Origin of the sequence: Lacibacter sp. H407 (assembly GCF_037892605.1) — a bacterium.
In the GTDB taxonomy this organism is placed as follows: domain Bacteria; phylum Bacteroidota; class Bacteroidia; order Chitinophagales; family Chitinophagaceae; genus Lacibacter.
Genome location: NZ_JBBKTU010000001.1, coordinates 1672477 through 1730147, shown reverse-complemented (window position 1 = coordinate 1730147; position 57671 = coordinate 1672477). Strand labels below are relative to the sequence as shown.

The following is a 57671-nucleotide window of genomic DNA, read 5'->3' as shown; positions in this document are numbered from 1 at the left end:
CTTTACACATGTTGGAAACAACCTGGGGGTGAGTTGGGGCGATGCCGGTAATAATGGATTAGTGTCCGTTGAATTTCAGTTTGAAGGAAGCTCTGCACATTCTGCGGGTGCACCATGGCGTGGTAAAAGTGCTTTGGATGCAGTTGAATTGATGAATATTGGATGGAACTACAAACGGGAGCATCTCAAACCAACACAACGTTCGCATTATGTAGTTACTGACGGTGGCGATCAGCCGAATGTTGTTCCGTCGAAAGCAGCTGTATGGTATTATTTCCGTGAACGTACATACGAAGATATCAAAGCAATGTATGATGATGGTATCCGCATTGCCAATGGTGCAGCCATGATGACGAATACAACTGTAAAACATCGTTTACTCGGAACCGCATGGCCCGGTCATTTCAACAAGTCCATTGCAGAAGCCATGTATAAAAATATTAAAACAGTTGGCTTGCCCACATGGAGCAACGATGATCAGGCATTGGCAAGAGCTGTGCAAAAATTAGTGAGTGCACCTAAGAAAGATCAACGTGGAAATGCAATTGATGGGTTGGCTTTAAAGCTTGATACATTAAACGGACCCGTGCAATTCTCTTGGGGCAGTGGTAGTGATGATATTGCTGATATTGCCTGGAATGTGCCAACGGTTGTGTTACGCTATCCTTCCAATATTCCTGGTACACCGGGTCATAACTGGGCCGATGGTATTGCCATGGCAACGCCTATTGCACACAAGGGTGTTGTAAACGGAAGTAAAGTGCTTGCATCAACGTTAATTGATATGCTCACCAATCCAAAGATCATTGCAGATGCATGGGACTATCACAACAATGTGCAAACAAAAGATGTGAAGTACATTCCATTTGTTGAGAAGAATACGCCTCCTGCAACTTTTCTCAATACAAAAATTATGGAACAGTTCAGGCCACAGCTGAAGAAGTATTATTATGATCCTTCTAAATACAATACATACTTAGAACAGTTGGGTATTACTTATCCAACATTGGAGAAGAAAGATTAAACGGAGTGTAGCTTTTAAACATATCAGTGAATAATTATTTCACTTCTTCAAACATGCCTGTTTGTTTGTTTTTGCGCACATTATCCCAATTGAAGTAACGTCCATTCATGGCCACATACACCCCATGCGGTAACGATTGTGCAAAGGCCAACGCACTGCCGAGGTTAAATAAACCATCGCTACTACCAAACTTAATGGGAATCATAGCACCTGTAAGCACCACAGTTTTACCAGTCACTTTTTGTGCAATTACTTTTGCAGTTTCACTCATTGTATCTGTACCATGTGTAATGATGATCTTGTCTTCATCGCACTGGATACATTGATGAACGATCAAGTCACGGTCCTCATTGGTCATTTCAAGACTGTCCACCATCATTAATGTACGTATTTCAACCGGCACATGGCAACGGCCCATTTCCAGCAGATCGTGCATGTGTGTGTCTTTAAAAAAAAGCTGACCGGTAATTTCGTTGTATTCTTTATCGAATGTGCCGCCGGTAATGAAGATGCGAACTGCCATGTGTTTTGATTTTCTTTGTGCTGAATTAGTACAAAGAAAAACAATCTGCCGGTTCTGGCTGCAATAAAAAAGGGCTGCCTTTGCAACCCCTTCTATATTGTAGATAAGTAAGCTTAGATCACTAACCCGGATGAATTAATATAATTCACCAATGCTGCACTGTTTTTCAGGTTCAGCTTCTTCAGAATATTGTGGCGATGTACTTCCACCGTTTTCAGGGAAATATTAAGCTGTGTTGAAATTTCTTTTGATGAAAGCCCTTCTTTAATGTGTTTGATCACATCCAGCTCACGGGACGAAAGTGTGTTGGCGCCTGTACTTTCTTCTTCAAAGATCTGTTCGCTCAAAATGGTTTTTACTTCTGCGCAGATATAACGTTTGCCTTCGTGCACTGCTGCAATAGCATCAAACATTTCCTGCTGCGGAGAATTTTTGGTTACATAACCCATAGCTCCCAGTTTCAACAGCTTCTTTACATAAGCTGGTTGCGAGTGCATGGATACACCAATAATTTTAGTTGAAGGTGAAAACTTACGGATCTGTTCCGTTGCTTCAATTCCATTCATGGGTGCCATATTGATATCCAGTAATGCAATTTTCGGACGAAGTTTTTGTGCCATCTCAATTGCCTCCTCACCATTGCTGCACTGTGCAACAACCGAAAATCGTGCATCGCTGTTTAAAATGAAACTCCAGGTTTCACGGATCAGTTTATGATCATCAGCAATTAGTACAGTAATTTTTTCCATCATCATGTAGTTTTTAAAATATTAATAGGAATTTGAATAACCAATTTGCAACCGTGGCCGGGAGTTGTCAATATTTCTAATGAACCCTCCTGTAACTCTGCACGGCTTTTTATATTAATAAGACCTTGCCCTTTTTTAACTGTTCTAAGATCGAACCCTTTTCCATTGTCGGCGATGAAAAGGTACACCTTGTTTTCTTCCTGGAACATTTCCACTGACACTTTCGTTGCTTCTGCGTGCCGAACAATATTATTCAGCTGTTCCTGTAAAATACGATAAATAGTGAGCTTTACATTCGCATCCATGCGATCTTCAATTGTATTGGTAGCGTAGAACTGTAACTCAAAACTTCCTAACGCCCTGATACTGCCCATCAGATCATTTAACGATTCAACCAAACCCAGATCGTTGATACTGGTAGGTACCAATGAGCGTGAAAGATTTCTTACTTCGGTAATAATTGTATTGATGTGCTTGGTACCACGGTCAATCAATTCATCCGAATCGGCCTGTTTATTCTTCAACATTTCGAGATAAAGTTTGGTAGTAGTTAACAACTGACCAATATTATCATGTAACTCTTTGCCTATCTCAGCCCGTTCTTTCTCCTGTGCAAATACAGCGGCCTGCGCTATCTGGAACTGACGGCTGCGTTCTTTCAGCATCAATTCTTTTTCCAGTTTTTTACGTTCTGTTATATCACGCATGGCACCTACTATACGTACCGGCTTTCCTTTGTTGTTAAAGATCATGTAGCCTTTGTCAAGTACATTGGCATACGATCCATCTTTTCTGCAAAAGCGATATTCACTTTCCCAATGCGGCGTTGTATGCTGTTGCAGGAATAAATTGAAGCTATCGATCACGGCTACTCTTTCATCGGGATGAATATTTGCTTCCCAAAAATCCAATCCCTGATCTGCATCTTCAAAGCCATGACCAAACAGTATGCGATAACCTTCGCTCCAGGTCATATTGTTTATTTCAAGATCAAGATCCCAGATAGCTTCATTGGTTGCCTTTGTTACCAACTCATACCGCTCGTTACTGATTTTCAGTTTCTCAGCAAATTCTTTTTGCTCTGTTATATCCTGCATCGATCCAACAAGGCGAATTGGTAACTGATCTTTATCAACAATAAGATACCCCTTGTCCATCACAAATGCATAGTTACCATCACTTTTCAAAAACCTGTATTCACATTGCCATTGGTTCGAAACGGATTGACTAAGGAACGCATGCAGTTCATGCATTACACGTTCACGATCCTGCGGATGAAGTTTTGATTCCCAGAAATTAAGATCAGAATGTTCCTGATCCGTATCATACCCAAACAATACCTTATAACCGTTACTGCGAACAATTGCTTTTCTTACAAGGTCGTAATCCCAAATAGCCTCATTGGCTGCTCTCTTTATAAATTCATAGCGTTCATTACTGATCTGCAACGCTTCGGCTGCTTCTTTTTGTGCTGTAATATCACGATGCGATGCGATCACAATGCCTTCGCTTAACAATGGTGTTGCAGTCCATGCGATCCATTTTGTTTCGCCTGATTTAGTTACAATTCTGTTTTCAAAATAAGGAACAGCTACACCTGTGCTTAACTCCGTTAATTTTTCTAATACAGCGGGCTTATCATAATCATGCACATAACTAAGTGGATGAATATCTTTTGCCTCTTGTGAAGAGTAGCCGCTAAATTCTATAAAAGCAGGATTTACACGTTTGTAGCGCCCATCAAGTCCGGCTATTGTAAGAATATCTTTGCTGATCAGAAAAAACTGATCGAGCATTAAACTGTTTCTTCGTTTATCGATCTCGGCACCAAACAATTTTCCAAGAATGCTGATGAGATTGCCTTCGTTGCGATTGTATTTTTTTGGCTGTATATTCAAAAAGAAAAAACAACAGATCATACGCTCATCACTCATTACCGGCACCGCTAATGCTGATTGAAAACCTGCTGACAAAGCAGCTTCTTTGCGTTTAAATTTAAATTCACTGCTCACAATATCTTCTATCCAATAAGGCTTATTCGAAATATGCTCTGCCTGATTTATATAAGTTGATATCGGATAATCCGTATCGTTTGTTTGGCTAATGAAATGTAAGATCAACTCATCTGCTTCATTACTTTCAACATCTGCTACCTGGCAGGTAAGATACATGCCGTCGTAACTTGGCATCCATAATTCTGCGAGCTTCCAACCTGCAAAGCTTCTGATTTTGCTTAATGCGTTTTTCAGGTTTACGTGTAACGGGTTGGGTTGAATAAGAATTTCCGACACCTCAAAACCCAATTCATCTTCCTGTTTGGTACGATGCGTTTCTGTTACGTCGGTAACCTGCATCAAATAAGCATTCAAATTAGAATATACGATCTCATGCCGGGCAATGGTAACCAATAATTTTTCGCCTTGCTTTGTTTTATGTCCGGTTACTTTCCCTTCAGCATAAATCGTATTAATTTCTTCGCATGTAAAAGAGCCTGTAAAGAGATCACAAAATGTCAGATTCAGAAACTCATCGAGTGTGTACCCGTAGCGCTGAACAGCATATTCATTTACATCAATAATTTTCTTATGATCGTTACTTATAATAAAGAGCGGAAGAGGCAGTTGATTAAAAAATGATTTATACCGCAATTCACTCTCCTTTAACGCATCCTCCGATTGCTTGCGCAAAGAAATCTCATTCAGATTGAGCAGCATGGACTGTATATGCGGATTGCCAAACAGATTTTTACCTTTTGCCTCTGTCCATAACCAACTTCCATCTTTTTTTCTGAAGCGTATATCAACCGATTGATTCTGATCGGGATTCTGCATTTCACTCTCGAACGCATTGATGGCTATCTGAAGATCATCGGGATGTACAAATTCAAATCCATTTTTGCCAATCAAATCTTCGGTTGAATACCCAAATACTTTTGTAATGTTCGAAGAGCAATAGCTGATCTCATTCTTTTTATTCGTAAGAAAAAACACATCTACTCCGTTTGACAGGAGCTCCTGATACATTTCTTCTTTCGTTGTCATCTGCGTTTTGAACGAAGCCAATTCTTCTTTTCCGGCAAATTCTTGCATGGTATCGTAACCCACACACTGTATGTAAAGCTCTTCGTCTTCGTCTCTTTCAATACCTGTAAACTCCCACTTTGTGGATATGTAATTACCTGATGAATCCGGTTTACGAAAATCAATTGAAATGCTTTTCCCGGGTTCGTTACTGCAAAATTCAAGTGCGTCTTTGCATTCCACCCTGTCGGCGGGATGTACCCTGCTGAATGCAGGTATCTTTTGCATTGCCTCTGTCTGTAAACCAAACCGATTCAAAAAATGAGGATTTGCCATTGCATAGAAGCCATCTGCCTTTACCAGTACATAGTACAGGTGTTGGCTCAATTCGAAGGTTTCGGGTATAAGGGCAATACTATTCATTAATATTGGATACAGTACAAAAGTAAAACAATACCCTTATCGCCTTTGTAGTACAAAATGTATTTAGAAAGCGGTAAACTTTACAGTTTTTGTAGACATATTACTGCAACAGGATAAGGAATCATATCAGACTTTAATTTAAAGTAAAAAGCTTAAACAGTAAAATAAAAAGAATTTTGAACTTCATCCGCTTACAATCTTACAATTAAAAACAAAATTCTCCCACTCATCCAATCTTCCTTTTCTGATTTGTATTTTCCCTTACCTTAAGCCCTTCATTTCAAAAAAAATCAACTACAGCATGAGAAGATTAGTCCTCTTTTCCTGGCTATTGCTGGTATCAGCATTATCCAGGGCACAGGAAACATTTCCTGTAAACGGCGTAGCCGACCCCCGCAGCGGCTCTTTCGCTTTTACCAACGCAACAATTGTAAAAGATGCGTCTACTACAATCAACAACGCTACACTTGTAATTAAAGACGGGAAAATTATTGCCGTTGGAACAAGTGTAAGTATCCCTGCCGATGCAGTGGTGATCGATTGTAAAGGCAAGTACATCTACCCATCGTTTGTGGATGCCTATGCCGATTACGGTATTGCTGCACCGCAACGTCAGCAAGGTGGCTTCAACTTTAACGCTCCTGCGCAAATTGCTTCGAATCAAAAAGGAGCCTATGGCTGGAACCAGGCCATTCGCACCGATGTGCAAGGCGTACGAATTTTTACAGCCGATAACACAAAAGGAAAAGCTTTGCGTGATAACGGATTCGGTGCGGTGCTCACACACCAGCGTGATGGTATTGCACGTGGTACCGGTGTATTTGTGTCGTTAGCTGATGGAAGTGACAACAAAGCGGTGCTGAAAGAAAAAGCATCGGCTCACTATTCATTCAACAAAGGAACGTCTACACAATCGTATCCCGGTTCCATTATGGGTTCTATTGCATTGCTCCGTCAATCGTTTATTGATGCGCAATGGTACAAGAACAATCCTCTTTCTGAAGGTGTAAATCTTTCGCTTCGTTTTTGGAACGAGCATCAAAATCTTCCGCAGATATTTGAAGCCAATGATAAATGGGCAGTTGTACGTGCCGATAAGATCGGAGATGAATTTGGCGTACAGTATATCATGAAAGCAGGTGGTAACGAATACCAACGCATCAATGAAATGGCCGGCACTAAAGCTACTTTCATTCTCCCATTGAATTATCCTGCCGCTATGGATATTGAAGATCCGCATGATGCACGTTTTGTGGCTTTGGGCGATATGAAACATTGGGAAATGGCACCAGCCAATGCGGCCATGTTTGAAAAAGCAGGTATCAACTTTTGCTTAACTACTTCCGATTTGCGTGATGCACGCCAGTTTATGGCCAATCTTCGCAAAGCGATCGAATATGGTTTAAGTGAAACAAAAGCGCTGGAAGCATTAACAAAAATTCCCGCTACCCTTTTAGGTGTGTATGATATGGTAGGAAGTATTGAAACAGGTAAAGTAGCCAACTTCCTCGTTACCTCTGGCCCCATCTTTTCTGAAAAAACTGTGATCCATCAGAACTGGGTACAGGGTGAAAAGTATACAGTGAAGGAAGAATTATGGAACGATGTAAAAGGTGTTTATACATTAACTGTAAATATGCCTGGTGCTGCAAAAACATATACACTAGATGTTGCCAGCAGCACAAGCGCCAATGTAATTGCAGGCGATACACTAACAGGTCGCTTTACGTTTGACGGCAAACAGGTGAAACTTAATTTCCCAGATGCAAAAGGCAGTCGTACAAATATCCGCTTGAGTGGTATTGCCAATGGCAATTTATGGAGTGGTGTAGGTGATGATGCAAAAGGCAATCGCTTTACATGGACCGCTGTTTACAATAAAGAAGCAGTAGCCAAACCTGACAATACCCGTCCGAAAGTAACACCTAAACTTGGTGATGTTCCTTATCCATTTAATGGTTATGGCTTTACAGAAATGCCAAAACAGGAAACCATTTTAATTAAGAATGCAACTGTATGGACCAATGAGAAAGAAGGCATTTTACAAAATACAGATGTGCTGATCAAAAACGGAAAGATCGCTGCTGTTGGAAAAAATCTGAGTGATGCAGGTGCAAAAGTAGTTGATGGTACAGGCAAACATGTTACTGCAGGTATTATCGATGAACATTCACATATTGCTGCGGGTTCAATCAACGAAGGCGGACAAAGTGTTACATCTGAAGTTCGTATTGCTGATAATCTCAATCCCGAAGACATCAATATTTATCGCCAGTTGAGCGGTGGTGTTACCTCTTCACATATTCTGCATGGTTCTGCCAATACGATTGGTGGACAAACGCAACTGATCAAACTACGTTGGGGTGCAAATGATGAAGGATTGAAGTTCCAAAACTGGACAGGCTTTATCAAATTTGCATTGGGTGAAAATGTAAAACGTTCCGGTTCTACTCAAAACAATCGTTTCCCTGATTCACGGATGGGTGTAAGCCAGGTGTTGACAGATGCGTTTACCCGTGCAAAAGATTATGAAGCTGCTTGGAAAAAGTATGATGACGAAAAGAAGAAAAACACAAAAGCAGTTGCTCCACGTCGTGATCTGGAATTGGATGCATTGGTTGAGATCATGAATAAAAAACGTTTCATTACCTGTCACTCCTATGTGCAGAGTGAGATCACCGACATGCTTCGTGTGGCTGATCGTTTTGGTTTTACATTAAATACATTCACACACATTCTGGAAGGTTATAAAGTAGCTGATAAAATGAAAGAACATGGTGCTGCCGCTTCAACCTTCAGCGATTGGTGGAATTATAAAATGGAAGTAGTTGATGCAATGGCGTACAACGCATCTATCATGCACAAAGTGGGTGTAAACGTTGCTATTAATTCTGATGATGCAGAAATGGCCCGTCACCTGAATCATGAAGCAGCGAAGAGTGTAAAGTATGGTGGTATGAGTGAAGAAGATGCCTTGAAAATGGTTACGTTGAATCCTGCAAAAATGCTGCATGTTGACGACAGAGTAGGAAGTATCAAAGTAGGAAAAGATGCAGATATTGTTTTATGGAGCGATCATCCGTTAAGCATTTATGCAAAAGCTGAAAAAACAATCGTAGATGGTATTGTGTACTACGATCGTGAAAAAGACAAACAGCTTCGTTTAGATATTGCCAAAGAGCGTGCACGATTGATGGCAAAAATGATCGGCGAAAAAAGAGCCGGTTCACCAACTGTTCCGTTTGCACCAAGTATGGAGATCATGCACACCTGCAGTGATCATAATCACAGCCATGGTTTGTTAGTGGTTGATGCAGATGAAGTGGATCAAAACGGTAACCAATAAAATTTACGACAATGAAGAAAATAATATTTAGTATACAACTTTTACTCGTGAGCATTCTTGCCGTTTCGCAGGAAACCGTTTACCCGGCAAAAGCACAAACAGAAACGATCACGATTACAAATGCTACCATACATGTAGGTAACGGAACGGTTATTACAAATGGCTTTGTAACATTTGAAAATGGAAAAATAAAAGCAGTTGGTCAAAGCAATCCGCCTGCCGGAGGCAAAGTGATCGATGCAAAAGGGAAACATGTTTATCCCGGTCTTATTTTATCTGTATCGCAACTCGGCTTAGTTGAGGTAAACAGCGTACGTGCAACCGTTGATCATACTGAGCTGGGCCTTTACAATCCAAACATCCGTTCAATTGTGGCGTACAACTCCGATTCAAAAGTAATTGGCACATTACGCAGCAACGGTGTATTGTTTGCAAATGTTGTTCCACAAGGAGCTACTATCAGCGGTTCATCTACCGTTGTGCAACTGGATGCATGGAACTGGGAAGATGCCACCTATAAAGCCGATGGACAAATACATATGAACATGCCCAGCTTGTTACCACGTCCCAGCCGCTTTGCTGCATTTCTTGGACAAGCTGAAAGCAGAAGCACTGCAGACCAGGTTAAAGAAGCCCTGAACCGTGTAGAAGAGATCAAACAGTTTTTTCAGCAGGCAAAAGCCTATCATAAAGAATCAACACATGCTAAAACCAATTTAAAGTTTGAGGCAACAAAAGGTTTGTTTGACAAAAAACAAAAACTGTTTGTGCATTGTGACATTGTAAAAGAAATGCTGGTTGCTATTGATTTTGCAAAAGAGTTTGGTTTTGATGTGGTGATCGTTGGTGGCAGTGAAAGCTGGCAAATAGCAGACTTGTTGAAACAAAACAATATCGCTGTGATTCTTGCTGAACGCCATGCGTTACCAACTATGACCGACGATGATGTGGACCTTCCTTACAAATCAGCTACTTATTTGCAGGATGCTGGTGTGCTGTACGCCATCAACGATGGAGATGGACAAACAAGAGGTCGTAATCTTCCATTTAATGCAGGTACGGCTGCCGGTTACGGCATCACAAAAGAACAGGCATTAAGTTCTATTACCCTCAATGCAGCCAAAATTCTGGGTATCGACAACATCACCGGTTCGATCGAAGTGGGAAAAGATGCCAACATTGTGATCAGTGAAGGCGATATTCTTGATATGAGATCAAGCATTGTTACGTATGCGTTTATCCAGGGCCGTCAGGTGAGCCTTGATGATAAACACAAACAGCTCAATGAACGTTACAAATACAAGTATGGGATAAAATAAGGAATCCCCTTATGCTTGAAAAGGTTGCCGTAAATCGGCAACCTTTTTTATTTCGTATATTATGAGCACTAAAAAATCGTTTATATCTTCACATCACCAAAATCTCTAACCTCACCATGAAGAAGCTTGTATTTTGCGTCATCCTCATTACGGTACTTATCGGTTGCCGTAAACCGCAGGATACGCCACCTCTCCAAAATATTCTTACAAACGGTACTTGGCGTGTTTCGCTTTTTAAGGACAATGGCAGTAACCTTACCTATTTGTTTTCCCCTTGGCGGTTTACATTCAGCAGCGATAAAACCCTGCAAGTAACAGATGGAACAGATACTTATACAGGTACGTGGGAGGAGAACCCGGCTGGCGATACATTTACTTTAACGATTAATACCCCTGAACTGGAATTGATTTACATCAGTCAGCTGTGGCACAATGAATTACTCAACCCCAAACAGGTATTATTTCACAACGACCGTGTGAATGTTACAAAAGAATTGCAGTTTACCAAGCTGTAGCGTTACACCAGTTTCGGATAATCAAAAAACCAGAATTCCTTTTTGGCCTTTGTAAAATCGCTCCAATTTTCAATAGGGATATGAACTGCAAATACTGAACAGGTAGGCATATTGTCAACCTGTGTGGCTGACAATGTATTCGCAAACTCAGTAATACCATTGTTGTGCGAAAAGATTGCGGCATGTGAAATGCCAGCCGGCAGTTGTTTGATGGTCTGCAAAAAAACTTCTGGCTGCGCAAGATATAATTGTGATTGGAGGATCATACTTCCTGCGTCTTTTTTAAACACTTGCATAAACAGTTCGCAGGTTTGTTTGGCCCGTTTTGCCGGGCTGCTGATAAAGGCATCAATCTTTATCTTCCGCTCTATCAACCGTTCCGCTATCATCGGTGCATCTTTTAATCCTCTTGCATTCAACGGCCTGTCAAAGTCGTTCTGCATCGGATTATCCCAACTGCTTTTAGCGTGGCGAATGAGAAGGAGCGATTTCATGTATTCATTAATATTTGATTTCAGCCACATAGTTTACCCACAAAAATTATCATCACTACTGGTCCAAGTTCGTTCCCCGCCTGAAAGACAAAGCCGGGCAGGGATAATTTTTATGGGTAATTCATTTCAATGAAAGTAAGAAATAGCAACAAAAAAACCACCTGAATATTCAGATGGCTCTCTTAAAGTATTTTCCCGGTTCGGTTTAAATAGAATTTTAAAGACGGGCACACACTACGCAGCAAAAATTCAGCCAAATCGTTGCCTGTAGTTTGTTATTTTAATAACCTCTCACATTTTTACCATCGAGGTAATTTAAAAGGGCTTTGTTACATACTCTGTTACCGCCGGGAGTTGGATAGTTGCCGGTAAAATACCAATCGCCTGTATTAGTGGGGCAACTGGCATGCAGATCTTCTATGTTTTGGTAGATGACCTGTACCGGAATGGTAAATCCTGCCGGTGTAATTAACTGTGCAATTTTATCACTGATCTCTTCTGTTGTAAATGGTTTGTACAAACGACGCACTACATTCTCCGTATGCAATTGATTGTTGCGTTGCATTTCTTTGATGGTGGTATGGGCTTCATCAATTACATCCGTCATTCCTCTTTCTTTCAACAATTCAATAGCTGCACGGAAGGCAACAAAATCGCCAAGCTTACTCATATCAATACCATAACAATCGGGATAACGTATCTGTGGCGCACTTGATACAACAATAATTTTCTTTGGACCAAGGCGACCCAACATCCGAACAATACTTTCTTTTAATGTAGTACCACGTACAATCGAATCATCGATCACTACCAATGTATCTACATCTTTCTTGACCGTGCCGTACGTAATATCATAGACGTGCTGCACCATTTCGTTCCGGCTGCTGTCTTCCGTAATGAACGTACGCAGCTTCACATCTTTGATCGCAATTTTTTCCTGCCTGATCTTACGTGTGATCATCTCGTTCAACTTCTCTTCATCAAAATCTTTCCCCCAGCTCATGATCCGTTGCACTTTGATCTGGTTGAGATATTCTTCCATCCCTTTTACCAAACCATAAAATGCCACTTCAGCTGTATTGGGAATATAGGAGAAGATGGTATTCTTCAAATCGTAATCAATATGCTCAAGTATACGTTTGCTTAATTTGTGACCAAGTGTAATGCGCTCACGATAAATTTTTTCATCGCTTCCTCTACTGAAATAAATACGTTCGAACGAACAGGCTCTGCGTTCTTTCGGTTCCAGTATCTGATCAATGTGATAGCTGCCATCTGCTTCTACGATCAATGCCTGTCCCGGCATCAATTCCAACACTTCATTTTCGCCAACGTTAAATGTTGTACGAATGGCTGCACGCTCACTTGCTGCAACGATCACTTCATTATCTACATAATAATAAGCCGGACGAATACCATGTGCATCACGCATTACAAAGCTGGCTCCGTTTCCCGTCATTCCACCAATAGTGTATCCGCCATCAAACAACGGTGTTGCTTTTCTCAACACATTTGTGATAGAAGGATTATTCGGATCACGCTCATCTTCCTTTACCAGAAAATGATGCACTACTTCCATCATTGCTGCCAGATCGCTTTGCTTTTGAAATTCACCCGGATCAATATTAATGAGATTAAACAGCTCATCGGTATTTACCAGATTGAAATTGCCTGCCAATGCCAGGTTGCGTGAAGAATGTGTATTGCGTTTGATAAAGGGATGACAGAATTCTACATTGTTTTTTCCCTGTGTGCCGTAGCGAAGATGCCCCAGCATCAACTCACCTAAAAAAGGCAAATGACCTTTCATTAAACCGGCGTGTTGCTTGATATCGGGCTGGTATTTTTCCAGCTCCTGCACTTCCTGCCCTACTTTAAAAAACAGATCGGCGATGGGTTGATTTGCACTGCTGCGTAACCGATGGAGAAAAGGATAACCTGGTTCTACATCCAGTTTAACGGCTGCAATACCTGCACCGTCTTGCCCACGGTTGTGTTGCTTTTCCATGAGCAGGTACAGCTTGTTAAGGCCATACAGCACCGAGCCATATTGTTTCTGGTAATGAGAGAAGGGTTTGCGTAAACGAATGAAGGCCAAGCCGCATTCGTGTTTTATTTCGTCGCTCATGATTGTTGTGAGAAGTCGACCTCGGTTTCCACTTTGGCCGATGAAGGCGCAAAGGTAAGAATCAATGCCAACATTACTGCATTAATTAAGGACCGTTTCGGGATGAAGACTCTCCGCCAGCCATAAAAATTCACGTATAAAAATGTCTACATTCTTTTGAAAAGCTTCATCGAGCAGGTTTCCGTCCGAATCAAATTTCTTATCAACACCGCCAATCACTAACATATGTGGACTGGCAATACCGAATAATGCATTGATCAACAGCTGCATTTGCTGTGTGGCCCTGATGCCGCCCATCATACCCGGGCTGGCTGTAACAATTCCAAACGCCTTGTGACTTTGCTTAGGATAATGATCCAGCAAATTTTTCATGGCCGATGTATACGTTCCATTGTACTCCGGAGTAGCCAGTATAAATGCATGTGCATTGAACATACGGGTGCTCAATGGCTTAAACTCTTCCGGTGTTGCATCAACTGATACAAACACATTTTGAAGCAAAGGAAGTTCCCACTCCCGAACGTCAATGATGTTGACCGTATGTGAAGTACGTTCCGTTAATATTTTTTTGAGGAACAATGCCACACGATGAGTTACACTATTCTCTCTGGGGCTGCCTGCTATTATTTCGATGTTCATTTTTTAATGATTGATTGGTGCTTCAATGATGATGAATTCTGTTTCTTTTACAAACCGGAGCTCCACTTGTTCAGTTTCCCACAAGCCCACTGCATCTCTTCTGCCAATTTTGATGCCGTTTACTTCGGCTTCGCCTTCCATCAGAAATACAAAAATACCTTTATTCACAGGATTGAATTGATAAGTAACCGACTTCTCTGCTTCAAACCAACCGAGACTGAGCTTTGCATTCTGATTGATCCAGCAATGTTGCTGCCCTTCTTCATTACTCACCACCGTTACCAATTGATTCTTCCGTTGATCTTTTGGAAAATTTCTTCTTTGATAACGTGGGTTGATATTTTGCAGCTTGGGTTCGATCCATATCTGCAGAAAATTCACTTCATCGGTTCCTACGTTGTATTCTTCATGTCGTAATCCGCTACCGGCGCTCATGATCTGCACCCAGTCTTTTTCCACTACATCCGCATAACCCAGACTGTCTTTGTGATTCATTTGTCCGTTCAGCATAATGCTGATAATCTCCATATTCTGATGTGGATGCAAGCCGAAGCCTTTGCCGGCTTCCACAAAATCATCGTTGAACACTTTCAATAAACCAAATCCATTCTTCGATGGATTATAATAAGATGAAAATGAAAACGTGAAATTGCTTTTCAACCAACCAATATCTTTCACTCCTCTTTCCGAACCGTTGAATAAAATATGTTGCATATATTTTAGTTGATCTGTACGTTTAATTCCGATGCCGCTCCCAATGTTTTTGATACCGGGCAATTTTTGGCAACCTGGATCAAACGCTGTTGTTGTTCATTAGTTAGTGGATGTTGAAATTTCAATTTCCTTGTGATGATGGTTTTGCCTTCTTCACGTTTCAATAAAACAGAAATATCAATTGCTCCTACATTCCATTGCTTATGATCGGTGTACATTCGTAAGGTAACTAAGGTGCAACTGGCCAATGCTGATTCTAACAACTCATCAGGTGTTGGCGCAGTATCCATTCCTCCTTTGTCAACCGGTTCATCAGCATAAAACTGGTGACGGCCATTGCTATGTGTTACTTTGTATTTTTCTACGCCAATGAATGAGTTGATCATTTGTATTAATTAAGATGCCCAAATTTACCGGCATTGTAATCATCGATCGCCTGCATAATTTCCTGCTGTGTATTCATTACAAACGGACCATAAGCTGCTACCGGTTCTGTGATCGGTTCGCCACTTAGTAATAACAAGTGTGTTTCATTGTTTGTTTGAATATGAATGTTCTCTCCGGTATTCTCAAATACCAGCATTTCACCTTCACGTGCTGTTTTGTCATCATTGATAAGAACAGTTCCTTTCAAAACAAGCAGTGTTGTATGATCGCCATCCACAACATTCAGATCAAATGATGCATCTGCTTTCGCATGTGCATCAAAAATGTTAATACGAGTGAATGTATTCGCAGGACCCTTTATCCCATTCATTTCTCCGGCAATGATGCGGATCTTTCCTTTGTCTTCTCCGATTTGTATCTCGGGAATATTGTTCGAACGGATGTCCTGGTAAGCAGGTGCTGTTGATTTATTTTTTGAAGGAAGATTTACCCAAAGCTGGGCACCATGCAATACCCCACCTTTCTTACTAAACTCTTCTTCATGAAATTCTTTGTGAAGAATACCAGCACCGGCTGTCATCCATTGTACATCTCCTGCAAAAATTTTGCCTTTACCACCGCTGCTGTCTTCATGTGCCAATGCACCTTCCCATAAAATACTCACTGTTTCAAATCCTTTATGCGGATGCACATCCACGCCACGGGGATGATCGGTAGGTAAATATTCTGTAGGTTCAATGTAATCAAGCATCAGGAAAGGGCTCATGTCCTTCCACATCGCCGAAGAAATAAATGTTCTTACTTTAAACCCGTCGCCTACCATATGAGCAGGAGCCGCTTTCCTTGTATACCTGATCTGTTTCATGTTTTACGATTGCTTTTTAAAACGGGCGTTGCCCGTTTTCATTATTGCTTTACAAACTGAACGTGGAACTGGAGTTTCACATCATCACTTACTACCACACCACCAGCTTCAGTTACAGCATCCCAGCCTAAACCAAATTCTTTACGCTTGATTTTTCCTTCTGCTTCAAAACCTACTTTTGTTTGTCCCCAAGGATCAACTACTACACCATTGAAATCTGCTTTCAATTCAACTGGTTTTGTTACATCACGGATCGTAAGATCACCTTTCAAAACCAACCCGTCATCTTTCTTACTAACTGATGTAGAAACAAACTTTAATTCAGGATATTTTTCTGCAGCAAAAAAGTCGTCACTTTTCAGATGTGTATCTCTTTGTTCGCTGCGTGTATCTACACTATTGATATCTGCAGTAAAGGTTACTACTGCATCACTGAAATCTTCTGCATCAGCAGATAATGTAGCATCAAAGCTTTTGAATTGTCCTGTTACGGTCGTGATCATCAGGTGTTTTACCTTGAAGATAATGTCACTGTGCGATGCGTCAATTTTGTACGTTGCCATTTTGTTTGTGTTTAGATTTTTGTTTTTATGAATTGTTGATTTAAACGTTTAGTTGAGCATGGGTACTTCCATCAGTAGTAATCTTGCATCAGAATCTGCTGTAATGTTGAGTGTATCTGTTTCGCTGATACCGAGACCATCTCTTTTGTTAAGCGCTTCACCATTGATGGTTACATCGCCTTCCAGTACAAAAGCATATACCCCGGTATTTGTTCCTTTCAGTTTATAATCGGTTGCAAAGCCTTTATCCAGATTTCCTAAACTGAACCATGCATCCTGGTGGATCCATACGCCTTCATCATCTGCGTTTGGACTAAGCACCTGCAGTAGATTGTTCTTCATTTTGTTTTCATCCAACGTAATTTGTCCGTAACGTGGCTGCACATTTTTCCTGTTTGGGAAAACCCATATCTGTAAAAATTTTACCTCTTTGTCTTTGTTAGCATTCATTTCACTGTGTGAAATACCTGTGCCTGCACTCATCACCTGTATATCGCCTTGCTTGATGGTTGCTTCTGTACCCATGCTGTCTTTGTGTTTCAAATCTCCACTTAACGGAATGGAAATAATTTCCATGTTATCGTGTGGATGTGTACCAAAGCCCATACCTGCTGCTACCGAATCATCATTCAATACACGGAGTGCACCAAAATGGATCCGCTCAGGGTTGTAATAACCGGCAAAGCTGAAACTATGGTAGCTGTTGAGCCAGCCGTGATTGGCGTGGCCCCTTGTTGCTGCTTTATGAATTACTGCTTTCATGACTTCTTATTTATTACATGTACATACATGTATTTGTTTAAAAAAATATCAACTTTCTTTTGCCCTGATCTGCTCCAGTAACTGATTGAGCAAACCCGCATCGGCTTCCGTAATTTGAAGGGTTGCATCAAACACATTGTTGATCCGCTGTGTACTCAGTTCCAGGATATTTAACCCGGCTCCTGTTAACGCCATTACCGTGTGCCTTTTGTCGTTTGCATCAGTGGTTCTCTTCACCAGCTTTTTCAGCACCAAACGATCAATGATCCTTGGTACATTCGAGCTTTTTTCGATCATTCGACCTGCAATATCCTTCACACACATTTCATCGGGTGACTTACCTTTAAGGATACGCAGTACATTGTATTGCTCATGCGTTAAGCCAAAGTCTTTCAACTCCCGGCTCATCAGGGTCTTTAACCACCAGGCTGTATATAATATATTCAGCCCCGCTTTATGGGTTTCGTTTTTAAAATTCACACTTTGTATTGCTTGTTCCAGTTTCACTATGCAAATGTATGTACATACATGCAATTTTCCAAACAAAAAACCGCCGGTTTGAACCGACGGCTTTTTTTCACAATTTCTTAGTTTTTTACAAGCTCTGGCAGAATGGCTTTCATGGGTGCACAACCTTTGTATTCATCTTCGATCTGCACATAAAAGGTTTTGGAGTTTTTAATGAACCACTTCTCCAGCTCTTTTTCTTTTTTCTCTTCCAATGCTCTTGCTGAAAGTTTGCTGTAATCATCTTCCATATTCTCACGGTGCGGAGCCGTACGGGCAATCAGGTAAATTAAACGAACACCTTTTTTACCACGCAGATCAGTAAATGCAAATGGCTGTGAGAATTCACCCGGCTTTAATTTTTCAAGTAATGGAATCATATCCTTATCCAATTCGTCGATAGTTACAATGGATGTACCATCTTGTCCACGCATAATTCCTGCTGTAAACTTTGAATTTTCTTCATCGGAATATTTACTTACGGCCTCACCAAACTTTACAGCACCGGTAATGAGTTTGGAACGAACTGTATCGAGTTTGTTGATGGCATCATTGATATCCGATTCATTGATACGAGGGATCTTCAAGATGTGGCGTACGGTTACCTCATCTCCATTACGTGATAAGCATTGAATGATATGATATCCGAATTTCGATTTGATAACACGTGAAATCTGACCCTCCTTCAAAGCCATTGCTGTATTAAAAAAAGTTGGATCCCATTGGTTATCACCCCTGTTCAACACATACAATCCGGCATTTTCTTTTGCAGCAGGATCATCACTGTACTGCGATGCAAGGAAATCCATTTTCTTGGTACCTGCTTCCACCTGGCGTTTAAATTCTTTCAATTCGTCCTGTGCGTATTCTTCCATTTCACGACCGGCTTTGGGATACACCACAATTTCACCGATCTCCAATTCTGTTTCGTAAAAAGCCAAACTATCTTTTGGTATCCGGTTGAAATAAGCTCTTACTTCAGTTGGTGTGATCTTTACATTCTCCACGATCTTATTCCGCATTGCCGATGCAAGTTTGCTTTCTTTGATCGGCTCCCGCATTTCTTCACGAAACTGAAAAATGGTTTTACCGGTAATTTGCTCAATTACTTCTTTGGAACCATACTGCTGGATAAAGTAACGGAGACGATTGTCTACATCTGCTTCCACCTCTTCTTCGCTGATCGGTAAGGAATCTTTTTCAGCCTGAATCGCCAGCATTTTATTGATGATCAGTTGCTGCATGAGATAGCAGGATGCATCGGGCGGCAATTCATAATCTTTGCTCCGTGCATCATTGATCTGGTTGTCAATATCCGATTTCAACACGATCCTGTCGCCAACAACACCAATGATCTTATCAGCAACGACCTTCTTTGTTTGCGCCTGCACTGCCATAACGGCCAACACTGCAACAATGGTAAATAACTTATTCATTTGTAAGAGATGAGTATCAAAAGTAATAGAGATGGCCGTCTTATGAGCACGGCCATCGTTGTTTTAACAATCTGTTTCTATGTAAGCACAAAGCTTAGAGTGTACGTTTCACTTCTTCTTCTTCAAACGCAACAATGGTATCGCCTACGTTGAGATCGCTGAAGTTTTTGATGGTTAAACCACACTCCATGTTGGAAGAAACTTCTTTTGCATCGTCTTTGAAGCGTTTCAAACTTCCCAACTCTGCAAAACCACCTTCTGTTCGTGGATATACCAATACGCCATCACGGAAGAGGCGGATTTTCGCATCACGCTTCATCTTTCCATCCAACACATAACAACCGGCAACGGTTGCTTTATCAAACTTGTACACTTCACGAATTTCAACAGTAGCAACTTCTTTCTCCGTGATCTTCGGTTCCAATAAACCTTCCATCGCACTCTTCACTTCTTCGATCGCATTGTAGATGATGGAATAGTTCTTGATCTCCACGCCTTCCTGTTCTGCAAGTTTTGATGCCTGCAACGATGGACGAACGTTGAAACCAATCAGGATCGCATCTGATGCACTTGCCAATGTTACATCCGCTTCAGAGATCTGACCAACTGCTTTATGAACTACGTTCACTGCAATTTCTTCCGTTGATAACTTCTGTAATGAATCGGTCAAGGCTTCTACCGAACCATCCACGTCACCTTTGATGATGAGGTTGAGTTCTTTAAAGTTACCCAGTGCCAAACGACGACCAATTTCATCGAGTGTAATATGTTTCTTGGTTCTGATACCTTGCTCACGGAGGATCTGTGCACGACGACCGGCAATTTCTTTTGCTTCGGCTTCATCTTCATACACTTTAAACTTCTCACCCGCCTGCGGTGCACCATTCAAACCGAGGATTTGTACAGCCGTTGAAGGACCTGCTTTTTCAACCCGTTGGTTACGTTCGTTAAACATGGCTTTGATACGACCGTAGTACTGACCCGATACAATCAGATCACCTTGTTTAAGTGTTCCGTTTTGTACCAGAATCGTTGCCACGTATCCACGTCCCTTGTCCAACGATGCTTCAATGATTGAACCGGTACCTTCCCGATCGGGATTTGCTTTCAGGTCAAGCAATTCAGCTTCAAATGATATTTTTTCCAACAGTTTATCAATGTTCAATCCTTTTTTAGCTGAGAGTTCCTGGCTTTGGAATTTACCGCCCCACTCTTCCACCAAAATATTCATTTGTGATAACTGCTCGTATATTTTTTGCGGATTAGCTCCGTCTTTATCGATCTTATTCACCGCAAAGATCATAGGCACACCTGCTGCCTGTGCGTGACTGATGGCCTCTTTTGTTTGTGGCATCACCGCATCATCGGCCGCTACTACGATCACTGCAATATCCGTCACTTTCGCACCACGTGCACGCATCGCTGTAAAGGCTTCGTGACCGGGTGTATCAAGGAACGTGATCTTTTTACCTGCTGCATTGGTTACTTCATACGCACCAATATGCTGGGTAATACCGCCGGCCTCGCCTGATACTACGTTTGCATTACGGATATAATCGAGTAACGATGTTTTACCATGATCTACGTGACCCATGATGGTAACAATGGGAGCCCGTGGTTGCAGGCTGTCTGCATCATCGTCGTCGTCCTCTTCCTCCATTTCGGCCTGCTTCTCCATGTCGATAAACTCAACTTCAAAGCCAAACTCACCGGCAACCAGTTCAATTACTTCCGCATCCAAACGTTGGTTGATCGACACCATCATACCGAGGCTGAAACATTTTGCCACCACATCGGTTGCCGATACATCCATCAAGCTGGCCAATTCGGCAGCACTGATAAATTCGGTAACCTGCAGCTTGTTGTCTTCGCCACCTTCCGGCATATTATCGGCCATTTCATCACGCTTCAGCTTCCGGTATTTCGCTTTTAAGCTCTTACCTCTTCCGCCTTGACCTGATAGTTTGGCTTGTGTTTCACGAAGTTTTTCCTGGATCTCTTTTGCATCAATCACTTTATCTTCTCTGCGACCCGGACCTGCACCACGACCACGATCGTTCCGGTTACCACCTGTACCGCCACCTGGTCGGGCATCGCCACGACGTTGGATACCGATAGTTGGACCTGTTCTTGCCGGAGGCGTTGCGCCAGCTTGCTGGCCACTTCCTGACTGTTGACCCGGACCTGTTTTCTTATCGATCGGAATACGTTTGCGTTTCCGCTTTTCTTTATCTGTAACAGGTTTTGGTCTTGTTTCAGAATTAACCGGCAGTTCTATTTTACCAAGAATTTTCGGACCCTCTAATTTATCAGCCTTGATATTTTCGATAACAACATCTTCATCTTCCTCAACTTCTGCTTCCTGCTCCACGATTGGTTGTACAACGACTTTCTCTTCTTCCTTCACTACTTCAGGTTCTTCCTGCTTTGGCTCTTCTTTTTTCTTCTTCTCTACCTTTTTAGGGCGGGTAGACGAATCGATCTTATCAAGATCGATCTTGGCCACAACTTTTGGACCTTCAACTTCAGGAGCTTCAATTTTTGTAACCTCAGGTTCCGGTACTGCAACCACTTCAACAGGTTTCACTTCCTCTACCTTTGGCTCTTCAACCGCCACCACCACAACGGGAGGTTCGGGCACAACCACTTCAACCGGCTTTACTTCCTCTACCTTCGGCTCTTCTTTTACAACAACCTTCTTTACTTCCTTCCTGATCGAAAGATCTTCTTCTTCTTTCTTTTTCTTGAGGTCTGCCATGCCGCCTTTCGGAATCTCGATCTGATCACTTTTTGCTTTCGCCAGTTTATCGGATGAGAATTCTGCCTGCAGCGAACGGTACATGCCTTCTGTAAGCTTTGCAGTTGGTTTCAGATCATCTTTACTGAACCCTTTTCCCACCAAAAAGTCAATAAGGGTATCCTTACCAATATTAAACTCCTTGGCAGCAGCCATCAAACGTGGTGTATTACTTTCTGACATAATTTCCTTCCCTCATCCTTGCCGGAGCAGGCAGGGAATATCTTGTTTAATTGTTTAAATATATCGATCCCAATAACCACTCAAGGTTATTCCTGTTCAAATTCTTCTTTTAATACACGGCGTACTTCTGTGATGGTTTCTTTTTCCAGATCTGTACGGCGTTCCAATTCTTCTGCTGTTAAGTCGAGCACACTGCGGGCTGTATCGCAACCAATGCGCTTCAACTCATCAATTACCCAACCTTCAATTTCGTCTGTAAATTCATCCAGATCAATATCGAACTCGTTGGTTTCTTCTTCTGTATCACGATACACATCAATTTCATAACCGGTTAACTCGCATGCAAGTTTAATATTTACACCTCGTTTACCAATGGCTAACGATACCTGGTCGGGTTTTAAATATACTTCTACATGTTTTGCTTCCTGGTCAATATCCATGCTGGTGATCTTGGCAGGTGTAAGTGAACGTTGAATGAGCAGGTTAATATTTGACGTGTAATTGATCACGTCAATATTCTCATTCTTCAATTCACGTACAATTCCATGAATACGGCTACCCTTCATCCCCACACAAGCTCCTACCGGGTCAATACGATCGTCGAAGCTTTCTACTGCAACTTTCGCTCTTTCTCCCGGTTCACGCACAATTTTTCTGATCACAATCAAACCGTCAAAAATTTCCGGCACTTCAATTTCCAGCAATTTCGCCAGGAATAATGGACTTGTTCTTGATAAGATGATTACCGGTGCGTTATTTTTTAATTCTACTTTCTTAATAACCGCACGGATGTTTTCGCCTTTTTTAAAGTAGTCCTGTGGAATCTGTTCGCTTTTTGGCAACAACAATTCGTTTCCTTCTTCATCGAGCAACAACACTTCTTTTTTCCATACCTGGTACACTTCTGCACTCAGAATTTCACCAATACGGTCAGAATATTTTTGTACCAATACATTCTTCTTCAAATCACCAATACGGCTCGCCAATGTCTGCTTGGCGGCAAGGATAGCACGGCGGCCGAAATCATGAATATCTACATCTTCATATAATTCTTCACCCACTTCATAGTCGGGCTCGATCTTTACGGCATCGGTATAAGCAATCTGTGCCAACGGATCTTCTACTTGTCCATCTTCTACAATGGTACGACGACGCATGATCTCCAGATCACCCTTCTCCGTATTCACGATCACGTCAAAGTTATCATCACTGCCATATTTCTTACGAAGCAATGTTTTAAATACATCTTCCAGCACTTTCATCATCGTGGGGCGGTCGATATTTTCCGCATCCTTAAACTCCTGGAAACTTTCAATAAGGTTGATACTTGCCATAACACATTTTTTTAAAACATTCCGGTTGGTTAATTTTTAGCAACCGTAATCAGTTAAATACAATTTGAATTTTAGTTGATTTAATATCTGCATAAGCAAGCTTGTGTTGTATCACTTCCTGCTTTTTTCCTTTGCCTTTTGTTTCTTCCACCTCTACTTCCTCCGCTGATGCTGATACTAATTTGCCGACTACTTTAACCCCGTCTTTCATCACTACTTCTACCAGCCGGCCGATATTTTTGCTGTATTGGCGAACGAGTTTTAACGGTTCTTCCAAACCCGGCGATGACACTTCCAGTGAAAAATCGCCATCGTTGAACAAGGCTTTTTCTTCGATCTGTTTGTACAAGGCTCTGTTGTAACCAATGCACCGGCTGATGGGCAACCCTGCATCTGCATCTACAAATACCTGAATATTGTTACCCGGTTTGAGCTTTACATCTACCAGGAAACAATCTGCATCCACGCTGATGATCTCTTCAATTAACTGCCGTATACTGTCTGTTTTTTGCTCTAAGTTCATGTAGGTGAAATAAAGAAGGGAACGTTTTCCGTTCCCTTCCACTGTTTCTTTTGTCCGCCGCAAATGTATGATAATAGCAATGAATGGAAAAATTTTTTTAGCCTGAACTTACGGGGAAGGTTTTCGGAGAATCTTCACAATTGAAACATGTGGTTTATTTTATCTTTGCAGCATCATGTTACTACGTTATTTACTTTACGGATTACTGATCTTTTTCGTGATCCGTTTTATTTTCAGATTTGTTATACCTGTAACAAGGGCAGCAAAGGATATGAAAAGCAAGATGAACGAATTCCAGGCCCGCATGCAGGAACAGCAGCAACAGCAGGCTGCTTCGCAACGTCCCGAACCGGTAAAAGAAAAATCTTCTTTGAAAGAAGGTGATTATATTGAGTTTGAGGAGGTGAAGTGATGAGTGATGAGTAATCAGTGATGAGTGAAAATACATGGTTCAAGGAAGGCAAGCCGGTAGTGGCTAGTTGAAAGGCACAAGGAGATTCCAATATCAGAAATCATACGTCAGCCATCATCCATCCTAAATCAGTCCTAATTCCTCCACCTTCATGCCCGGCAACAAATGAACTGTTTGCAGCCCCAATGCCTGTGCCGCTTCGATATTATTACTGCTGTCATCAATAAACAGGGTTTCTGCAGCAACCAACCCATGCTTTTCCAATACAAATTCGAAAGCCGATGCGTTGGGTTTGCGATGCCCGATGCGATGCGAATAATAAGCCGCATCAAACAATTCATCAAATGAAGATTGTGGAGACAGTAAACTATACCGACGCTGAAATTCCTGCAAATGAATTTCGTTGGTATTGCTGAGCAGATATAATTGATACTTGGTTTTCAATTTTGGCAACAATGCAATACTCTCCGTTCTGAAATCGAGCAGCAAGGCATTCCAGGCGTCTCTTATTTGTTCATTGCTCAGTTGCAATCCGGTGGCGGAACGAAAATCCCGGTAAAACAATTCATCTTCCATTCCCGTTTCCAGTTTTTTGAATAAATCGTTACTATGAAACTGGTTGAAGAACTGATGAAAATTTGTAACACCAATTTCTTCAAATGCCTTTTCGGTTAACTTGAAATCAATATCGAGTAATACGCCGCCAAGATCGAATATTACAGAACGGATGCTTTGCATACTGCAAAGAAACGTTTCCATGGTTAATTACAACCTCTGTAATTGCATTTTCTTTCCTTATTTAAAGCTGAAAAGTTGATTTCAAAAGAAGCCTTGAAATTATAGCAGCACGATACGCCTATTTTTCTATCTTTGCCCCCGCCCAAAAGGCCGGATCCTTAGCTCAGACGGTTAGAGCATCTGACTCATAATCAGAGGGTCGTAGGTTCAAATCCTACAGGATCCACTTTTTTCAAGAGATAGCCAATAGCCGGTAGTTGGTAGTCGGGAAGACGGAAGTCCGGGATACGGGAAGTCGGAACGATTCACTTACCGGCAATATTTTTAAACAACGGCTTTAACCTTTGCTTAACCGATAAGCAAATACATTTGCCTCTTTACTATTATGAAGAAACTAATACTGTTTACATTATTCCTTACAGCAGGTTTTTCGCTTATTGCACAGGAAACCGAAAAAAAGAAAAAGAAAGACTGGTCAAAAGTTGATCTCGGCAACCGTCCGAAAGATCATTTGATTTTCCAGATCGGTTATCTTCAATGGATGCAAAAGCCGGATAGCATTGCTACCAAAGGATTTGCACGCACGGTGAATGCTTATTTCTCGTTTGATTTTCCGTTTAAACTCGATCCCCGTTTCAGCGTTGGTTTGGGAGCAGGTGTGGGTGCCGATAATATGTACTTTGATAAGGACGCCGGCCGTAATCTCAATATCATCAACAGCAACGGATTTACATTTGCAAAACATGTTGGCAGAGATACATTGAACCGCTACAAATCAATGAAGCTGGCAACAGTTTACTTGGAAGCTCCGGTTGAATTACGTTTTATGGTTGACCCCACGAAACCAAACAAGAGTTTGAAGTTTGCGTTGGGTGTGAAAGTAGGTACCATCATCAGTGCGAATGATAAAACAAGATTTACAACAGATGCCAATGGCAACACTGCCTATGTGCTGAAAGAAAAAGATAAAAAACATTTTAATAACCTGCGATTGGCTGCTACAGCACGTATTGGTATGGGTAATTTTGGACTTTTTGCTCAATATCAAATCAATGATATGATCAAAGAAGGACAAGGCCCGAGCCAGATCCGTCCATTGACCGTGGGCATTACATTAACCGGTTTATAATTCACCGAACTTTTTATACTGCAAGCGGATGATGGAATGATCATCCGCTTTTTCTTTGTACACAGCCGCTAACTTATTCTACCTTTACCAACTGAATTTTATACCAAGTGATTGATCGTAAACAAGAGATACAACAAGAAGAACGGGCCATTATTGTAGGCGTAGTAACAAAATCGCAAACCGAATTACAAGTACAGGAATACCTGGATGAGCTGGCGTTCCTGGCTGAAACAGCCGGCGCTGTTACCATCAAACGGTTTGTACAAAAGCTCGCACATCCCGATAGTAAAACATTTGTGGGGAAAGGCAAATTGCAGGAGATCAAAAAGTATGTGGAAGAAAAAGACATCTCCCTCATCATTTTTGATGATGAATTGACGGGTTCGCAGATTATGAATATTGAAAAAGAGCTGGGCATTTATACCATCGACCGCAGTGATCTGATCCTCGACATTTTTGCCCGCCGTGCACAAACAGCACAAGCCAAGACTCAAGTGGAGCTGGCGCAATACCAATATATTCTTCCCCGACTGAAAGGGATGTGGAAACATCTTGAACGCCAAGGGGGCGGTGTGGGTACAAGAGGACCGGGTGAAACGGAGATTGAAACCGATCGTCGTATTGTAAAAGATAAGATCTCGTTATTGCGGAAACGGCTGGCCGAAATTGATAAACAGTCGTTCACACAACGAAAAGATCGTGGTGAATTTATTCGTGTGGCACTGGTAGGTTATACCAACGTAGGTAAGAGTACACTTATGAATACCCTTGCCAAACGTGAAGTGTTTGCAGAGAATAAACTCTTTGCGACTCTGGACACCACCACCAGTAAAGTGGTGTTTGAAAACACACCTTTTTTATTAAGCGATACTGTTGGGTTCATACGCAAATTGCCGCATCACCTTGTTGAAAGTTTTAAAAGCACATTGGATGAAGTGCGTGAAAGTGATGTGTTGCTGCATGTGGTGGATATTTCGCATCCGCAATATGAAGACCAGATCAATGTGGTGAACAAAACCTTACAGGACCTGAAATGCCACGACAAACCGGTGGTGACCATTTTCAACAAAATGGATCTGTATGAAGAAAAACATTTCGATGAATGGCTGGGTGATGATATCAAAGAAACCATTCTCAAAGAACTAAAAGAACGTTGGGAAAATGATACACAGGGCAACTGCGTATTTGTGTCTGCTATTGAAAAACGAAATATTGCCGAGTTACGTGAACGTATTCTTGAGCAGGTACGTACCATCTACAAAATACGTTACCCTTACAAATCAGAGTTTTTGTATTAATGGCTGCCGATAAAAAATACAGCTGGCATAAAATTGCTGAATCAGCCCAAGAATTGCCTTGGGAAGATAACCAGTTGTGTGAGCTCATTGTCAAAGGCAAAACAATTTGCCTGGCAAAAAAAGAGGCGGACGTATTTGCGTGTGCGCATAAATGTCCGCATGCCGGTGGCCATTTGGCGGATGGTTTTGTGGATGCGTTGGGCAATATTGTTTGTCCGTTGCACCGCTATAAATTCAACCTTAGCAATGGCCGCAATACCAGTGGCGAAGGGTATTACCTCAAAACGTACCCAGTTGAAACGAGAGCCGATGGTATTTACATTGGCCTGGAAGAGAGTTCGTTTTTTGGGTTGTTTCGATGAGAGCCACGAACCTGCCTGTCGGCAGATAGTTGGCTGGCCACGGATGGACACAGAGGAACACAGATGGAAGCCATGAGCGGACTGCTCACCTATTTCAGCTATCGATTAGGCAACATTTGGTCAATAAAAAAAGCGTCACGATAACCGTAACGCTTTGCTGCTGCTCCCCCTTCAGGACTTGAACCTGAGACCCTCTGATTAACAGTCAGATGCTCTAACCAACTGAGCTAAGGAGGAATACTTCCCCTTTCGGGGTTGCAAAAATAGGTGTTTTCAGTTTTTCAATCTTATTTCATCCGGATTTTTTTTCGATTCATTTTTTAACCCAATCAGGAGAGATGAGCTTTAGCTACCTGTAAACAGAACAGCCGCTTTTGTAAAAGCGGCTGTTCTGTTATTTAATTTGTGTAAATCCGTAGAATATGCGTTATCTGTGACTTTATCACAACCCTTTCCACTCCGGCATTCTTCCCGGTGTATAAGGCGCACCATTCTTTTCTAAAATATCTTCCAATCGTTTTACTTCTGTTGCAATGGCTTTGATCTCATTGTAAACAGGTGTGAATTGCTTCGCCGCAATTTGATAAGAGTTGAGTTGGGTTTGTGTTGGCGCAGCAGTTGTATTCCACAACGAGCCGATCACATAACCAATACGTCCGTTGATAGATGGTGTTGTTTCAAACTCTCTTCTTGCAACCGATGCATCACCATTCAGTTGACGGTTCACTGCAGTCAACCGTTTTTCAACATCCTGCAAAGCTTTTGATAGATCAAGAGATTGCTTGGGTGTTTCAATGATCGCTTGTTTTAAGTAACGCACTTTATTTACCAACTCACCACGGTATTGATCAGTTGCTGCAACAACACGACTCAACTCTCCAATCTTTTTACTGAATTCATCCAATGTTTTTTTATCAGTTGCAGGAAGTGTAGCTGTGTTCAACGTCATTGCTTTGAACGTTTGTGGTTCAGTGAGATCGCTATAAACCCCATCTTCAAACTTGCTCAATGAAACTTTGTAAGTTCCGGGCAAAGCAAAATAACCCTGGTCAGGAGAACTGAAAGCGTTTGATTCATCAAACGGTGTAAAGTCAATTGGGCCAAAAGGAGAAGTACGGAAATCCCACACGATTCGTTTCAGTCCTTTTTTTGCAGGAGCTTTTAAACGACGAACAACATTACCTGCTTCATCGGTAACAGTAAATAACAAATGCGGAGCAGGTTGCTCATCTTCCAAACGAAGTGAATCCGGTGAAGGATAAACAGGTGCTTCGCCTTTCTTTATTTTTTCAGCTTCTGCTGCTCTGCGTTTTTCTTTAATTGTTTTGATGTCATCTTTCAGATAATAGGTAAACACCGCACCAACTTTTGGATTAGGTGTGGTAAAGAAACTTTCGCCCTGGAAACCTTTGCCTCTTACACCCAATGGTTGCGATTGAATAAACATCCACGCATCTTTTACCGGGAAGATCACTGCTTGTTTATCGAGGTCTTCTTTTTTCAAATTGCGTAAAGGTGTATAGTCATCTAACACATAAAAGCCACGACCGAATGTTGCAAGAATTAGATCGTTCTCTCTTTTTTGAATTTCAAGGTCTTTCACGGCAATGGTTGGTAAGCCTGCTTTCATCTGCACCCATTTTGAGCCACCATCAATACTTACAAACAAACCAAACTCAGTACCAACAAACAACAAGTCTTTGTTTACATGATCTTCTGCAATTGTATACGATGTTCCTCTCTCCGGTAAGTTATTGGTAATAGCTTTCCATGTTTTACCGCCATCACTTGTTTTATAAACGTAGGGATGAAAATCACCATAGCGATGATGATTGAAGGTGACATACGCCACATTCTTATCGTGTTGTGATGTGATGATATGATTTACATAGGTACGTTCTGGTACACCGGCTATATTATCAATCTTCATCCAGTTGTTGCCGCCATCAGTTGTAACCTGTATCAAACCATCATCAGTACCAACATAGATCGTATTCTCATCAAACTTCGATTCTGCGATGGTAGTGATGTTGCCATAAATATCTGTTGAACCATTTTTTGCCACCGCATCCATGCTCCACACTTTACCCATCACCGGTAATTTGTTACGATCGATCTGTCTTGTAAGATCAGGACTGATCACTTTCCATGTGCTGCCTCGGTCATCTGTTCTGAATATTTTATTCGCTCCATGATAAAGACGTTTGTTATCATATTTCGAGATCACCAATGGTGCATCCCAATTCCAGCGATACGCTTCGCCCTCTGGCTCTTGTGGTTGAATAAATAAATATTCACCGCTCTTTTTATCGTAACGTGTTAATGCACCATACTGTGCCTGTGAGTAAACAATATCAGGATTGCTTTGATCGATCTGTGATTCATAGCCATCACCTAAACTTGTGAAGTACCAATCAGAATTAAAGATACCATTGGCACTTAATGTACGTGATGGTCCACCCAGACTAAAGTTATCCTGTGTACCACCGTGAATATGATAGAACGGGAATGCATTATCGGTTGCTACTTTGTAAAACTGTGTTACAGGAAGATTGGCTTTAAAGTTCCAGTTCTCACCACTATCAAAACTTTCATACACACCACCATCGCAACCAACTAAATAATGTTCTGTATTTTTTGGATTGATCCAGATCACATGGTTGTCGATGTGTTTATTCTTTTCACCGAGAATAGAAAAATTCTTCCCACCATCTTTACTTACGCCGAAGTAAACATTGATGACAAATACTTTATTGATGTCTTTCGGGTCACAGTATATTTTCTGGTAGTAGTTACCCGAAGTTGAATAGCTGCTTTGTTTTTCCCAGCTTGCACCACGATCAATGCTTTTAAACACACCACCTTTTCCTTCTGTTGCTTCCACTACACAATACAACACATCAGGGTTAACAGGCGAATAATTTAAACCTATTCTTCCAAGATCACCTGCAGGCAATCCGCTCATTATCTTGTTCCAGGTTGCACCGCCGTCTGTACTTTTATATAAAGCTGATTCAGGCCCACCACCAATATAAGTAAACACTTTCCGCTGACGTTGATGTGCTGCTGCATATACAATGTTTGGATGACGTGGATCAACCATCACTTCATTAAAACCCGTATGCTCACTTACATTCAATACCTGTTTCCATGTTTTACCGCCATCAGTTGTTTTATAAATACCACGTTCACCACCACTGTTCCAGACAGGGCCGTAAGCTGCTACATAAACAATGTCACCATTTGTTGGATCGATTGCAATGCGACCAATATGTTCTGAATTTTTTAAACCGACATTCTTGAAACTTTTTCCACCATCTTCTGATTTGTACAAACCATCGCCATAACCAACCACACGTTGATTATTGTTTTCACCACTACCTACCCAAACAACATTCGTGTTTGTTGGATCAATTGCCAAACACCCAATGGCAAATGAGCCTTCACCATCAAAAATGGGCGAATACGTAACACCGGCATTCGTTGTTTTCCAAACACCACCTGCTGCCGCTGCAACATAATACTCACTGTGGTTTTTTGGGTTCACAGCAATATCCGCAATACGACCCGATGTAATAGCAGGCCCTACACTTCTGAACTGCATGCCACTCAGCAATCCGCTGTTGAATGCATCTTTCGGTTCTTCCTTTGGTGGAGTTGTTGTTTTCTTTTGTGCGGTTACAGCAATGCAGATGGTGAGCAGTAAGAGACTGCTGAAAAGTTTACGTTTACACATAACAGTTGGTTTTGAAAATGGATAAGAAAGGTAATAAAAAAGTTGACCATGTGCATGATCAACTTTTCCATTGGTAAAATAGGGTTGCCAACCTTCATTCTTTTAAAGAAATTGACATGAAGATTTAAGGTTGGCAACCCAGTATGAACGATTTAGAATAATTTTTCATTCGGCGGCTTAATGCCAACGAGACGAATGTAGATAGTGGTTTGTCCACGATGATGTGTTTGATGTTCAAATGCTTTATTCAACCAAACCAATCGAGAAAACATAAAATTACCACGTCCTGCTGTTTCGGTTAATTTCGTTACATCCATATTACGGATGTTTTCAATGGCATAATCATAACTCGTCGTTACAAAATACAGTACGGAATCGGCTGATTGTGCTGTTGTACGCTGCTCCAGGTTTTGCCCAAATGAAATACGTTGCGCACCTGTGCCATTTGCTATAAAACCAACAATGCCTTGTGAAAGATGCAGCATTTGTTGGGCGAATGTGCGGATGCTGTCTTGTGCACGGAAATTGTATTTGTCTTTCGGCATTGCATCAAGGTATTCTTTGCTGTATGCTTTTGCACGTTCCCAATCTTTGATGTAATATGCTTTGATGGAATCTGCCAGTTGTGCTTTGCTGGTAAAAGCTGCAAGCAGAATTACAACAAGCATCAGTAATTGTTTTCTCATTTTGTTCAGTTTGGTTTTAGTGTATTGAAAATCGTTAATCCTTTTTTGTTTTTTCCATTGGCAAATTCTCTAACCGGCTCCATTCCTGCATGGATCCATCATATACTTTCATGTTATATCCCAGGAACCTACCTGCCATGTACACTACACTTGCTGTTTGTCCAATGAAACAATAAGTTACGATTTCTGTTTTCTTATCGGGCACTACTGGTTGAAAATAACCGGTGAGCTGATCGATATGTTTAAATTGAAAACTTGAATCAAGCAGGTCAGGATAGGGAATATTTTTTGCGCCGGTGATATGTCCATCTCTTGGATTACCTGTCGGGTCGCCATCATAAAAACGTTTCATTCGTGCATCAACCACAACAGCCGATGGTGATTGTAATGATCTTAATACATAATCTTTATCAACCAATACCTGATTGATACTTGCAACAAAATCACCTTTCTTAATTACAGGCAATTCACTTGTTACAGGATAGCCGGTTTTCTTCCAGGCTTCTAATCCACCATTGAGATAATATACTCTTCCTGCCAAGCCGAGATATTCCAATGTAACAAACATACGTGCGGTGACAGTTACTTCGCCTTTGGTATGATAAAGAATGACTTTTGAATTTTTATTGACGCCAAGTTGTTGTAATACTTTGGTTGCTTCTTTTGCATCTGGTGGATTGAAATTTCCATCAGGAGAATTTGCTGCCAACCAATCGGGCCATAATAAACGGGCACCTTTGATATGTTCCTTTTCATAATCGAGTCTTAGAAAATTTACCTGCAGCAATACAAATTCAGGATTGTTGATATTATCGTTGAGCCATTCTGCTGTAATCAGCATCGGTGGTTCTTTTGCTTTTGTTTCTGCTGAAAGAAACAATGATGCGATAAGGATGATGATAAGTCGGTTCATAACACAAGTTTTTGTGTGAAGAATAAATAGAAGTTAGAACTCTATCAGCAAACAGGAAAGTAATTTATGACAGGCGGTTGTATCGTATAAAACAGTTAATCCTTTTTTACAATAACCGGTGCCTGTTCTGTTTTCACATCATCAGTAAGCCGTGTGATCTTTCCTGTTGTGTAATGCATGAGATAAATATCAAAATTCTTTCCTTCGTTTGTTGATTTATCCATGACCATCCATTCACCATCATCGCTCCACGCATGCCAGCCACTGCTTAATTCGCCTTTGGTTAATTGCCATTGTTTTTTACCATCAGGACTGATGGCATAGATCTGTGTTTGTTTGTTTTGCCTTGACATATAACTGATGAGCTGATGCTTGCTGTTCCATTGAGGAGGACCTGCATGATATTCAAACCAGGGGGTTGTTGTATCGGCTTTCGGAAAGTTAGTGAGTTGACGAATGGGTTGTGCCTTGTCATCAAGCAACCACAATTCGTCGGGAACTGTTTGCCGGAGGTTACGATCAGGGCGATAGCGTAACACAATTTCATTACCTGTAGGGAGAAAGATAGGATCAGATTTGTATGAAACCGTATCGTTGCTTAGTTGCTGATACTTTCCCGTTTTAATACCAATAAGAAATAACTGCTGGCGAAGTTTGCCAACACGTCCGGTAACGATCATCTCTGTCCCTTTGTTTCGGCTGCCCATCCAACTGTCTTCAAGTTGCAGATCACTGACTTTTCTTTTGTTATTTCCATCTGCATCCATCTCGTACAAGAAATAGCAACGGTGACAGGTATCAATATCACTGATGTAATACACTTTGTTTCCGTAAGCATAATATACCCACTCCACACCGGGAGTATTGGTGAGATTTTTCTTTCCTGTTCCATCCATGTTCATGCTGTACACTTCGTAATTATCCTTTTCACGATCTTCCAATACATTGTAAACAATTTTATAATTGGCGGATTGTGCGAAAGCAATTACTGCAACGAATAAGAGATATACAATTGAAACAAACTTTTTCATGCGATCAGGAATTGAGATACTTGTTTGGAACATTAACAGACGTATAATCGATATCGTATTGATGCTTCAACAAAAGTGAAACCACTTCATGAATGGTTTTTTCATTGCGGTGCATCTGCGGCAACAATCCCATCATCGCATAACTGATCGGATTGACTGATGGCAACAATGTTTCCCATGGGTAACTCTTTCCCCAGATAACTCCTTTCACGGTTATATCCAGCTTTGCCCCATGCTCCAACAGAAAATGCATCATCTCTTTTGATTGATGATTATTCTGATTCACCGTATGAAAGATGGGTGTTTGTGCACCAAAGCCAAATTCATCAGTACCTGCTGCGGCATTCACATCAGCTCCATGTTTTACCAACACTTCAGCACAGGCCACATGATTAAACTCGGCACACACATGTAATAGTGTAACTTCTTCAAGCGGTGTGTAAGCTGCACGGAACGAAATTCGCTTTGAAGGAATCGATGGATCTTTTTTAATTTCTTCTTCCAGCATTACTGCATCATTCAACAACACAGCAAGTAAAGCTCTGTCGTCGAACATCAAACCAGCGTCAACAAATGCTTTTACACAATCGTTAAAACGGGGAGAGCGTGTGTACTCACTCAGCAGTTCATAAATAAGCGGTTGATCATTGTGCAAACTATTTGCATCAAGCCCATGTGCAAAGCAATTGCGGATGCCATCTACAGCATGTAGTTCAAGTAACGTAATAATATCGTCTTCCGGAACATGCATGATTTGCTATTCGCATTTATTCACCGCTACGCCATAAGGTACAACTTTAGCCAGCATGATCTTGTTTTTCACTGCTGGATCATCCTGCATCAACTGCATAGCTTCTTTTTCATCTTTCGCATAAAAGATCACAAGGCCCATCATGCCGGGGTCGTTCAACTCCAATTGTGTTCGGCCTGCAAGAATGATGACGCCTTCACTTTTCAGTTTGAGCAATCGTTGAAAATGTTCGCCGGTAATGCCCTCGTCCGTTTTGGTCCAGTTTTTTGCGTCCTTGTATTTATCGGCCAGCGTAAGAATGCCCAGCCATTGGGGTGTTTTTGTTTTTTCTTGTGCAGCAATCTGCAATGCAAACAAGAGGCAGATAATTGTAAACAGTTGTTTCATCGTTTATTTCTTTAATTTTTGTTCATAAAGAGCGATCCATTCATCGGCCGACATTTTAGCTGCGAGTTCGCCAATGAGTTCAAATGGAATATCCTCCGGCTTTTTGTAACGGATGCAGCTTTTACCCATGTCTAGTTTTTTGGCAGAAGCTTTGGCATGAGCAGCGGTAAACCATTTCAGCAACTCAGGGCTTGCATAGATACCCATGTGGTAAACGGCAATAAAATTCTTTTGCGAAGCAATGCCCATAAATGGCAGAGGGTCTTTTGGGTTGCAATGATAGCCGGCGGGGTATTTTGAATGCGGCACGGCATAACCGAGCATACCATAACCCATCATTTCCTTGAAACCGGCTGAGAGGTTTTTTTTGATCACCGCTCTTAGTTTTTTAAAAGCTGCCTGCCGTTCTTCGGGTATTTCAGCGATATAATCGGCCGGGGAAGTTGCTGCTGATTGCATAATGGATCGTTTTAACTGAAATGAACTACAAATTAAGGTTTTACGGTTAGGCTCCAAACAGTGGGTATAGAATTTCTACTACACAAAAACTATTAGAAACAATTACAATGTAATGCGATAAGGTTCTATTGTGGGCGGCCTGCTGCTGTTGTTACTTTGTACCCACAACGATGATGATACGGACGATAACAAAGCTTACTAACTGACGATATATAACGAATTGATCCCGACGAAAAACTGTTTACCCAAAATCTACAAGTAATTATTCCTTTTTGAAAAGCCTGTTTTTGATCCGTACCGTTTACCCAAAACCCACTTGAAACCAAAAAGAGCTCTTTTAAAGTCGTTTATCCAAAGTGCTTTTCAATATCCAAACCAAAACCGTTTTTGATCTGTATGCGTTTACTCAAATCCCATTGAAACCACAACAGTTCTGAGAAAGGTCGTTTACCCGAAATTCTTATACCAATATGCCATAAGAGAACCCGTTTTGGTGCGTACCGATGAAGCCATAGTTTCCGGATATTCCTGATGATGATAAACCAGTTCTGCGAAACTATTTTCCCCTGAAACCTGAATTCCAACAATCGGCTAATCGTTTCTACGATCAGCTTTTCCTTTTCAGAAACTGAGTATCCTGAAAAATTGCGGCCAAGGCCCCATCTCTTCCACATACTGTTTCGACATTACCCTTGTGATCTGTGCGATATGAGTAAGATCGTGCACCACCCAGGTTGATAAAAGATTCCGTAAGGTTACCTCTCCCAACACAGGATGCATTCCTTTCCGCTCAAGATCAGTTTCTGTTAATTCAATTGCCTGCAGCCACGCAACATTTTCTTTTCGGATCGCTTCAAACTCATCCAGTAATTGCTCTAAGCTTTTGCCTTTGCTCTCCTCAAATTGTGCAAACCTGTCGTATGGGTCGAAGGGTTTATTTACACCATATTCCAAAATGATCTTAGCCCGCACCACCCAATCTGTTTTTTCTCCATGAATTAAATGGCCTACTACATCGTAGGGCGAAAAGGTATCAGCTCCTTCGTTGTTTATGACCCACTCTTCGCTTACTTCACGCAGCAAGCTATTTAACACAAGAGGCGTGCGTTCCAGTATTTCAACGGCCTTCTTTCTATCAAATTTCATTTCTTCGTTTGGTTAATTTGAACAAGCTCCAGTATCAATTTGCTTTTGTCGATATTGGTGTACTCCAGCAATACAAATCCGTACTGTGGATTAAAATAACTTCTCAGTTTACTCTTGCCAATACGGTTTTCAGCTTCTGCCTCTATTACAAAACAGGAGAGTACACCAAATGCTGTTTTCAGATTTTTCTCATCAACGATCTTGTAACTGTATGTGGCTTCTACTTTTCCTTTGTATTCAATAATGCGTGGATCGGACCAGCGACTATCAATTTCAGGTAAGCGCCAAGTCCATTTAGTACCTACTTTCAACGGCAGTTTTACGTATGGGAACGGACTGAACTCGGTTACGGAAAAATATTTTCCTCTGAAAGGATGCAGCCAGATGTTTTTTTCATTTTCGATCAAGCCGGTCGTTCCATCAAATAACATCTCGCCATTCACCGCAGTATATTTTTGCTGAATAATGGTTTGACTGTAATCGGGAAACAAATGATCCAGTCCACCATACCCATCAAGCACAGTAAAACGCAGGTGTTGAATGGTGAGCGAATCGATATTGCTGTTGGTGAAGCGCCAGTTCTTTGTTTGAGGATCGTTTTTCTGCTGTACCGTTACAAGTGTTGATTGCCTGTTACGATACAACCTGTACGAATACACAAACTCTTTCCCTACAGTGTAGATCTTATTATCACGGTTGAAAAAATTCTGATCGGTATTGCTTTTACCCGGCACTTCAAAATACAATCCATCCAACTGCTCGTATTGAGCCGATGCAATATTTGTTGTTACAAGCCAAAGCAGCAACAAACCAATTCGATCCATTCTTCTCATGTTTCTATTCATGCGTTGATCATATCCTGCAATTGTTCATTTTTATTCCGCAGGTCGATACCACCTTCGTACATCGATTTCAGATTAGCGAGATAAAATGTCCAGCCGGTTTTGCAACCAATATGCCATAGCTCTTTTGCTTTTTCATCGGTTGGAATATTATCCTGCAGTAATTCAACGATCATTTCATTCTGTTCTTCATAAATACGAATGCTGCAATCGCCGGCTTTGCCAAAACGGAATTTAAAAAAATCAATGCCGTTGCAATCAAGTATCTCTCCTGTTTCCGTTACCTCATCGCTATAACCAAACCAGCGCCAGCGATAGTTATCACCCGTTTGTACATATTCATCATCTGCCAAAACAGTGCCATTGGCTCTTTTATATTCACTCATGCGTAAGAACCAGTACTCAATACCTGTTCTGGTAGCCCAGGCACGGTATAGCTGTTGCGTTGTAGCATTACGGATGTTGATACGTACTGTAAAACGACTCCAATCGAACGAAGACATGCTCACTCCTTTTTACGTGAATAATAAAAGTTTGATTTTTTTACGGGAGCGGCCGCACCGTCATCGATCACTGCATGAATGGAATCGCTGTTCACCAATGTATAACTGATACGTTTGGGAAAATCATGTTGTGTATTTTCTGCTACAAAACCAGTTTCGCTATATGACGTGATCTTAAATTCCACCGGCTGCTCTCCGTTCTGATTTCTTACAGTCGGGATATAATAATAGCTACCGTTGCGAAACGCCAGTTGAATTTTTTCCAACGGAATTTCTGTTCCATCGGAACCTGTCATCATGCTTTCGCCTGCAAGTGTGCTGTCGTTAGCAACGGCCCATTTTTCAACGATGATGCCACGCCTTGTTTGCATTTGCCAGGAACCCTGCAACCATTTGAATGATTTCATATTTGCGGTGATGCCCGACAGATCAGGTAAAAAACTGCAAACAGAAACCAACAGTAGAAATGCAATGCTGTTCTTTTTCATACGTATTGTTTACTGTCTGTATTTTTCAGGGATATTATGCAAGGCAATACGATTACCTTCTGTATCTAAGAACACAGCCATATCGCCATATTCATCGGAGATCGTTGTTTTGGGAACAAGTATCTTACCACCCGCTCCTTCTATTCGGTCAAGAAAGATCTGTACATCAGGGTTGCCATTGAGATAGATCAACGGACCATCAGTAGCAGATGGCTTGTAGAAATTAGTGCCTTCCTGCACCAGTGTTCCGCCGATTCCTTTCATTGGATCATCAATTGGGAACATTCGCATTTTTGTACCCTGAAAATCCATTGGCTGCATTTGAATGTTAAATACAGCTTCATAAAATTTTTGTGCACGGTCAATGTCGGTTGCCGGAATTTCGAACCAGCTGATTGCGTTATCCATGTTGTAAGTTTTAAGGTTTATTTAAAAAATTGAGATGCGTCGATCCAGTAAATATTGTCCCACCCATTCAACGGTTGGTTGATGAGTTGTTTTAGTTCCGTTATGGTTTGCTTCTTTTCAAATGGTGTTTTAATGATGCTGTTTCTGCTGCTGCTGAAAAAGAAATATTTTTTATCGGGGCTGATGTACGGGCAATAGGTAAGTCCGGCTCCGTTAATTGCTGTTCCAAGATTTACAGATGCCATCCATTCGTCCTGTTCATTTTTTTTGCTGATGTAGAGATCGCCTGTTCCCAAGGCATCTTTTCGTTTGTAGCCGGTATAAATCACAAACTGCTCATCAGGATCAACAAACGCATTGAATTCATCGCCACTGGTATTGATCACATCAGGTAAACTAATGGCGGGTTCAAATACATTGTTGTTCCATTTGCAATACACAATATCCTCACCTTTCTCTTTCACCATTCTTGTAAAATAAATGCTGCCGCTTTTTGTGATTGACGGATAAAATTCATCGGCCATGCTGTTCACCGGTTCAGGTAACGGAACGGGATTACTCCACTTTCCATTTTCTTTTGACAGTACCCACAGGTTGTAATCTTTTGAAGAGGTGCCGGGCATTGGACGATTGGAAGCGAAGTATAATTTTTTCCCATCGGGTGAAAACGCAGGCTCCAGATCATTATAAAGTCCGGAAAAATTTGCTACTGCCGGTTTACTCCATTTGCCATTTTTCTTTTCTGCATGCAATATGGTGCTGAACATGCCGCCCCGGTATTGAACCGTGTACAACAACTCATCGTATGCCGGCGAAATCGCCATATCTCTGTTGCTTAATTCGTCTGATACAATACCGGGCGCAAACAACATTGCTTCATTGCCCGGTGCAGACTGATCAAAAAATAAAACTGAAGCCTTGCTTTGTGCAACGAGTTGTAAGCTCATCGTTATATTAACAATGAGAACTATAATCCCACGCATAATTGTATTTATATAATACTTCATTATAATGCTGCTCTTGTTTCTTTCAATCCTTTGCTTTGTAAATATTCCACCAACTCTTTTGCTTCTTCACCACCTCTGTTTGCATGATGCAATAATGTAAATCCATGCGGACCTCTTGCATTAAGGTACGAAGGATAGCTTTCGATATATGCCTTTACAATTTGTGTTTTACCCAACATCGTGAGAACAAACAAATTGGTGCGTGCTCCTTTTTCAATCAGAAAATTTGCGATGTCTTTATTGCCCACATGTCCGGCACCTTCCAATCCGGTTTCAAAATCGCCACCACCCAGATCCCATGTGGCATAGATGAGCGTTGGAAATTCAGTCAATAAAGTTTTAACCTTATCAAGATTATTGTGACCCGCACTTACAAAGTCTTTTACTTTTTCAGCAGGCAGTGGATCAGGTTTTGTTTGTTGCATTGGCTTTGTTTCCTGAGCAAGTATCATTGAAGGAATAGCAATGATGCCGCTGCCAACAGCTACGTTCTGCAGAAATGATTTACGGTTCATGATAAAGGTTTTTCTTAAAGTTCGGAAATAGATGAGAGAAATTTACCCCATTCATCCTTTTCTGCGACGGTATTCAAGATCAAATTCTGCATTCCAGGTAACACCTTTGTCTTTACTTATTTCGCCAAACTGCCGTACTTTATCGACCGACAGGTTAAAAAAAGTTAATCTTCTTATGGCCATTGTATCTTTTGAAAACAAAAATGGGTTTGTCTGGAATATAATTTTTTGATCATCATATTTTCCTTCAAGATATTCAGTAGTTCCTCCCACATTATCAACCCATGTTTGTTGCCACTGTTTTGTTGTTCTGTTCCATGTATTAAAACTTTTGCCTGCATATCGAACACCTTGATTGACGCTTGCACTTGTCCATTCTTCCAGCACAATACAACTGTCTAGTATAAGGCTGATCTTACTGTCACCAGCTTTTGTGCCATTCTTAGCAAATACATCCCATTCACCGATCCAGAAATCAAACTGTCGGTAAGCCGGGGCGCTGCAAGGTTTTTGTGCTGTAAGCTGTATTGTTATTACGGAAGCAAAAAGAAAAAGCAGATACTTCATGGTGATAAGGGTTTGATAACAAGGTAATGGTTAATACCCTCATTTTATCGCCATCCAGCAATGATTGCGCCCATTGGTATAAGAGCCCTTTTACGTGTTGGCGATTGCCGATTCTTCCTACCGGTTCTTCCCTTAACTTTGCAATTCAAACTTTGAACATGAAAAAGTGGGGATTGATGATCGTTTTTTTAGCCATTGCCTTACTGTTTACAGGCGTTGATGCAGAAGCACAGTGTTCGATCTGTACGAAGACTGCTTCGCAACTTGGTGAAAAACCAGCGAAGGCCCTGAACGGTGCTATTATCTATCTCATGAGCACTCCTTTACTTATCATTGGCTTTATTGGCTGGCGTTGGTGGAGGTTGCAAAAGAAGGATGAAGAAATGCAATCCTGATTTTACTTTTTTAGTTATGTCTCCATTTTTGGGTTCAAGCTGGCCGAATTTTAAACTCTCTGCAATTCATAAACCTCTTTAACCGTCATGTCTACGACAGGAGACATCTCTGCAATCTAAGTCTGTAAAAAATAATCATATTGATTAAACCCATTTCTACGGGAGTCGTGGAGATTCCTTCTATCGTCGGAATGACGTAATCCACCATTAATCACATTCCTTTTTTTCCTTAACGCTCATCCCGTAACTTGTATGCATCAATCAACTGCATATGAGAAAATCAATTTTACTATTGTTGCTGTTACCATTTTTTACAACAGCACAGAACCAACCTGCCGCTAAACAAGAACTTTCTTCCATTGAAGAAAAGACAAAAGGGCTGAAAAAGTACGAGGGGTATTTTAATTTTTACTGGGATGAAAACACAGGCAAGGTTTGGCTGGAAATAGACAAGTTAGATACAGAATTTTTATATGTTGTTTCGCTGCCTGCAGGTTTAGGATCAAATGATATTGGTCTTGATCGTGGTTTGTTGGGCGAAGACCGTGTGGTGAAGTTCAATAAAGTAGGGCGCAAGATCTTACTCATTCAACCCAATTACAGCTACCGTGCATTGTCGAATGATGCAGCGGAGAAACGTGCAGTAGAACAGGCCTTCGCTCAAACAACAGTGTGGGGTTTTACTACCGAAGCAGAAAGCAATGGTAAATTTCTTGTTGATGCAACTGATTTTCTGATGCGTGATGCAATGAAGGTGAGTAATACTATCCGCCGGATGCGGCAGGGAAATTATGCGCTGGATAAAACACGCAGTGCCATGTACCTTGCACGCACCAAAAATTTTCCACTCAATTCAGAACTCGAAGTAAGCGTTACTTATACCAACAGCGATGGTGAAGTAGGCAATTTTGTACAATCAGTTGCTCCTTCAACAGAAGCGATCACACTTCGCATTCATCATTCATTGGTGCAATTGCCCGATAATAATTATAAACCAAGATTGTTTGATCCACGAAGCAGTTATATCCCTGTTTCGTTTTACGATTACGCATCACCAGTTAGTGATCCCATCGAAAAGCAATATATCATCCGCCACCGGTTGAATAAGAAAAATCCATCAGCCGCAAAAAGCGAAGCTGTAAAACCGATCATTTATTATTTGGATAATGGAACACCGGAGCCCATACGTTCAGCTTTACTCGATGGCGGTAAATGGTGGAACCAGGCTTTTGAAGCAGCAGGTTATGTGAATGCATTTGATGTGCGTATTCTGCCGGATAGTGCAGACCCGATGGATATCCGTTATAACATGATCAATTGGGTGCATCGTTCAACACGTGGCTGGAGTTACGGAGCTTCTGTTGTTGATCCTCGCACAGGTGAAATTATTAAAGGACAGGTATCGCTTGGCTCATTACGTGTGCGACAGGATTATCTCATCTTCTCCGGTTTGTTATCGCCTTATGAAACAGGTATTCCTGCAAATGATCAAATGTTGAAAGCAGCATTGGCAAGATTGCGTCAATTGTCAGCACATGAAATTGGCCATACCATTGGGTTGATGCACAACTATGCGGCCAGTGTAAGCAACCGTGCAAGTGTAATGGATTATCCGCATCCAACCATTCGTGTAAATGCAAATGGTGAAATGGATTTCTCCAGTGTGTATGACGATAAAATTGGTGATTGGGATAAAGTGGCTGTTACATGGGGTTACCAGGATTTTCCTGCAGGCACCAATGAAAAAAATGCTTTGAATACTATTATCATCGATGCAAATAAAAAAGGATTGCAATTCATCAGCGATCGGGATGCACGTGCTCCGGGTGGATTACATCCGCAGGCACATTTGTGGGACAATGGTGTACATGCTGCAGACGAATTAAAAGAAGTGATGAAAGTGCGCAGCAAAGCATTGCAGCAGTTTGGTGAAAAAAATATTGTGCCTGGTATGCCGATGGCGATGCTGGAAGATGCGTTGGTACCTGTATATTTTTATCATCGCTATCAAATTGAAGCAGCAACCAAACTTGTGGGGGGTATGTATTATAATTATGCATTGCGTGGCGATGGACAACTCATCACAAAAATGTTACCGAAAGAAGAACAACGCAAAGCACTAAATGCAATTGTTGATTGTATTGATCCCAAAGTATTGATGATACCTGATCGTATTGCTGCATTGATACCACCACGACCATCGGGTTATGGCAGTTCAAGAGAATTATTCCGCAAACGTACCGGTTTATCATTCGATCAATTATCACCTGCGGAAACCGGTGCTGATCTCCCCTTCTCCTTCTTATTCAACAGCGAACGGTTGAGCCGTATGGTTCAGCAGGAAGTAAATGGAGGCTTAGGTGTAACGGAGATGATCCAGACCCTGATCGATAAAACATGGAAAGCGCCACGCAGATCAGGAATGGAAGCATTGATCCAGCAACAAACAGAGCAGGTATTATTAACGTATTTGCTTGCATCATCTGTTGATGAGAATAATTCTTTTCTTGTTCGTGCTGTTCTGCAAAAAGTATTGAGCGATCTCAAAAAGCAAATTGAGTTGCAATCAAAAACTGCAACAGGTACTAATGCCGGTCACCTGCAATTGGCATTGGAGCGCATGAAGAATCCAAAAGATGCAAAACCAACATTGCATAAAGAAGCACCGCCGGGTGCGCCGATTGGATGCGAGTAAAAAATAATTTTCACTGCTGCAAACCCCGACGAAAGTTGGAGTTTGTTTGATTTAAATGAAATGGAACGATGATCCTATTGCAAGGATCCGCTTCACAAATAGGTTGCAAAGTGCCCTTCTACTTTCGTATCAAAAAAATACATGATCCTCATCGCACAACTTACTGCTCAGCAACCCGAAGTGAAACTGCTCATTAACGGAGCCTTTGTTAATGGCTATATTCTCAGTAAACAGCTTAACACGAATGATCCCGTTCAACCTCCGCTGAACATCGGCTGGCGGATCATCGACCGTTCCAAAACCGCTGCTTCTCCCGATTGTGTTGTGTTAACAGATGCAGCTGCAACTACGGAAGCTTATCAACTGCATCCCCATTCAAACAGCACCAATAACACTGCACATAATCTTAAAGAATTTTGTGTGAACAGTGCCGATTACAAACTAACCGGTAATGAGCAAGTGACTGTGATGCTGGAAATTGATACAGATTGTGGATCATAAGCTGACTGTTATTGGCCAATACGCAGATTCATGCTGTTCGTTTTTTATCTTGCAATCCAATGACCTATTATCAGCATTTTTATCCGGAATCGGTGGACCCTCAACTGCTTGATGCCTACTTGAGCAAAGGCTGGTACCGTATCCATCAAATGCTGATCACCACTGATCTTATTTCAAAAGAGGACGAATACCAGGCGGTGTTCTGGCTGCGTTATCGATTAGAAAATTATCAACACAATAAAAAGAACCGGAAATTGTTGCTGGCAAGTGAACAATTCAGCTGCGCCATTGAGCCATTGCATTTCACCGATGAACTGGAAGAGCTCTATACAAGATACCGTTCGCAACTTGACTTTGACATGAGTGATTCTGCAAAGGCATATTTACTCGGCGACCGGAACGAAAATGTGTTCCCCTCACAGTTACTTACACTACGTGATAATGGACAGTTGATTGCTGCCGGTTGTTATGATGAAGCTGCAACATCACTCACCGGTATTCTGAGCATCTACGATCCTGCGTATAAAAAATACAGTTTGGGAAAAGTGCTCATTTTAAAAAAACTGGAAGAAGCCATCCGTTTACAAAAGGCCTGGTTTTATCCTGGCTATATCAGTCTGCACAGCAGCAAGTTCGATTACAAATTATTTCCGGATCTGAATTCCACCGAAGTATACAACCGATTAACGGATATCTGGCAACCCTATACCAGTACCAATTTGCAGGAACTGCACGAGGCGATGCTGAAGGAGTATTTGGAACAGCAGCGATTGTGATATTTCGAAAGCATTCACTTTGCCTATGATTCACTTTAGTTGAGGCGTAACTTTCTGCGTAAATCAGTGCCCATCCTGCGGCTGTAATAAAAAAGCCCCAACTTTCGTTGAGGCTCGTGGTGTGGGCCGGGATCGAACCGGCGACACAAGGATTTTCAGTCCTTTGCTCTACCGACTGAGCTACCGCACCATTCCTGAAACACGCCATTTGGTAAGTGGAAGCCTATCCTCCTTTTGTGCTTCGGGGCTGCAAATATAGAAGAATGAGCTTTAATATCGAAATCTTTGCAGCTTTTATTTCAAACCCATAATTCATTTGGCTATTGCCCATTGCCTGTTCACTAACGGCTATCGGCTAAACACTATCAGCTTGCCCTCCGAACTTACATCCCGTATTCACTCAAAAACTTGATCCGCATAATCTTCAGCTGCTCCCAGTTGTAACCACCGTCTTCCAGTTCTTGCTGCGCAATCTTTAAATCGCTGGTGCTACAGGTCTTAAAATAATCAATGATCTCTTCCTGTTCGTATTCATCGAGCCATTCATCAATGGCATAATCAAGGCGGAGTTTGGTGCCGCTGGCAGCAATGGTTTCCATCTCCTCCAGCATTTCATCCATGCGCCAGCCTTTGTTCTTGGCAATGGTTTCGAGTGGAATACGTTTGTCAACATTTTGAATGAGGTATACTTTGTTGCCGCTCTTATTCACCACACTTTTCATCACAAACTCATCGGGCTTCTCGATCTCATGTTCCTCAACATACTTCGCTACCAATTCCACAAAAGGTTTGCCGTAACGAATCGATTTGCCCTTACTTACGCCCTGGCATTTTTCCAATTCTTCCAATGTAGTTGGATAAAGCGTAGCCATATCAAGCAACGAATTCTCAAGGAAGATCACAAACGGAGGTAACCCTTTTTTCTTCGCTTCTTTCTGACGTAATTCTTTCAGCAATTCAAACAACTTATCATCTGACGCCAACCCGCCGCCACCTGCATCGGCTCCTTCATCATCATCGGCAGTAGCTTCTTCGTATAAATTATTAAGTACAATTTTGAAACTCTTCGGCTTCTTCAGAAATGCTTCACCAACCTTTGTCATCTTCAGCAAACCATATTCTTCAATGTCTTTCTGGATCAACCCATTCAATAATAATTGCCGGATCAATGAGTTCCAGAAATGCGCATCTTTTTCTTTACCGCTTCCAAATTCTGAAAGCTGATCGTGGCGGTACATCTGGATCTGTGGTGTTAACCGTCCCATGATCACGGGTATTACATATTCAGTAGCAAAACGCTCGCCCAATGCTTTGATGGCTTTCAACGCAATGATCGTTTCGTCTTTTGCTTCGATCTTTTCTTTTGGATGCAAACAGTTGTCACAGTTACCACAGTTCTCCTGTGTATATTCTTCACCAAAATAATGCAGCAATATTTTTCTACGACAAACGGAACTTTCGGCAAACGCAACGGTTTCCTGGATCATTTGTGCAGTTACTTCACGTTCGCTTAGGGGCTTATCACGCATCAAATGTTCGAGCTTGCTCACATCTTTGTGCGAATAGTACAGGATACATTTTCCTTCCATGCCATCACGGCCTGCACGTCCTGTTTCCTGGTAATAATTCTCAATGCTCTTGGGAATATTGAAGTGGATCACAAAACGGATATCTGGTTTATCAATTCCCATTCCGAACGCAATGGTGGCAACGATCACTTGTACATCTTCATTCAAAAACTGATCTTGTTTATCTGCTCTCACTTTCCCATCAAAACCTGCATGATAAGCAACGGCTTTAATACCGTTGGCCATCAACATATCGGCCAGTTCTTCAGTTGTTTTGCGGTTGAGTGTGTAAATGATGCCGCTCTTGCCTTTGTTTTGTGAAATAAACTTCACAATATGTTTTACCGTTTGATCTTTCTTGATCTTGGGTTGAATTTCATAATAAAGATTGCCTCTGTTAAACGACGATATAAAAATCTCCGGTTCACGCAATCCAAGGTTCTTCACAATATCGCTTTGTACTTTTGGCGTTGCTGTGGCAGTTAATGCAATGATTGGAATGTCTGGATTGATCTGATCCATCATTTCTTTCAATCGGCGATATTCAGGACGGAAATCATGTCCCCACTCACTAATACAATGCGCCTCATCCACTGCAAAAAAAGAAATATTCAGATCGCTGAAAAATTCAAGATTATCCTGCTTGGTCAATGTTTCCGGTGCTACATACAGCATCTTTGTTTTACCGGCGAGCAGATCATCATGCACTTCCTTGATCTCTTTTTTGGTTAATGTAGAGTTGAGAAAATGCGCCACATCATCTTTGCTGCTATAACTGCGTACAAGATCCACCTGGTTCTTCATGAGTGCGATCAACGGACTCACAATAATGGCCACCCCTCACATACCAATGCAGGCAGTTGGTAACACAAACTTTTACCACCACCCGTTGGCATGATCACAAACGTATCATTACCGGCCAGCAAGTTGGTAATCACAGCTTCCTGAGTGCCTTTAAAGGCATCGAATCCAAAATGTTCGTTGAGAGCAGCATAAAGATCAACCCCTGTTTTCATGGCGGTTGATTGTTTGCCGTTTGATTTTACGGTTGCACTACCTGATTGTCGGGCAGTTTTACTGGCGGATTCTTTTGTTTTGCTGTTTGTTTTAACTCCCTGCTGCGGAGCTTTTTTCTTAACTGTTGTCATCACTTTATTTCCTTCACTCTTTGGTTTTACAAACTGGACTTTCGTAAGCAAGTTGTATAAGAAAGTACGGACCGTACTTTTCTGGAAAGGGGCACGAAGTTACTGAAATCAGGGCGTTCGGCACCATGCCATTCGTCAAATTCCTGCTAAAAAAGTCCGATTGAGAAGATAGTTCTTTTTTACAATATATGTGCTGTGAGATTTGCACAAAGCACCCGCCAGCAAAAGGGTTTTCGCATTTCTGGCCCTCCTTCTTTTCTATTCTGCTGATTTAAAGTAGGTTTGCCCCGCCATGGCAGCAGAACAACATATCGATCCATTAGAAACAGCCCGCCGCACAATTGTTTTGGAGGCGGGGGCCATTGAAGGTTTAGCCAATCAGCTAACCGACGATTTCACCCGTATATGCAAAGTGATCCTGGAAGCCAAGGGCAGGGTAATTGTAAGCGGCATTGGTAAAAGTGCCGTAATTGCCCAAAAGATCGTGGCAACGCTTAATTCTACGGGCACCCCGGCCGTTTATATGCATGCAGCCGAGGCCATTCATGGCGATCTGGGGATGATCCTCAGCCACGATGTAGTAATGATCATCAGCAAAAGCGGCGAAAGCCCTGAGATCAAAGTGCTTACGCAATTGGTAAAGAATTTCGGCAACCAAGTCGTTGGTATGGTGGGTAACACGGAATCGTATCTGGCCAAGCAAAGTGATTTCGTACTCAATACAACTGTAAGCCAGGAAGCATGCCCCAACAACCTCGCACCCACCAGCAGCACTACCGCACAAATGGTGATGGGTGATGCATTGGCCGTGGCCTTAATGGAATTACGTGGATTTAAAAGTGAGGATTTTGCCAAGTTCCATCCTGGCGGAGCACTGGGCAAGAAACTTTATTTACGGGTAGCTGACCTCTATATTCATAATGAGCAACCAAAAGTTACGGCAACTGCTTCTCTCAAAGAAGTGATCGTGGAAATTTCAAAAAAGCGATTGGGCGCTACTGCAGTGGTGGGTGCAAATGATGAATTGCTCGGCGTAATTACCGACGGAGATCTGCGCCGGATGTTGGAAAAAAACAACCCGTTGGATGCAGTAGCGGCATCAGCTATTATGAGCATCAACCCTAAAACAATCGAAGGCGATGCGTTGGCCATTGACGCCATGGAACTGATGCGTGAAAATAATATCAGTCAATTACTGGTTGTTAACAACAAACAATATCTGGGAGTTATACATTTGCACGATTTAATTAAAGAAGGTTTGATATAAAAAGTGAATGGTGAATGGTGAATGGTGAGCAGTAAATACAAAACTCACTATCACGACTCACTATCACGACTCACTACTCACCATGAACAAGAATCACTATGTGGCCATTATGGCCGGTGGAATCGGCAGTCGTTTTTGGCCCATGAGCCGTACGGCTTTTCCAAAACAGTTTTTAGATATTCTGCATACAGGGCGCACCTTGATCCAGGGCACGTACGATCGATACCTGCAATTTATTCCTAACGAAAATATTTATGTGGTAACGGCTACCGAGTACGCACATATTGTAAGGGAACAACTACCCAATCTTCCTGCAGAAAATATTCTGTGCGAACCGTCACGCAAAAACACAGCACCCTGTATTGCCTATATTACACATAAACTGCAGTTGATCAATCCCGATGGATTGCTGATCTGTGCACCGGCCGATCATTTGATCCTTGATGCACCTGCTTTTACCAAAGTGTGTACAGAAGCGTTTGATTTTGTAAACAGCATCAACGCATTGGTAACTTTAGGCATTAAGCCAACCTATGCCAATACAGGCTATGGTTATATTCAACACGAAGCAATGCCGGTGGCCGACAGTGTGTACAAAGTGAAAACATTTACCGAGAAACCAAACCTGGAACTGGCAAAAACATTTCTTGCCAGCGGCGATTTTTTATGGAACGCCGGCATATTTGTGTGGAAGGTGAAGAATATTCTAAAAGCCTTTGAAAAATTTTTACCGGAGATCAACGAATTATTTGTTGCTGAAAAAGAATTCTTCAATACGCCAAAAGAACAGGAAGCAGTCGATCGCATTTATCCGCAGTGTACCAATATTTCGATCGATTATGGTGTGATGGAAAAAGCAGACAATGTGTATGTGATGCCATCGTCATTTGGATGGAGCGACCTCGGTACCTGGAACAGTGCTTATGAAAATATGGAGAAGGATTATTTTGGTAATGCAGTGGCCGGCAAACATGTAATGATCATTGATGCTACCAAGAATGTGGTGCATGCTGACAATAAGAAACTGGTGTTATTGCAGGGACTTGATGATTTTATTGTGGTAGATACCAAAGATGTATTACTGATCTGCAAAAAAGAAAAAGAACAGGAGATCAAAGAATACGTGGCAGAAGTGAAACGGAATATTGGAGATAAATTTTTGTAAGAGTTATTTGCTCCAATCATATCGGTTCAACACATCAAGGAATTAGGAATTAGTCGGTAATGCCCACGCTCAATTCTTATTGCTGATAAATTCAAATGCTTTGAAATCTTTCCGAAGAACGGCTTTTTTTACAAGGCCTGTGCGGGTTATGATACGGTAACGGTTGAGATCAATGAGTTCATGAGCTTTGCAGAAATTTTCTAACTCTTCCACATGATATAATACATCATGTAACCATTCAACTTCATGGTCAATAGCCTCCTGGCTCCGGTGTTCATTGTTTAGCAGAACAAGTAAATCTCTCCGCTTATTCCTCTTCATAACAGACAGCAATTTTTAATAACCCACCATTCCTTTTTTGTTGGGACAACCGCAATTACTTTTTTTCGAGGCACTGCAACCGCTTCCCAACAGCATTATCACAACTACTAACAAAAGAAAACTATACTTCGTTGAACGCTGCATATGCAAACTCACAATTTTTTTTCGGATCATTGGACAATTGTTTAAGACGTGATTTCTAAAATAACTACTTTCCGTCACAATTATTGTTATTTCTGCGATGAATGGTCATAAAAGTACACGGATTTTGATGGCTCCCCTCGATTGGGGGCTGGGGCACGCCACCCGTTGTATTCCCTTGATCAGGGCGTTTCAGCAGCAAGGTTGTGAAGTTGTGCTGGCTGCCGATGGAGCTGTAGCCGCATTGCTGGCAGCTGAATTTCCCAATCTCCGCATCGTTCAACTGCAAGGTTATGGTATTCGTTATAGTAAAGGTTCGTCATTGGTTGGCAGCATGCTTCGCCAATTACCCGGTATTCTACGCAGTATGAACTATGAGCACCAATGGCTGAACAAATTCTTGCAGCAGGAACAATTTGATCTCATCATCAGCGATAACCGTCCCGGGTTTTGGAACAAACAAGTGGCTTGTATTTACATCACCCATCAACTGCTCATTCATTCGGGCAAAGGAAAATGGATCAACCGCTTGTTGCAACAACAGCATAGCAGGTATATGAAACACTTTACAACAGTGTGGGTGCCGGATGAAGCGGGTAAGGAAAACCTGGCGGGGGAATTATCACATCCATCAAAACCCATCATTCATCCAACGTATATCGGGCTGGTTTCACGTTTGCACCCAACAACGGTTACACAACAATATGAGTTGATGGTTTTACTATCTGGACCAGAGCCACAACGAACCGTTCTTGAATCCAAATTGCTGGAACAATTACTAGCATTCAACGGTACAGTATTATTTGTACGTGGGTTACCAAACAACACAACAACACTTGTTACACCTTCAAACATTACCGTTCACAATCACTTACAGGCACATCAATTACAGGAAGCAATTGCATCAGCCAAATTGATTATTTGCAGAAGCGGCTATACAACATTGATGGATCTTACCCGCCTGCAGAAAAAAGCAATTCTTATTCCAACCCCCGGTCAGCCCGAACAGGAATACCTGGCTGCTTATATGCAAGAGCAATCCATCTTTCCATTTCTTTCACAACAGGAATTTGCACTTGCAAATGCATTATCTATTGCAGCTTCGTTTCCATACAAGCAGCCGTTTAACGATGCAACATTTCATCTCCACGAAGAAATAGTAACATCAACTGTTAAGTCGCTTGTAAAAAGGTAATGTAAAAGCGGTGATTTTATTTCAGCATGTATACATAACCGTTACTTCCAGTTTTTACGCTCAAAGAGAAAAGTAAAAGGCTTTTGCTTTTCATGACGCAGATCAAATCGCTTGATGCTTTTGATACGCAGCACCTGCATGGCTTCTTCAATGGAATCGGTTACAAAAAACAACTGATCATCTTCGGGCGAAATGGTTCCCCGTTCCTTCATCAATCGCACATGCTCCACAATTTCTTTATGAAAATCGACACCAATCACGATCACCGGAAAATCCTTGATCATTTTTGTTTGAATGAGTGTGATGGATTCAAACAACTCATCTAACGTACCAAAACCTCCGGGCATACAAATGAAGGCATAAGAATATTTAATGAGCAATGTTTTGCGTACAAAAAAATATCGGATATCTACCCAGCGATCCAAATAGGGATTGGGGTTTTGTTCAAATGGCAACACGATATTGCAACCCACACTTCTGCCCCCTACTTCTTTCGCCCCACGATTCGCTGCTTCCATTAAACCGGGTCCACCGCCCGTCATCACTGTAAAACCCATCTTCGCAACTTCGGCACCTACTTTTCTTGTGAGTTCATAATACTCATGCCCTTCGTTGTAACGTGCCGATCCAAAAATGGTCACGCAAGGCCCTACAAATGCAAGGCTGCGATAACCTTTAATAAATTCCAGTAATACTTTCCACGCAAACTTAAATTCACGCCAACGGCTTTGGGGGCCTTCTAAAAACTTGATCTCATTCGGGTTAACCATGTGTGTGTATTTGATGTACGTGCTAAAGTTAACGAGTGAACTTACAGCATATGCTGAAAAATGTTAAAAGGAAACTGTTTTACTATTGTTGCGGAAATTACTATCTTGCACTCACTCCGTCCAAATCCCCTGAAATATCTACCTCCTATCAGGGCCAATCTTTATCTATTATTTAAACTATCAAAAATGAAAAAAATTCTGTTTTTTTCAGCTGTTGCTTTATCCCTGTTTGTTGGATGTGAGAAGAGTAATGAGTTGAAACCCGAAACTAAAAACAACAATGCAGCACTTCTTAGTGAGTCTTCTGCCGCTGCTATTACCACCACCTTGCCTGTCGAAGGACAATCGGATTGTGTGGGTCCTTACAAAGTAATATTAGAGTCTGTTACCAACAATGGTAATGGAACTTACACTTGGGTATGGAGTGTACAAAACCCCAATCCCGGAAATGGCTCCAATGGTACCATCCAGAATCTGAGTCATTGGGATATTACATTGGGAAGCTGTGTAACATTTGACAATGTTGTAAGCGGCGCTACGAGCACCAACAATGTTGACTGGACTCCATTTACGCCAACATTTGTACCCGATCCATCATTGCCAAACACAGGTTGTAATATTACTGATAATGTTGTGAAGTTTGATGTTGGTACATCTGGCTCAGCAAAAACATATTATAGCTTAACCATCGATATTGATGTATTGGTAAACCCTGCTGCTACTGCTTATTATAAGAGTGGTGGAAACTCAGGTTGTGGTACATTCTGCTTCCCTGGTTTTGCGTGCAAACCCGAAGGCCCATTGGAAGGTTGCAGCTTTAGTCAAGGTTACTGGTTTGCAAAACCAAACTTGGTTTGGCCCGATGTAAATGGTGCCGATGACGGCAATGTAACTATTGGCGGACATCATTACACCCAGGCAGAAGGGAAAGCGATCTGGAACTCATCAAATGCGGGTGGTATTGCTGATACTAAAAAAGCATTTTTACAGGTTGCGGCAATTAAGCTCAGCGCTGACAATGTTTTACCAACTGCTTCTGTTTGGGCCGATGTTCAAATTGTTGAAGATTGGTTAAGCAGTTTACCAAAACTGACTCCTTCAAATCTGAAGAATTGGAAGAATAAAGATGTGGCTGCTGCTGCAGGTCGCATTGGCAATTGGATCACGCTCTACCATTGCGAATAAAAATCTACTTGTAAATACTAAAAAACCGGAAGATTACTCTTCCGGTTTTTTTTATGCTGTTCATCTATTTCTTTTACTCATCCATTCCATCTCAGGGATCAGTGCAGGTTCTTTAAAGTAATGCAATCGCAAACTATCGTTCCAGCCATTTGGATTTTTATTGAACGATTTACTGCTGAAAAAGATCATCCCCTGTATATTGGGCGTATTACGAAGCAGTTCAATCTGGCGTGGGATCAGTGTGCTGTCTTTCCAAACATCACTGCTGCCTGCACGATAGATGCCAAGGCCAATATAACAATGCTTGCCATAACTGTGTTTGCTCCACCAATCGATCAACACTTCATATGGCGCTGCTTTGTGCCCAAATTCCCAATAGAGTTGCGGTGCCACATAATCGATCCAATCTTTTTTTAACCACAAGAGAATATCTGCATACAGATCATCGTAGTTCGTTTGGCCGGCTTTTGTATTACTGCCCATCGGATCTCTATCGTTGTTGCGCCATACACCAAACGGACTGATGCCAAACTTCACCCATGGTTTTGTTTGTTTGATCATACGGCTCAACCCAACAATTACAGAATCAACATTGCTTCTGCGCCAATCATCTTTTGCAAGTCCCTTTTTATATTGTTGATACGTAACTGAATCCGGAAACTCTTTTCCAGCGATCCGATACGGATAAAAATAATCATCGAAGTGAATGGCATCTACATCATAACGTTCCGTCATATCACGGATCACTTCTATTACAAATGCCTGTGCTTCTTTATTACCTGGATCAAAATATTTTTTACCGCCATAGTCTAAAAACCATTGAGGATGCAGACGTGTTATATGCAATGGAGCAATCGATGCTTTCCCAATGCTGAAATCGGCACGATAAGGATTACACCATGCATGGAATTCCATATTTCGTTTATGCGTTTCCGTGATCATAAACTGCAATGGATCATAATAAGGTGAAGGTGGTTTACCTTGTACACCACTCAACCATTCGCTCCAGGGTTCGTAAGGTGATGGATAAAATGCATCAGTTGCGGGGCGCACCTGCATGATCACTGCATTCATCCCATTGCTTTTGTGCAGATCGAGAATACGGATGAACTCTGCCTTTTGTGAATCAACAGGAATGCCCTTTTTTGATGGCCAGTCAATATTATCAACGGTGGCTATCCAAACAGCTCTGAACTCACGGTTGGTTTGTGCTGTTGAACAAACAGCGGCAATAAAAAAAATGAAAAGAAATGAAACACGCATCATTCCCCGAAATTAAACAGAACCACGCACTTTGTCGAGCAGACAGTTCAGTTCTTTGGCTTCCTGTTCAGTAATGTTTTGCATTACGCCATCAATAAAGGATTGTGTACTGTCTAATTTTTCCAACAGCTTTTTCCCTTTTGCGGTGATGGTAACATCTACCAATCGCTTATCCCGTTTGCTGATCGTTTTTTTGGCCAGTGCTTTTAGAATAAGCCGGTCAACGATCCTGCTGGTATCGCTCATTTTATCCAGCATGCGCTCCCTGATCTGTAAGGTAGAAAGTGGTTTTTCGCTTCCACGTAAAATGCGCAGAATATTGTATTGCTGCAATGTAAGATCTTCGTTCTCTAAAAATTGTTTTAGTTGTTCGGTCACCCAGTTGTGGGTGAAGATGAGATTCACCACTGTTTTGTGATGTTCGTTCCTGAATTTTCTGATTTGTTGTATATCCTGTTCAATACCCATAAGCCGTTGTTTTTTATGCAGGTGTTTTTGTTTTCAACTGGCTGGTATTACAGATTAGATGATGTGGTAGGTTTCAAAGATAATGTCGAAGTTTTGTATTCTGCCAACATTCAACAAAACTGTTGTAATCAGATTGTGATTTACTACGTATGATACTGCATTAGTTACCTGCAAACTTTGATGCGCCCACCAGTATAAAACCAGTTGGAGAATCAATACGACCATTTTTCAACTGTTCATCGCTTTCGAAGCCCTTGCCGAAAATAGTTTTTGTTTTTTGTCTGATCTCGACGTCTTTTTTTGTGTACAGTTTGTGCGTGTTCTGATCCCAGAATAATTCGTCTGTTTTGAGAGTATCGCCATCAATTCGGATCACCACTACACTGTCCGTAAGTGTAATACGACCCTGTTGTTCGTAATACCATGCTTTTTTTGCGTCGAGATAACTTTCAATCTGCAGACTATCGTTATAAAAATCTACATGTAATGAATTCGGAAATTCAACCCGTGGCACACTGTCAAAATAACGAAGCATGAGGGGTGCCATGAGCTTTGCTTTTACCCGTCCACCCTGGCTTTGGTAGCTGGTTACATCTTTCACTTCATCAACCGACAAGCGGCTGCGTTGCAGATCACGAATCACTGCGATATCATTTTCACAGGCAAAGAAAAAAAAGCAGCCCGTTAGTAGTGCTGCTGCTTTTTTTATAAGATTGATATGGTTGAATCCATTAATCATATTTCCGTTTAATAAACCAGATATCACTTAATGAGAAGCCTATTGTTACACGAAAATAGTTTTCACGCAGTAACATGGTGCGGTTTCCACGCTGGCCAAATTCAAAGGCTGTATTTACAATATTGTTCCGGTTAAGATCGGCATAAGAATAACGTTTGATGGGTAACCCAACACCGAACGTAATCCCATAGCTGTTCATATTTCCATCAACAAGGTATGGTTCCAGTCCGTAATGAAAACCTGCACGATACATTACCTGGCCCCAGTATGATTTTGAACGACCGGAAATATCAGGAACAAGTTGCGTACCAACCTTCACCTGCCAGCCATCCTGCAACAGGCTGTCGCTCTTTTCATAATATTTATAGTCGGCCCATTTCGACATTACAAAATCAGCTCCGATACGCAGGCTGCTTTTTCCCTCATGCTCATACATCAATCCAAA

57 protein-coding genes and 3 tRNA genes (2 of these 60 only partly in view) are annotated in these 57671 nt (G+C 41.6%); 17 read left to right on the top strand and 43 right to left on the bottom strand.

Features of this window, described 5'->3' with window-relative positions; all coding sequences use genetic code 11:
• On the top strand, positions 1-1024 hold the 3' portion of the coding sequence (locus tag WG989_RS07535; RefSeq protein WP_340428435.1) for an amidohydrolase. The gene continues 587 nt to the left of window position 1, outside the view; 1024 of the gene's 1611 nt are visible here — the last part of the coding sequence; its start codon lies off the left edge, out of view; the stop codon is at positions 1022-1024.
• A gap of 34 nt (positions 1025-1058) precedes the next feature.
• On the opposite strand, the gene WG989_RS07530 is transcribed toward WG989_RS07535, so the two are convergent.
• The 3 genes from WG989_RS07530 to WG989_RS07520 form a co-directional block, all read right to left on the bottom strand.
• Entirely contained in the window at positions 1059-1547 is a 489-nt protein-coding gene (locus WG989_RS07530; RefSeq protein WP_340428434.1) for an asparaginase domain-containing protein, read from the bottom strand.
• Between the two features lie 113 nt (positions 1548-1660).
• Positions 1661-2296, bottom strand: coding sequence for a response regulator (locus WG989_RS07525; RefSeq protein ID WP_340428433.1), 636 nt, complete (start codon positions 2294-2296; stop codon positions 1661-1663).
• A gap of 2 nt (positions 2297-2298) precedes the next feature.
• Complete coding sequence (locus tag WG989_RS07520) at positions 2299-5703, bottom strand: PAS domain S-box protein (RefSeq protein ID WP_340428432.1); 3405 nt, start codon at positions 5701-5703, stop codon at positions 2299-2301.
• Positions 5704-6040: 337 nt separating this feature from the next.
• Between WG989_RS07520 and WG989_RS07515 the strand changes: the two genes are divergently transcribed.
• The 3 genes from WG989_RS07515 to WG989_RS07505 all read left to right on the top strand — a co-directional run bounded on the left by WG989_RS07515 (position 6041) and on the right by WG989_RS07505 (position 10919).
• Positions 6041-9085: an amidohydrolase family protein gene (locus WG989_RS07515; protein ID WP_340428430.1), complete on the top strand. Its 3045-nt coding sequence runs from the start codon at positions 6041-6043 to the stop codon at positions 9083-9085.
• 11 nt (positions 9086-9096) lie between these two features.
• Positions 9097-10404, top strand: coding sequence for an amidohydrolase family protein (locus WG989_RS07510; RefSeq protein WP_340428429.1), 1308 nt, complete (start codon positions 9097-9099; stop codon positions 10402-10404).
• A 116-nt stretch (positions 10405-10520) separates the two neighbouring features.
• Positions 10521-10919, top strand: a complete 399-nt coding sequence (locus WG989_RS07505; RefSeq protein WP_340428427.1) for a hypothetical protein — start codon at positions 10521-10523, stop codon at positions 10917-10919.
• Between the two features lie 2 nt (positions 10920-10921).
• On the opposite strand, the gene WG989_RS07500 is transcribed toward WG989_RS07505, so the two are convergent.
• From WG989_RS07500 to WG989_RS07440, 13 genes are all read right to left on the bottom strand, one after another.
• Entirely contained in the window at positions 10922-11413 is a 492-nt protein-coding gene (locus WG989_RS07500) for a SixA phosphatase family protein (protein WP_340428426.1), read from the bottom strand.
• A 280-nt stretch (positions 11414-11693) separates the two neighbouring features.
• Positions 11694-13541 carry an amidophosphoribosyltransferase gene (locus WG989_RS07495; protein WP_340428425.1) on the bottom strand — a complete coding sequence of 616 codons (1848 nt, stop codon included), beginning with the start codon at positions 13539-13541 and terminating at the stop codon, positions 11694-11696.
• A gap of 81 nt (positions 13542-13622) precedes the next feature.
• Positions 13623-14180 (bottom strand): NADPH-dependent FMN reductase, encoded by a 558-nt coding sequence (locus WG989_RS07490; protein WP_340428424.1) that lies wholly within the window; start codon positions 14178-14180, stop codon positions 13623-13625.
• Positions 14181-14183: 3 nt separating this feature from the next.
• Positions 14184-14894 (bottom strand): pirin family protein, encoded by a 711-nt coding sequence (locus tag WG989_RS07485; RefSeq protein WP_340428422.1) that lies wholly within the window; start codon positions 14892-14894, stop codon positions 14184-14186.
• Positions 14895-14899: 5 nt separating this feature from the next.
• Positions 14900-15280, bottom strand: coding sequence for an OsmC family protein (locus WG989_RS07480; RefSeq protein WP_340428420.1), 381 nt, complete (start codon positions 15278-15280; stop codon positions 14900-14902).
• Between the two features lie 5 nt (positions 15281-15285).
• Positions 15286-16146, bottom strand: a complete 861-nt coding sequence (locus WG989_RS07475) for a pirin family protein (RefSeq protein WP_340428419.1) — start codon at positions 16144-16146, stop codon at positions 15286-15288.
• A gap of 41 nt (positions 16147-16187) precedes the next feature.
• On the bottom strand, positions 16188-16709 hold the full coding sequence (locus WG989_RS07470) for a YceI family protein (RefSeq protein ID WP_340428417.1): 522 nt from the start codon (positions 16707-16709) through the stop codon (positions 16188-16190).
• A gap of 48 nt (positions 16710-16757) precedes the next feature.
• A complete protein-coding gene (locus WG989_RS07465; protein WP_340428415.1) occupies positions 16758-17471 on the bottom strand; it encodes a pirin family protein in 714 nt (237 codons plus the stop codon).
• A 48-nt stretch (positions 17472-17519) separates the two neighbouring features.
• Entirely contained in the window at positions 17520-17978 is a 459-nt protein-coding gene (locus WG989_RS07460) for a MarR family winged helix-turn-helix transcriptional regulator (protein ID WP_340428414.1), read from the bottom strand.
• 80 nt (positions 17979-18058) lie between these two features.
• Entirely contained in the window at positions 18059-19414 is a 1356-nt protein-coding gene (locus WG989_RS07455) for a peptidylprolyl isomerase (protein WP_340428413.1), read from the bottom strand.
• Positions 19415-19508: 94 nt separating this feature from the next.
• Entirely contained in the window at positions 19509-22394 is a 2886-nt protein-coding gene (gene infB / locus WG989_RS07450; protein ID WP_340428412.1) for a translation initiation factor IF-2, read from the bottom strand.
• A gap of 86 nt (positions 22395-22480) precedes the next feature.
• Positions 22481-23728 carry a transcription termination factor NusA gene (nusA, locus tag WG989_RS07445; RefSeq protein WP_340428411.1) on the bottom strand — a complete coding sequence of 416 codons (1248 nt, stop codon included), beginning with the start codon at positions 23726-23728 and terminating at the stop codon, positions 22481-22483.
• A 49-nt stretch (positions 23729-23777) separates the two neighbouring features.
• The gene (locus tag WG989_RS07440) at positions 23778-24251 is read right to left on the bottom strand and encodes an LSm family protein (RefSeq protein WP_340428410.1); all 474 of its coding nucleotides are present in this window, start codon (positions 24249-24251) and stop codon (positions 23778-23780) included.
• A gap of 175 nt (positions 24252-24426) precedes the next feature.
• On the opposite strand from WG989_RS07440, the gene WG989_RS07435 reads away from it, so the two are divergent.
• Positions 24427-24663 carry a hypothetical protein gene (locus tag WG989_RS07435; protein WP_340428409.1) on the top strand — a complete coding sequence of 79 codons (237 nt, stop codon included), beginning with the start codon at positions 24427-24429 and terminating at the stop codon, positions 24661-24663.
• Between the two features lie 123 nt (positions 24664-24786).
• Here WG989_RS07435 and WG989_RS07430 read toward each other — a convergent pair whose 3' ends face one another.
• Positions 24787-25422, bottom strand: coding sequence for an HAD family hydrolase (locus WG989_RS07430; RefSeq protein WP_340428407.1), 636 nt, complete (start codon positions 25420-25422; stop codon positions 24787-24789).
• A 131-nt stretch (positions 25423-25553) separates the two neighbouring features.
• Between WG989_RS07430 and WG989_RS07425 the strand changes: the two genes are divergently transcribed.
• The 4 genes from WG989_RS07425 to WG989_RS07410 all read left to right on the top strand — a co-directional run bounded on the left by WG989_RS07425 (position 25554) and on the right by WG989_RS07410 (position 28190).
• A tRNA-Ile gene (locus tag WG989_RS07425) sits at positions 25554-25627 on the top strand.
• Positions 25628-25786: 159 nt separating this feature from the next.
• Positions 25787-26530 carry an outer membrane beta-barrel protein gene (locus tag WG989_RS07420; protein WP_340428406.1) on the top strand — a complete coding sequence of 248 codons (744 nt, stop codon included), beginning with the start codon at positions 25787-25789 and terminating at the stop codon, positions 26528-26530.
• Positions 26531-26637: 107 nt separating this feature from the next.
• Positions 26638-27828, top strand: a complete 1191-nt coding sequence (gene hflX / locus WG989_RS07415; protein WP_340428404.1) for a GTPase HflX — start codon at positions 26638-26640, stop codon at positions 27826-27828.
• Positions 27828-28190 carry a Rieske (2Fe-2S) protein gene (locus WG989_RS07410; RefSeq protein ID WP_340428403.1) on the top strand — a complete coding sequence of 121 codons (363 nt, stop codon included), beginning with the start codon at positions 27828-27830 and terminating at the stop codon, positions 28188-28190. Before hflX ends, WG989_RS07410 begins: the two co-directional genes overlap by 1 nt.
• A gap of 163 nt (positions 28191-28353) precedes the next feature.
• Here the strand turns inward: WG989_RS07410 and WG989_RS07405 are convergent.
• The 16 genes from WG989_RS07405 to WG989_RS07330 form a co-directional block, all read right to left on the bottom strand.
• Positions 28354-28427, bottom strand: a tRNA-Asn gene (locus WG989_RS07405).
• A gap of 205 nt (positions 28428-28632) precedes the next feature.
• The gene (locus tag WG989_RS07400; RefSeq protein ID WP_340428402.1) at positions 28633-31926 is read right to left on the bottom strand and encodes a VPS10 domain-containing protein; all 3294 of its coding nucleotides are present in this window, start codon (positions 31924-31926) and stop codon (positions 28633-28635) included.
• 152 nt (positions 31927-32078) lie between these two features.
• Complete coding sequence (locus WG989_RS07395; RefSeq protein ID WP_340428401.1) at positions 32079-32612, bottom strand: DinB family protein; 534 nt, start codon at positions 32610-32612, stop codon at positions 32079-32081.
• Between the two features lie 34 nt (positions 32613-32646).
• Complete coding sequence (locus WG989_RS07390) at positions 32647-33525, bottom strand: sulfurtransferase (RefSeq protein ID WP_340428400.1); 879 nt, start codon at positions 33523-33525, stop codon at positions 32647-32649.
• A gap of 95 nt (positions 33526-33620) precedes the next feature.
• Positions 33621-34556, bottom strand: a complete 936-nt coding sequence (locus tag WG989_RS07385) for a TolB family protein (protein WP_340428398.1) — start codon at positions 34554-34556, stop codon at positions 33621-33623.
• Positions 34557-34560: 4 nt separating this feature from the next.
• On the bottom strand, positions 34561-35307 hold the full coding sequence (locus WG989_RS07380; protein ID WP_340428396.1) for an ankyrin repeat domain-containing protein: 747 nt from the start codon (positions 35305-35307) through the stop codon (positions 34561-34563).
• Positions 35308-35313: 6 nt separating this feature from the next.
• Complete coding sequence (locus WG989_RS07375) at positions 35314-35694, bottom strand: YciI family protein (RefSeq protein ID WP_340428395.1); 381 nt, start codon at positions 35692-35694, stop codon at positions 35314-35316.
• A 3-nt stretch (positions 35695-35697) separates the two neighbouring features.
• On the bottom strand, positions 35698-36153 hold the full coding sequence (locus WG989_RS07370) for a DUF1801 domain-containing protein (protein ID WP_340428394.1): 456 nt from the start codon (positions 36151-36153) through the stop codon (positions 35698-35700).
• A 621-nt stretch (positions 36154-36774) separates the two neighbouring features.
• Positions 36775-37299, bottom strand: a complete 525-nt coding sequence (locus WG989_RS07365) for a DinB family protein (protein WP_340428393.1) — start codon at positions 37297-37299, stop codon at positions 36775-36777.
• Entirely contained in the window at positions 37296-38132 is an 837-nt protein-coding gene (locus WG989_RS07360; RefSeq protein WP_340428392.1) for a hypothetical protein, read from the bottom strand. Before WG989_RS07360 ends, WG989_RS07365 begins: the two co-directional genes overlap by 4 nt.
• 8 nt (positions 38133-38140) lie before the next feature.
• On the bottom strand, positions 38141-38644 hold the full coding sequence (locus WG989_RS07355; RefSeq protein WP_340428391.1) for an SRPBCC family protein: 504 nt from the start codon (positions 38642-38644) through the stop codon (positions 38141-38143).
• A 2-nt stretch (positions 38645-38646) separates the two neighbouring features.
• A complete protein-coding gene (locus WG989_RS07350; RefSeq protein ID WP_340428390.1) occupies positions 38647-39132 on the bottom strand; it encodes a DUF6265 family protein in 486 nt (161 codons plus the stop codon).
• 9 nt (positions 39133-39141) lie between these two features.
• Positions 39142-39540, bottom strand: a complete 399-nt coding sequence (locus WG989_RS07345; protein WP_340428389.1) for a VOC family protein — start codon at positions 39538-39540, stop codon at positions 39142-39144.
• A 17-nt stretch (positions 39541-39557) separates the two neighbouring features.
• Positions 39558-40487, bottom strand: a complete 930-nt coding sequence (locus WG989_RS07340; protein WP_340428388.1) for a TolB family protein — start codon at positions 40485-40487, stop codon at positions 39558-39560.
• 59 nt (positions 40488-40546) lie between these two features.
• Positions 40547-41062 carry an ankyrin repeat domain-containing protein gene (locus WG989_RS07335; protein WP_340428387.1) on the bottom strand — a complete coding sequence of 172 codons (516 nt, stop codon included), beginning with the start codon at positions 41060-41062 and terminating at the stop codon, positions 40547-40549.
• A 51-nt stretch (positions 41063-41113) separates the two neighbouring features.
• Complete coding sequence (locus WG989_RS07330; protein WP_340428385.1) at positions 41114-41629, bottom strand: hypothetical protein; 516 nt, start codon at positions 41627-41629, stop codon at positions 41114-41116.
• Between the two features lie 158 nt (positions 41630-41787).
• Here WG989_RS07330 and WG989_RS07325 point away from each other — a divergent pair, with 158 nt between their 5' ends.
• The 4 genes from WG989_RS07325 to WG989_RS07310 all read left to right on the top strand — a co-directional run bounded on the left by WG989_RS07325 (position 41788) and on the right by WG989_RS07310 (position 45996).
• Positions 41788-42024, top strand: a complete 237-nt coding sequence (locus WG989_RS07325; protein WP_340428383.1) for a CAMCR motif-containing small membrane protein — start codon at positions 41788-41790, stop codon at positions 42022-42024.
• 271 nt (positions 42025-42295) lie between these two features.
• The gene (locus WG989_RS07320) at positions 42296-44719 is read left to right on the top strand and encodes a zinc-dependent metalloprotease (RefSeq protein WP_340428382.1); all 2424 of its coding nucleotides are present in this window, start codon (positions 42296-42298) and stop codon (positions 44717-44719) included.
• 141 nt (positions 44720-44860) lie between these two features.
• Positions 44861-45220: a hypothetical protein gene (locus tag WG989_RS07315; protein ID WP_340428381.1), complete on the top strand. Its 360-nt coding sequence runs from the start codon at positions 44861-44863 to the stop codon at positions 45218-45220.
• A gap of 59 nt (positions 45221-45279) precedes the next feature.
• Positions 45280-45996 (top strand): GNAT family N-acetyltransferase, encoded by a 717-nt coding sequence (locus WG989_RS07310; protein WP_340428380.1) that lies wholly within the window; start codon positions 45280-45282, stop codon positions 45994-45996.
• A 117-nt stretch (positions 45997-46113) separates the two neighbouring features.
• Here WG989_RS07310 and WG989_RS07305 read toward each other — a convergent pair.
• From WG989_RS07305 to WG989_RS07295, 3 genes are all read right to left on the bottom strand, one after another.
• Positions 46114-46186: transfer RNA gene (locus WG989_RS07305), tRNA-Phe, on the bottom strand.
• A 193-nt stretch (positions 46187-46379) separates the two neighbouring features.
• Positions 46380-48401 carry a RecQ family ATP-dependent DNA helicase gene (locus WG989_RS07300; RefSeq protein ID WP_340428379.1) on the bottom strand — a complete coding sequence of 674 codons (2022 nt, stop codon included), beginning with the start codon at positions 48399-48401 and terminating at the stop codon, positions 46380-46382.
• Positions 48386-48763, bottom strand: a complete 378-nt coding sequence (locus WG989_RS07295) for a DEAD/DEAH box helicase (RefSeq protein WP_340428378.1) — start codon at positions 48761-48763, stop codon at positions 48386-48388. The genes WG989_RS07300 and WG989_RS07295 overlap by 16 nt, the downstream gene beginning before the upstream one ends.
• Before the next feature lie 241 nt (positions 48764-49004).
• Between WG989_RS07295 and WG989_RS07290 the strand changes: the two genes are divergently transcribed.
• Together WG989_RS07290 and WG989_RS07285 are read left to right on the top strand one after the other, a co-directional pair.
• On the top strand, positions 49005-49979 hold the full coding sequence (locus WG989_RS07290; protein WP_340428377.1) for a KpsF/GutQ family sugar-phosphate isomerase: 975 nt from the start codon (positions 49005-49007) through the stop codon (positions 49977-49979).
• Between the two features lie 82 nt (positions 49980-50061).
• Entirely contained in the window at positions 50062-51144 is a 1083-nt protein-coding gene (locus WG989_RS07285) for a mannose-1-phosphate guanylyltransferase (protein ID WP_340428376.1), read from the top strand.
• Positions 51145-51213: 69 nt separating this feature from the next.
• On the opposite strand, the gene WG989_RS07280 is transcribed toward WG989_RS07285, so the two are convergent.
• Entirely contained in the window at positions 51214-51465 is a 252-nt protein-coding gene (locus tag WG989_RS07280) for a hypothetical protein (RefSeq protein ID WP_340428374.1), read from the bottom strand.
• A 15-nt stretch (positions 51466-51480) separates the two neighbouring features.
• Positions 51481-51639, bottom strand: a complete 159-nt coding sequence (locus WG989_RS07275; RefSeq protein ID WP_340428372.1) for a hypothetical protein — start codon at positions 51637-51639, stop codon at positions 51481-51483.
• A 97-nt stretch (positions 51640-51736) separates the two neighbouring features.
• Here WG989_RS07275 and WG989_RS07270 point away from each other — a divergent pair, with 97 nt between their 5' ends.
• The gene (locus WG989_RS07270) at positions 51737-52801 is read left to right on the top strand and encodes a glycosyltransferase (RefSeq protein WP_340428370.1); all 1065 of its coding nucleotides are present in this window, start codon (positions 51737-51739) and stop codon (positions 52799-52801) included.
• 41 nt (positions 52802-52842) lie between these two features.
• Here WG989_RS07270 and WG989_RS07265 read toward each other — a convergent pair whose 3' ends face one another.
• Entirely contained in the window at positions 52843-53571 is a 729-nt protein-coding gene (locus WG989_RS07265; RefSeq protein ID WP_340428368.1) for an LOG family protein, read from the bottom strand.
• Between the two features lie 186 nt (positions 53572-53757).
• On the opposite strand from WG989_RS07265, the gene WG989_RS07260 reads away from it, so the two are divergent.
• Positions 53758-54756 (top strand): hypothetical protein, encoded by a 999-nt coding sequence (locus WG989_RS07260; RefSeq protein WP_340428367.1) that lies wholly within the window; start codon positions 53758-53760, stop codon positions 54754-54756.
• Between the two features lie 60 nt (positions 54757-54816).
• Here the strand turns inward: WG989_RS07260 and WG989_RS07255 are convergent, their stop codons facing one another.
• From WG989_RS07255 to bamG, 4 genes are all read right to left on the bottom strand, one after another.
• Positions 54817-56022 (bottom strand): glycoside hydrolase family 10-like protein, encoded by a 1206-nt coding sequence (locus WG989_RS07255; RefSeq protein WP_340428365.1) that lies wholly within the window; start codon positions 56020-56022, stop codon positions 54817-54819.
• Between the two features lie 9 nt (positions 56023-56031).
• Positions 56032-56487: a MarR family winged helix-turn-helix transcriptional regulator gene (locus WG989_RS07250; protein WP_340428364.1), complete on the bottom strand. Its 456-nt coding sequence runs from the start codon at positions 56485-56487 to the stop codon at positions 56032-56034.
• A gap of 160 nt (positions 56488-56647) precedes the next feature.
• Entirely contained in the window at positions 56648-57226 is a 579-nt protein-coding gene (gene lptC, locus WG989_RS07245; RefSeq protein ID WP_340428363.1) for an LPS export ABC transporter periplasmic protein LptC, read from the bottom strand.
• Positions 57219-57671, bottom strand: the 3' end of a protein-coding gene (gene bamG / locus WG989_RS07240; protein WP_340428361.1) for a BamG family beta-barrel-assembly machinery protein. 906 nt of this gene lie beyond the right edge of the window; 453 of the gene's 1359 nt are visible here — the last part of the coding sequence; its start codon lies beyond the right edge, outside the window; the stop codon is at positions 57219-57221. Before bamG ends, lptC begins: the two co-directional genes overlap by 8 nt.

Bases quoted from the DNA above. Each gene is read 5' to 3' on its own strand.
- WG989_RS07530 (WP_340428434.1), bottom strand. From the start codon at position 1,547: ATGGCAGTTCGCATCTTCATTACCGGCGGCACATTCGATAAAGAATAC.
- WG989_RS07525 (WP_340428433.1), bottom strand. From the start codon at position 2,296: ATGGAAAAAATTACTGTACTAATTGCTGATGATCATAAACTGATCCGT.
- WG989_RS07515 (WP_340428430.1), top strand. From the start codon at position 6,041: ATGAGAAGATTAGTCCTCTTTTCCTGGCTATTGCTGGTATCAGCATTA.
- WG989_RS07510 (WP_340428429.1), top strand. From the start codon at position 9,097: ATGAAGAAAATAATATTTAGTATACAACTTTTACTCGTGAGCATTCTT.
- WG989_RS07505 (WP_340428427.1), top strand. From the start codon at position 10,521: ATGAAGAAGCTTGTATTTTGCGTCATCCTCATTACGGTACTTATCGGT.
- WG989_RS07500 (WP_340428426.1), bottom strand. From the start codon at position 11,413: ATGAAATCGCTCCTTCTCATTCGCCACGCTAAAAGCAGTTGGGATAAT.
- WG989_RS07495 (WP_340428425.1), bottom strand. From the start codon at position 13,541: ATGAGCGACGAAATAAAACACGAATGCGGCTTGGCCTTCATTCGTTTA.
- WG989_RS07490 (WP_340428424.1), bottom strand. From the start codon at position 14,180: ATGAACATCGAAATAATAGCAGGCAGCCCCAGAGAGAATAGTGTAACT.
- WG989_RS07485 (WP_340428422.1), bottom strand. From the start codon at position 14,894: ATGCAACATATTTTATTCAACGGTTCGGAAAGAGGAGTGAAAGATATT.
- WG989_RS07480 (WP_340428420.1), bottom strand. From the start codon at position 15,280: ATGATCAACTCATTCATTGGCGTAGAAAAATACAAAGTAACACATAGC.
- WG989_RS07475 (WP_340428419.1), bottom strand. From the start codon at position 16,146: ATGAAACAGATCAGGTATACAAGGAAAGCGGCTCCTGCTCATATGGTA.
- WG989_RS07470 (WP_340428417.1), bottom strand. From the start codon at position 16,709: ATGGCAACGTACAAAATTGACGCATCGCACAGTGACATTATCTTCAAG.
- WG989_RS07465 (WP_340428415.1), bottom strand. From the start codon at position 17,471: ATGAAAGCAGTAATTCATAAAGCAGCAACAAGGGGCCACGCCAATCAC.
- WG989_RS07455 (WP_340428413.1), bottom strand. From the start codon at position 19,414: ATGAATAAGTTATTTACCATTGTTGCAGTGTTGGCCGTTATGGCAGTG.
- infB (WP_340428412.1), bottom strand. From the start codon at position 22,394: ATGTCAGAAAGTAATACACCACGTTTGATGGCTGCTGCCAAGGAGTTT.
- nusA (WP_340428411.1), bottom strand. From the start codon at position 23,728: ATGGCAAGTATCAACCTTATTGAAAGTTTCCAGGAGTTTAAGGATGCG.
- WG989_RS07440 (WP_340428410.1), bottom strand. From the start codon at position 24,251: ATGAACTTAGAGCAAAAAACAGACAGTATACGGCAGTTAATTGAAGAG.
- WG989_RS07435 (WP_340428409.1), top strand. From the start codon at position 24,427: ATGTTACTACGTTATTTACTTTACGGATTACTGATCTTTTTCGTGATC.
- WG989_RS07430 (WP_340428407.1), bottom strand. From the start codon at position 25,422: ATGGAAACGTTTCTTTGCAGTATGCAAAGCATCCGTTCTGTAATATTC.
- WG989_RS07420 (WP_340428406.1), top strand. From the start codon at position 25,787: ATGAAGAAACTAATACTGTTTACATTATTCCTTACAGCAGGTTTTTCG.
- WG989_RS07410 (WP_340428403.1), top strand. From the start codon at position 27,828: ATGGCTGCCGATAAAAAATACAGCTGGCATAAAATTGCTGAATCAGCC.
- WG989_RS07400 (WP_340428402.1), bottom strand. From the start codon at position 31,926: ATGTGTAAACGTAAACTTTTCAGCAGTCTCTTACTGCTCACCATCTGC.
- WG989_RS07395 (WP_340428401.1), bottom strand. From the start codon at position 32,612: ATGAGAAAACAATTACTGATGCTTGTTGTAATTCTGCTTGCAGCTTTT.
- WG989_RS07390 (WP_340428400.1), bottom strand. From the start codon at position 33,525: ATGAACCGACTTATCATCATCCTTATCGCATCATTGTTTCTTTCAGCA.
- WG989_RS07385 (WP_340428398.1), bottom strand. From the start codon at position 34,556: ATGAAAAAGTTTGTTTCAATTGTATATCTCTTATTCGTTGCAGTAATT.
- WG989_RS07380 (WP_340428396.1), bottom strand. From the start codon at position 35,307: ATGCATGTTCCGGAAGACGATATTATTACGTTACTTGAACTACATGCT.
- WG989_RS07375 (WP_340428395.1), bottom strand. From the start codon at position 35,694: ATGAAACAACTGTTTACAATTATCTGCCTCTTGTTTGCATTGCAGATT.
- WG989_RS07370 (WP_340428394.1), bottom strand. From the start codon at position 36,153: ATGCAATCAGCAGCAACTTCCCCGGCCGATTATATCGCTGAAATACCC.
- WG989_RS07365 (WP_340428393.1), bottom strand. From the start codon at position 37,299: ATGAAATTTGATAGAAAGAAGGCCGTTGAAATACTGGAACGCACGCCT.
- WG989_RS07360 (WP_340428392.1), bottom strand. From the start codon at position 38,132: ATGAGAAGAATGGATCGAATTGGTTTGTTGCTGCTTTGGCTTGTAACA.
- WG989_RS07355 (WP_340428391.1), bottom strand. From the start codon at position 38,644: ATGTCTTCGTTCGATTGGAGTCGTTTTACAGTACGTATCAACATCCGT.
- WG989_RS07350 (WP_340428390.1), bottom strand. From the start codon at position 39,132: ATGAAAAAGAACAGCATTGCATTTCTACTGTTGGTTTCTGTTTGCAGT.
- WG989_RS07345 (WP_340428389.1), bottom strand. From the start codon at position 39,540: ATGGATAACGCAATCAGCTGGTTCGAAATTCCGGCAACCGACATTGAC.
- WG989_RS07340 (WP_340428388.1), bottom strand. From the start codon at position 40,487: ATGAGCTTACAACTCGTTGCACAAAGCAAGGCTTCAGTTTTATTTTTT.
- WG989_RS07335 (WP_340428387.1), bottom strand. From the start codon at position 41,062: ATGAACCGTAAATCATTTCTGCAGAACGTAGCTGTTGGCAGCGGCATC.
- WG989_RS07330 (WP_340428385.1), bottom strand. From the start codon at position 41,629: ATGAAGTATCTGCTTTTTCTTTTTGCTTCCGTAATAACAATACAGCTT.
- WG989_RS07325 (WP_340428383.1), top strand. From the start codon at position 41,788: ATGAAAAAGTGGGGATTGATGATCGTTTTTTTAGCCATTGCCTTACTG.
- WG989_RS07320 (WP_340428382.1), top strand. From the start codon at position 42,296: ATGAGAAAATCAATTTTACTATTGTTGCTGTTACCATTTTTTACAACA.
- WG989_RS07315 (WP_340428381.1), top strand. From the start codon at position 44,861: ATGATCCTCATCGCACAACTTACTGCTCAGCAACCCGAAGTGAAACTG.
- WG989_RS07310 (WP_340428380.1), top strand. From the start codon at position 45,280: ATGACCTATTATCAGCATTTTTATCCGGAATCGGTGGACCCTCAACTG.
- WG989_RS07290 (WP_340428377.1), top strand. From the start codon at position 49,005: ATGGCAGCAGAACAACATATCGATCCATTAGAAACAGCCCGCCGCACA.
- WG989_RS07285 (WP_340428376.1), top strand. From the start codon at position 50,062: ATGAACAAGAATCACTATGTGGCCATTATGGCCGGTGGAATCGGCAGT.
- WG989_RS07280 (WP_340428374.1), bottom strand. From the start codon at position 51,465: ATGAAGAGGAATAAGCGGAGAGATTTACTTGTTCTGCTAAACAATGAA.
- WG989_RS07275 (WP_340428372.1), bottom strand. From the start codon at position 51,639: ATGATCCGAAAAAAAATTGTGAGTTTGCATATGCAGCGTTCAACGAAG.
- WG989_RS07270 (WP_340428370.1), top strand. From the start codon at position 51,737: ATGGCTCCCCTCGATTGGGGGCTGGGGCACGCCACCCGTTGTATTCCC.
- WG989_RS07265 (WP_340428368.1), bottom strand. From the start codon at position 53,571: ATGGTTAACCCGAATGAGATCAAGTTTTTAGAAGGCCCCCAAAGCCGT.
- WG989_RS07260 (WP_340428367.1), top strand. From the start codon at position 53,758: ATGAAAAAAATTCTGTTTTTTTCAGCTGTTGCTTTATCCCTGTTTGTT.
- WG989_RS07255 (WP_340428365.1), bottom strand. From the start codon at position 56,022: ATGATGCGTGTTTCATTTCTTTTCATTTTTTTTATTGCCGCTGTTTGT.
- WG989_RS07250 (WP_340428364.1), bottom strand. From the start codon at position 56,487: ATGGGTATTGAACAGGATATACAACAAATCAGAAAATTCAGGAACGAA.
- lptC (WP_340428363.1), bottom strand. From the start codon at position 57,226: ATGATTAATGGATTCAACCATATCAATCTTATAAAAAAAGCAGCAGCA.